Annotated in this window: 57 protein-coding genes (1 of these 57 running past the window's edge); 35 read left to right on the forward strand and 22 right to left on the reverse strand. The window is 73.2% G+C overall.

Annotated features, from left to right (window positions below):
• The first annotated feature begins 110 nt into the window (after positions 1 to 110).
• The gene (locus tag ABD774_RS13185) at positions 111 to 740 is read left to right on the forward strand and encodes a hypothetical protein (RefSeq protein WP_345041953.1); all 630 of its coding nucleotides are present in this window, start codon (positions 111 to 113) and stop codon (positions 738 to 740) included.
• Between the two features lie 3 nt (positions 741 to 743).
• Here ABD774_RS13185 and ABD774_RS13190 read toward each other — a convergent pair whose 3' ends face one another.
• Entirely contained in the window at positions 744 to 1841 is a 1098-nt protein-coding gene (locus ABD774_RS13190; RefSeq protein ID WP_345041956.1) for an LOG family protein, read from the reverse strand.
• Between the two features lie 369 nt (positions 1842 to 2210).
• Here ABD774_RS13190 and ABD774_RS13195 point away from each other — a divergent pair, with 369 nt between their 5' ends.
• Positions 2211 to 2414, forward strand: coding sequence for a hypothetical protein (locus ABD774_RS13195; protein WP_345041958.1), 204 nt, complete (start codon positions 2211 to 2213; stop codon positions 2412 to 2414).
• Positions 2411 to 5287, forward strand: a complete 2877-nt coding sequence (locus ABD774_RS13200) for a helix-turn-helix transcriptional regulator (protein ID WP_345041960.1) — start codon at positions 2411 to 2413, stop codon at positions 5285 to 5287. Before ABD774_RS13195 ends, ABD774_RS13200 begins: the two co-directional genes overlap by 4 nt.
• Positions 5288 to 5294: 7 nt before the next feature.
• Here the strand turns inward: ABD774_RS13200 and ABD774_RS13205 are convergent, their stop codons facing one another.
• Entirely contained in the window at positions 5295 to 5864 is a 570-nt protein-coding gene (locus ABD774_RS13205; RefSeq protein WP_345041963.1) for a dihydrofolate reductase family protein, read from the reverse strand.
• A 381-nt stretch (positions 5865 to 6245) separates the two neighbouring features.
• Between ABD774_RS13205 and ABD774_RS13210 the strand changes: the two genes are divergently transcribed.
• The 4 genes from ABD774_RS13210 to ABD774_RS13225 all read left to right on the forward strand — a co-directional run bounded on the left by ABD774_RS13210 (position 6246) and on the right by ABD774_RS13225 (position 9072).
• Positions 6246 to 6947 carry a slipin family protein gene (locus ABD774_RS13210; protein ID WP_345041965.1) on the forward strand — a complete coding sequence of 234 codons (702 nt, stop codon included), beginning with the start codon at positions 6246 to 6248 and terminating at the stop codon, positions 6945 to 6947.
• Between the two features lie 180 nt (positions 6948 to 7127).
• The gene (locus ABD774_RS13215) at positions 7128 to 7877 is read left to right on the forward strand and encodes a DUF998 domain-containing protein (protein ID WP_345041967.1); all 750 of its coding nucleotides are present in this window, start codon (positions 7128 to 7130) and stop codon (positions 7875 to 7877) included.
• A gap of 9 nt (positions 7878 to 7886) precedes the next feature.
• Complete coding sequence (locus tag ABD774_RS13220; protein ID WP_345041970.1) at positions 7887 to 8591, forward strand: hypothetical protein; 705 nt, start codon at positions 7887 to 7889, stop codon at positions 8589 to 8591.
• Positions 8592 to 8595: 4 nt separating this feature from the next.
• Entirely contained in the window at positions 8596 to 9072 is a 477-nt protein-coding gene (locus ABD774_RS13225; protein ID WP_345041972.1) for a hypothetical protein, read from the forward strand.
• 63 nt (positions 9073 to 9135) lie between these two features.
• Here ABD774_RS13225 and ABD774_RS13230 read toward each other — a convergent pair whose 3' ends face one another.
• Positions 9136 to 9552 carry a ChaB family protein gene (locus ABD774_RS13230; RefSeq protein WP_345042247.1) on the reverse strand — a complete coding sequence of 139 codons (417 nt, stop codon included), beginning with the start codon at positions 9550 to 9552 and terminating at the stop codon, positions 9136 to 9138.
• A gap of 282 nt (positions 9553 to 9834) precedes the next feature.
• On the opposite strand from ABD774_RS13230, the gene ABD774_RS13235 reads away from it, so the two are divergent.
• Entirely contained in the window at positions 9835 to 10335 is a 501-nt protein-coding gene (locus tag ABD774_RS13235) for a DUF1918 domain-containing protein (RefSeq protein ID WP_345041975.1), read from the forward strand.
• Positions 10336 to 10561: 226 nt separating this feature from the next.
• Here ABD774_RS13235 and ABD774_RS13240 read toward each other — a convergent pair whose 3' ends face one another.
• A complete protein-coding gene (locus tag ABD774_RS13240; RefSeq protein WP_345042249.1) occupies positions 10562 to 11044 on the reverse strand; it encodes an SRPBCC family protein in 483 nt (160 codons plus the stop codon).
• Between the two features lie 45 nt (positions 11045 to 11089).
• Positions 11090 to 11422, reverse strand: a complete 333-nt coding sequence (locus ABD774_RS13245) for an ArsR/SmtB family transcription factor (protein WP_345041977.1) — start codon at positions 11420 to 11422, stop codon at positions 11090 to 11092.
• Positions 11423 to 11770: 348 nt separating this feature from the next.
• Between ABD774_RS13245 and ABD774_RS13250 the strand changes: the two genes are divergently transcribed.
• Complete coding sequence (locus tag ABD774_RS13250; protein WP_345041980.1) at positions 11771 to 12292, forward strand: CarD family transcriptional regulator; 522 nt, start codon at positions 11771 to 11773, stop codon at positions 12290 to 12292.
• A 45-nt stretch (positions 12293 to 12337) separates the two neighbouring features.
• On the opposite strand, the gene ABD774_RS13255 is transcribed toward ABD774_RS13250, so the two are convergent.
• From ABD774_RS13255 to ABD774_RS13265, 3 genes are all read right to left on the reverse strand, one after another.
• Entirely contained in the window at positions 12338 to 13141 is an 804-nt protein-coding gene (locus ABD774_RS13255; RefSeq protein ID WP_345042251.1) for an ABC transporter permease, read from the reverse strand.
• A 145-nt stretch (positions 13142 to 13286) separates the two neighbouring features.
• Positions 13287 to 14282, reverse strand: coding sequence for an ABC transporter ATP-binding protein (locus ABD774_RS13260; protein WP_345041982.1), 996 nt, complete (start codon positions 14280 to 14282; stop codon positions 13287 to 13289).
• Positions 14279 to 15358 carry a LolA family protein gene (locus ABD774_RS13265; RefSeq protein WP_345041985.1) on the reverse strand — a complete coding sequence of 360 codons (1080 nt, stop codon included), beginning with the start codon at positions 15356 to 15358 and terminating at the stop codon, positions 14279 to 14281. Before ABD774_RS13265 ends, ABD774_RS13260 begins: the two co-directional genes overlap by 4 nt.
• On the opposite strand from ABD774_RS13265, the gene ABD774_RS13270 reads away from it, so the two are divergent.
• Positions 15357 to 15794 carry a TfoX/Sxy family protein gene (locus ABD774_RS13270; RefSeq protein ID WP_345041988.1) on the forward strand — a complete coding sequence of 146 codons (438 nt, stop codon included), beginning with the start codon at positions 15357 to 15359 and terminating at the stop codon, positions 15792 to 15794. The two genes, ABD774_RS13265 and ABD774_RS13270, sit on opposite strands and share 2 nt — an antisense overlap.
• Positions 15795 to 15839: 45 nt before the next feature.
• Here ABD774_RS13270 and ABD774_RS13275 read toward each other — a convergent pair whose 3' ends face one another.
• Entirely contained in the window at positions 15840 to 16283 is a 444-nt protein-coding gene (locus ABD774_RS13275) for an SgcJ/EcaC family oxidoreductase (RefSeq protein ID WP_345041990.1), read from the reverse strand.
• A 139-nt stretch (positions 16284 to 16422) separates the two neighbouring features.
• Here ABD774_RS13275 and ABD774_RS13280 point away from each other — a divergent pair, with 139 nt between their 5' ends.
• Positions 16423 to 17139, forward strand: a complete 717-nt coding sequence (locus tag ABD774_RS13280) for a hypothetical protein (protein ID WP_345041992.1) — start codon at positions 16423 to 16425, stop codon at positions 17137 to 17139.
• Here the strand turns inward: ABD774_RS13280 and ABD774_RS13285 are convergent.
• Entirely contained in the window at positions 17126 to 17911 is a 786-nt protein-coding gene (locus ABD774_RS13285) for an alpha/beta fold hydrolase (RefSeq protein ID WP_345041995.1), read from the reverse strand. The two genes, ABD774_RS13280 and ABD774_RS13285, sit on opposite strands and share 14 nt — an antisense overlap.
• Positions 17908 to 18429 (reverse strand): PadR family transcriptional regulator, encoded by a 522-nt coding sequence (locus ABD774_RS13290; RefSeq protein WP_345041997.1) that lies wholly within the window; start codon positions 18427 to 18429, stop codon positions 17908 to 17910. Before ABD774_RS13290 ends, ABD774_RS13285 begins: the two co-directional genes overlap by 4 nt.
• A 130-nt stretch (positions 18430 to 18559) precedes the next feature.
• Between ABD774_RS13290 and ABD774_RS13295 the strand changes: the two genes are divergently transcribed.
• The 3 genes from ABD774_RS13295 to ABD774_RS13305 are packed head-to-tail and all read left to right on the forward strand — an operon-like array spanning position 18560 to position 20272.
• Positions 18560 to 18994: a hypothetical protein gene (locus ABD774_RS13295; protein WP_345042000.1), complete on the forward strand. Its 435-nt coding sequence runs from the start codon at positions 18560 to 18562 to the stop codon at positions 18992 to 18994.
• Positions 18991 to 19773 carry an SDR family oxidoreductase gene (locus ABD774_RS13300; RefSeq protein ID WP_345042002.1) on the forward strand — a complete coding sequence of 261 codons (783 nt, stop codon included), beginning with the start codon at positions 18991 to 18993 and terminating at the stop codon, positions 19771 to 19773. Before ABD774_RS13295 ends, ABD774_RS13300 begins: the two co-directional genes overlap by 4 nt.
• 10 nt (positions 19774 to 19783) lie before the next feature.
• Positions 19784 to 20272, forward strand: coding sequence for a hypothetical protein (locus tag ABD774_RS13305; protein WP_345042005.1), 489 nt, complete (start codon positions 19784 to 19786; stop codon positions 20270 to 20272).
• Positions 20273 to 20296: 24 nt separating this feature from the next.
• On the opposite strand, the gene ABD774_RS13310 is transcribed toward ABD774_RS13305, so the two are convergent.
• A complete protein-coding gene (locus ABD774_RS13310) occupies positions 20297 to 20734 on the reverse strand; it encodes a PPOX class F420-dependent oxidoreductase (protein ID WP_345042007.1) in 438 nt (145 codons plus the stop codon).
• A 103-nt stretch (positions 20735 to 20837) separates the two neighbouring features.
• Here ABD774_RS13310 and ABD774_RS13315 point away from each other — a divergent pair, with 103 nt between their 5' ends.
• Positions 20838 to 21473, forward strand: coding sequence for a maleylpyruvate isomerase family mycothiol-dependent enzyme (locus ABD774_RS13315; RefSeq protein ID WP_345042009.1), 636 nt, complete (start codon positions 20838 to 20840; stop codon positions 21471 to 21473).
• A 5-nt stretch (positions 21474 to 21478) separates the two neighbouring features.
• On the opposite strand, the gene ABD774_RS13320 is transcribed toward ABD774_RS13315, so the two are convergent.
• Together ABD774_RS13320 and ABD774_RS13325 are read right to left on the reverse strand one after the other, a co-directional pair.
• A complete protein-coding gene (locus ABD774_RS13320; protein ID WP_345042012.1) occupies positions 21479 to 23401 on the reverse strand; it encodes a penicillin-binding transpeptidase domain-containing protein in 1923 nt (640 codons plus the stop codon).
• 79 nt (positions 23402 to 23480) lie between these two features.
• Positions 23481 to 23996 (reverse strand): cupin domain-containing protein, encoded by a 516-nt coding sequence (locus tag ABD774_RS13325; RefSeq protein WP_486327313.1) that lies wholly within the window; start codon positions 23994 to 23996, stop codon positions 23481 to 23483.
• Positions 23997 to 24148: 152 nt separating this feature from the next.
• On the opposite strand from ABD774_RS13325, the gene ABD774_RS13330 reads away from it, so the two are divergent.
• On the forward strand, positions 24149 to 24598 hold the full coding sequence (locus ABD774_RS13330) for a nitroreductase family deazaflavin-dependent oxidoreductase (RefSeq protein WP_345042017.1): 450 nt from the start codon (positions 24149 to 24151) through the stop codon (positions 24596 to 24598).
• Here ABD774_RS13330 and ABD774_RS13335 read toward each other — a convergent pair.
• The 4 genes from ABD774_RS13335 to ABD774_RS13350 form a co-directional block, all read right to left on the reverse strand.
• On the reverse strand, positions 24538 to 25368 hold the full coding sequence (locus tag ABD774_RS13335; protein WP_345042020.1) for a DNA alkylation repair protein: 831 nt from the start codon (positions 25366 to 25368) through the stop codon (positions 24538 to 24540). The two genes, ABD774_RS13330 and ABD774_RS13335, sit on opposite strands and share 61 nt — an antisense overlap.
• A gap of 29 nt (positions 25369 to 25397) precedes the next feature.
• Positions 25398 to 25814 carry a VOC family protein gene (locus ABD774_RS13340; RefSeq protein ID WP_345042022.1) on the reverse strand — a complete coding sequence of 139 codons (417 nt, stop codon included), beginning with the start codon at positions 25812 to 25814 and terminating at the stop codon, positions 25398 to 25400.
• A 289-nt stretch (positions 25815 to 26103) separates the two neighbouring features.
• The gene (gtfA, locus tag ABD774_RS13345) at positions 26104 to 27564 is read right to left on the reverse strand and encodes a sucrose phosphorylase (protein WP_345042025.1); all 1461 of its coding nucleotides are present in this window, start codon (positions 27562 to 27564) and stop codon (positions 26104 to 26106) included.
• Positions 27561 to 27935 carry a VOC family protein gene (locus ABD774_RS13350; RefSeq protein WP_345042029.1) on the reverse strand — a complete coding sequence of 125 codons (375 nt, stop codon included), beginning with the start codon at positions 27933 to 27935 and terminating at the stop codon, positions 27561 to 27563. Before ABD774_RS13350 ends, gtfA begins: the two co-directional genes overlap by 4 nt.
• A 237-nt stretch (positions 27936 to 28172) precedes the next feature.
• On the opposite strand from ABD774_RS13350, the gene ABD774_RS13355 reads away from it, so the two are divergent.
• The 3 genes from ABD774_RS13355 to ABD774_RS13365 all read left to right on the forward strand — a co-directional run bounded on the left by ABD774_RS13355 (position 28173) and on the right by ABD774_RS13365 (position 32872).
• Positions 28173 to 29111, forward strand: coding sequence for an NAD-dependent epimerase/dehydratase family protein (locus ABD774_RS13355; protein WP_345042032.1), 939 nt, complete (start codon positions 28173 to 28175; stop codon positions 29109 to 29111).
• 138 nt (positions 29112 to 29249) lie between these two features.
• Entirely contained in the window at positions 29250 to 29984 is a 735-nt protein-coding gene (locus ABD774_RS13360) for a sulfite exporter TauE/SafE family protein (protein WP_345042035.1), read from the forward strand.
• 560 nt (positions 29985 to 30544) lie between these two features.
• Positions 30545 to 32872, forward strand: coding sequence for a glycoside hydrolase family 65 protein (locus ABD774_RS13365; protein ID WP_345042037.1), 2328 nt, complete (start codon positions 30545 to 30547; stop codon positions 32870 to 32872).
• 88 nt (positions 32873 to 32960) lie between these two features.
• Here the strand turns inward: ABD774_RS13365 and ABD774_RS13370 are convergent, their stop codons facing one another.
• On the reverse strand, positions 32961 to 33257 hold the full coding sequence (locus ABD774_RS13370) for a DUF1905 domain-containing protein (RefSeq protein ID WP_345042039.1): 297 nt from the start codon (positions 33255 to 33257) through the stop codon (positions 32961 to 32963).
• Between the two features lie 184 nt (positions 33258 to 33441).
• On the opposite strand from ABD774_RS13370, the gene ABD774_RS13375 reads away from it, so the two are divergent.
• From ABD774_RS13375 to ABD774_RS13410, 8 genes are all read left to right on the forward strand, one after another.
• A complete protein-coding gene (locus ABD774_RS13375; protein WP_345042042.1) occupies positions 33442 to 34215 on the forward strand; it encodes an IclR family transcriptional regulator in 774 nt (257 codons plus the stop codon).
• A 162-nt stretch (positions 34216 to 34377) separates the two neighbouring features.
• On the forward strand, positions 34378 to 34950 hold the full coding sequence (locus tag ABD774_RS13380; protein ID WP_345042045.1) for an acetyl-CoA carboxylase biotin carboxyl carrier protein: 573 nt from the start codon (positions 34378 to 34380) through the stop codon (positions 34948 to 34950).
• On the forward strand, positions 34947 to 36383 hold the full coding sequence (locus tag ABD774_RS13385; protein WP_345042048.1) for an acetyl-CoA carboxylase biotin carboxylase subunit: 1437 nt from the start codon (positions 34947 to 34949) through the stop codon (positions 36381 to 36383). Before ABD774_RS13380 ends, ABD774_RS13385 begins: the two co-directional genes overlap by 4 nt.
• Positions 36380 to 37834, forward strand: a complete 1455-nt coding sequence (locus ABD774_RS13390; protein WP_345042050.1) for a pyruvate/oxaloacetate carboxyltransferase — start codon at positions 36380 to 36382, stop codon at positions 37832 to 37834. The genes ABD774_RS13385 and ABD774_RS13390 overlap by 4 nt, the downstream gene beginning before the upstream one ends.
• Positions 37831 to 38700: an HAD-IIA family hydrolase gene (locus ABD774_RS13395; RefSeq protein WP_345042053.1), complete on the forward strand. Its 870-nt coding sequence runs from the start codon at positions 37831 to 37833 to the stop codon at positions 38698 to 38700. The genes ABD774_RS13390 and ABD774_RS13395 overlap by 4 nt, the downstream gene beginning before the upstream one ends.
• A complete protein-coding gene (locus ABD774_RS13400) occupies positions 38697 to 40604 on the forward strand; it encodes a PEP-utilizing enzyme (RefSeq protein ID WP_345042055.1) in 1908 nt (635 codons plus the stop codon). The genes ABD774_RS13395 and ABD774_RS13400 overlap by 4 nt, the downstream gene beginning before the upstream one ends.
• The gene (locus ABD774_RS13405; RefSeq protein ID WP_345042057.1) at positions 40601 to 41704 is read left to right on the forward strand and encodes a PEP/pyruvate-binding domain-containing protein; all 1104 of its coding nucleotides are present in this window, start codon (positions 40601 to 40603) and stop codon (positions 41702 to 41704) included. Before ABD774_RS13400 ends, ABD774_RS13405 begins: the two co-directional genes overlap by 4 nt.
• Positions 41704 to 43074: a phenylacetate--CoA ligase family protein gene (locus ABD774_RS13410; RefSeq protein WP_345042060.1), complete on the forward strand. Its 1371-nt coding sequence runs from the start codon at positions 41704 to 41706 to the stop codon at positions 43072 to 43074. The genes ABD774_RS13405 and ABD774_RS13410 overlap by 1 nt, the downstream gene beginning before the upstream one ends.
• A gap of 7 nt (positions 43075 to 43081) precedes the next feature.
• Here the strand turns inward: ABD774_RS13410 and ABD774_RS13415 are convergent, their stop codons facing one another.
• From ABD774_RS13415 to ABD774_RS13425, 3 genes are all read right to left on the reverse strand, one after another.
• Positions 43082 to 43915, reverse strand: coding sequence for a formate/nitrite transporter family protein (locus ABD774_RS13415; RefSeq protein ID WP_345042062.1), 834 nt, complete (start codon positions 43913 to 43915; stop codon positions 43082 to 43084).
• 117 nt (positions 43916 to 44032) lie between these two features.
• Complete coding sequence (locus ABD774_RS13420) at positions 44033 to 44980, reverse strand: nitroreductase/quinone reductase family protein (RefSeq protein ID WP_345042064.1); 948 nt, start codon at positions 44978 to 44980, stop codon at positions 44033 to 44035.
• Positions 44981 to 45063: 83 nt separating this feature from the next.
• Positions 45064 to 46602 (reverse strand): MFS transporter, encoded by a 1539-nt coding sequence (locus ABD774_RS13425; protein ID WP_345042066.1) that lies wholly within the window; start codon positions 46600 to 46602, stop codon positions 45064 to 45066.
• 341 nt (positions 46603 to 46943) lie between these two features.
• On the opposite strand from ABD774_RS13425, the gene ABD774_RS13430 reads away from it, so the two are divergent.
• The 8 genes from ABD774_RS13430 to argB all read left to right on the forward strand — a co-directional run.
• Positions 46944 to 48200, forward strand: coding sequence for an arginine deiminase (locus ABD774_RS13430; protein WP_345042069.1), 1257 nt, complete (start codon positions 46944 to 46946; stop codon positions 48198 to 48200).
• A 68-nt stretch (positions 48201 to 48268) separates the two neighbouring features.
• The gene (gene argF, locus ABD774_RS13435) at positions 48269 to 49270 is read left to right on the forward strand and encodes an ornithine carbamoyltransferase (protein WP_345042253.1); all 1002 of its coding nucleotides are present in this window, start codon (positions 48269 to 48271) and stop codon (positions 49268 to 49270) included.
• A gap of 3 nt (positions 49271 to 49273) precedes the next feature.
• Positions 49274 to 50254: a carbamate kinase gene (gene arcC, locus ABD774_RS13440; RefSeq protein ID WP_345042071.1), complete on the forward strand. Its 981-nt coding sequence runs from the start codon at positions 49274 to 49276 to the stop codon at positions 50252 to 50254.
• Between the two features lie 201 nt (positions 50255 to 50455).
• Complete coding sequence (locus ABD774_RS13445; protein ID WP_345042073.1) at positions 50456 to 51583, forward strand: serine/threonine protein kinase; 1128 nt, start codon at positions 50456 to 50458, stop codon at positions 51581 to 51583.
• A 188-nt stretch (positions 51584 to 51771) separates the two neighbouring features.
• Positions 51772 to 52800, forward strand: coding sequence for a DMT family transporter (locus tag ABD774_RS13450; protein ID WP_345042076.1), 1029 nt, complete (start codon positions 51772 to 51774; stop codon positions 52798 to 52800).
• A complete protein-coding gene (locus ABD774_RS13455) occupies positions 52800 to 53579 on the forward strand; it encodes a creatininase (protein WP_345042256.1) in 780 nt (259 codons plus the stop codon). Before ABD774_RS13450 ends, ABD774_RS13455 begins: the two co-directional genes overlap by 1 nt.
• Positions 53580 to 53629: 50 nt before the next feature.
• Complete coding sequence (locus ABD774_RS13460; protein ID WP_345042078.1) at positions 53630 to 55183, forward strand: purine-cytosine permease family protein; 1554 nt, start codon at positions 53630 to 53632, stop codon at positions 55181 to 55183.
• A 12-nt stretch (positions 55184 to 55195) separates the two neighbouring features.
• Positions 55196 to 55325: the beginning of an acetylglutamate kinase gene (argB, locus tag ABD774_RS13465; RefSeq protein ID WP_345042080.1), read on the forward strand. Its footprint extends 800 nt past the window's final position; only the first 130 of its 930 coding nucleotides appear in the window; its start codon is at positions 55196 to 55198; its stop codon lies beyond the right edge, outside the window.

Raw genomic sequence — 55325 nt, forward strand, 5'->3', positions numbered from 1 at the left:
CCGGCGCCCGCCCGAGGACGGCATCAACGGCTCGATCAACTCCCACTGGGCATCCGTCAGCACGGCAGTACGCGACACCCCCGCAGCGTTTCAGCCCAAGGGCTCGACTATTGGGAGACACGCCCTACGCCACCATGGCCGTCCACGCCGCATTCGGCCCGTTGTTCGTCGTCTACGTCGGGCTCTTCGGCGCCAGCCTGTACGCGTTCGTCCTCGCTCTCGCCGCCGCTTGGCGGCTGCCGGTACGGGCGCGGGCCGGGCGGGCCCTGCCGCGGCGAGGTGCCGGCACGCTGCTGCTCCTCAGCGGACTCGCCATGCCGGTCATCTGGCTCGGCCCGGTCGTCGGAGCCCAGCTCGCCGGCGGGGTCCCGGACCGGCTCGAGACCTACACGACGGCCGTGACGGAGGCGATCGACACCGCGGTGATCGCTCCCGCGGTCCTGCTCGCGGCGGCCTGGATCTGGCACCGCAGGTCGCGCGGGTACGTGCTGGCGGTGCCGCTGCTGGCGCTGGAGACGATGCTCGCGCCCATGCTTGCCGCACAGATGCTCAGCCAGCTCTCCGCCGGCGTCCGACTGACGCCCGCCGAGATCGCCGGACCGCTCGGCGCCTTCGTCGTGCTGTCGCTCGCGGCCGGCTGGGTTCTCGCCCGGCTGCTGGCCGCGGTCGCCGTCCCCGGGCACCGGTCCCGCGCCGCCGCCCGGGCCCGCGTGACGGAGGCCGTGAGCAGAGAGACCTGACGCTCAGCCGGCCGAGGCCAGCAGTGCCGGGACCTCGGAGACGTCGTCGACGAGGTGGACGTGGCCGGCCATGTGGCGCTCGCGCGCGAGGGACTCCAGCAGCGGCCACACCGGCAGCGTCCGCGTCCAGTGCTCCCGGCCCACCAGCACCATGGGGGCGACCGAGGAGGCGTCGGCGTAGTAGTTCTCGCAGGCGTCCTGGAACACCTCCTGCACGGTGCCCGCCGCGCCGGGCAGGAACACGATCCCCGCCGAGGCGGCGTGCAGCAGCACGGCCTCGCGGATCGCGTTGCGGAAGTACTTCGCGATCGCCGTCGCGAAGGCGTTGGGCGGCTCGTGCCCGTAGTGCCAGGTGGGGATGCCCAGAGAGTGCGCGCCGCCCGGCCAGCGCTCGCGGACCTCGAGCGCCGCGCTCGCCCAGGCCTGGACGGACGGGACGAACGACGGCGCGGCCGCCAGCAGGTCCAGGGCCTCGTCGAGCACGGCGGGAGGCTGGCGCGCGAGGTAGGCGCCGAGGTTCGCCGCCTCCATGGCGCCGGGCCCGCCGCCCGTGGCGACCAGCAGCCCGGCCCGGGTCAGCTCCCCGGCGAGCCTGGCGGCGTCGGCGTAGGGGGCGCTGCCGCGGGTGACCGCGTGCCCGCCCATGACGCCGACCAGCCGGCGGTCCTTGACGAGCTCGAGCAGGGCGTCGTCTATCGCGTGGTCGTGCAGGGCCTGGGTGAGCGACCTGTCCAGGCTGGGTTCCTGCCGGGACCAGGCGTAGACGCGGGCGTCGAGGGTCTCCTCGTAGGAGGTGTCCAGCCCGGCGTAGAGCTCCTCGGCGGTGTAGAGCGAGGCGCGGTAGGCGTCGAACGGGATGCCGGGCACGATCGGGAAGACCAGGGCCCCGCGGGCGCGCAGGCTCTGCTCGTCGGCCGGCTCGAGCTCGCAGCCGAGGAAGAGCGCACCGGCCGCGTCCAGTCCCCGCAGCGCCAGACCGCGCTCGCGCAGGTCCAGCCCCTGCAGGTGCCAGCCGGACAGGCTTCGCGCGCCCGCCGCCACCCGTGCGTCGAACTCCTCGAGGCTCTCGACCTCGACCGTGCTTCCGCGCCGCTCCTTCACCCGGCCGAAACTACCGGCGCGGGGCGCCGACGGCCCACCGCCGGTTCCGCCGACGGCCACCGCCCGGTTCCGCCGACGGCCCACCGCCGGTTCCGCCGACGGCCCACCGCCGACTCCGCCGACGCTCTACCGCCGGCTCCGCCGACGGCCACCGCCGGCTCCGCCGACGGCCCACCGGCTCTGCCGGATTCTGGTGGTTGTTCCTTCGTCCGGTGCCTGTCGCAGCAGGCACCGGACGATGGAACGGACACCAGAAATGCATGGCCGGGCGGGCCTGAGGTAGCTCAGGTACCTCAGACGGAGGAACTGAGGCGCAGAACTGGGCACCTGCCCGATGTCCCGCGGCGGGCGCCGGAGCAGGCTCGGGGCATGAGCATCCACGACGCCGGCACCCACCTGTTCCTCCACGCCGCCCGCGAGCAGGAGCTCGCGCAGCGGGCCGCCGAGGCCCGGCTCCGCGAGTCGCTGGGCGCGCGCGCCCGCAGCCGTCGCGGTGACCGGTCCCGGGTGGCCCGGGCGTACCGCTGGGCCACAATTGCCTCGACCCGACGGGGGGCCCGCGTGGCACGATGAGCGCCGTGACCTCCGTGCCGCCCCTCGTCGTCGGCCGGGCCGGCCCGCTCGACCAGCTCCGCTCCACCTGGGAGGCCGCCCGCGAGGAGGGTGCCCGCACCGTCCTCGTCGCCGGCGAGGCCGGCATGGGCAAGACCACGCTGGTCACCCGGTTCGCTGAGCTGCTCGCGGACGAGGCCGACGTGGTCTCCGGGCAGTGCGTCGCCTTCGCCGGCGACGGGATGCCGTACGCCGCCGTCGTCCAGATCCTGCGGACGCTGGTGGACCGGCACGGTCAGGAGACCGTGCTGGAGTGGGCGGGGGCGGGATGGGCCTCGCTCGGCGCGGTCCTGCCCGGTCTGGCGGCCTCGAGCTCCGGGTCGGACATGGAGCGGCTGCGCCTCTACGAGGCCGTCGCGCGCGTCCTCGAGGGCGCCGCCCGGCAGCGGCCGCTCCTCGTCGTCGTGGAGGACCTGCACTGGGGCGACCCCTCCACGTGGCACCTGCTGCGCTTCCTCGCCGCCGCGCTCGGCGACGCGCCCCTGCTGGTGCTGGCCACGTACCGGGACGACGAGCTGCCGGGCCGTCACCCGCTGCGGCCCGTGCTGGCGGAGCTGCTGCGCCAGCGCGGCACCACGAGGCTCGACCTCGGCCCGCTGGACGCCGACGCCGTCGCTGACCTCGTCACGGCGCTCGCCCCGGGCATGTCCCCGGCGACCACCGCCACCATCGTCCGGCGCAGCGAGGGGGTGCCGTACTTCGTCGACGAGCTGGCCCGCGCGGCCGCGGAGGGCGTCAGCATGCCCGGCACGCTGCGCGACGCCCTCCTGGCCCGGGTGCGTTCCGTCGGGGAGGAGACGCACCAGGTGCTGCGGGCCGCCTCCGCCGCCGGCCTGCAGGTCGAGCACGAGCTCCTCGCCGAGGTCGCGGACCTTCCCGCCCCGCGACTCGACGCCGCGCTGCGGGAGGCGGTGGACGCCGTCGTCCTCGTGCCCGCCGGCACCGGGTACCGCTTCCGCCACGCCCTGCTGTCCCAGGTGGTCCACGACGACCTCCTGCCCGGCGAGCACGCCCGGCTGCACAGCCGCTTCGCCGACGTCCTCGCCCGCCGCCCGGACCTCTCGGTCGCCAACAGCCATGACCTCATCCACCACCTGTTCGCCGCCCACCGGCAGGACGAGGGCTTCCGTGCCGCCCTCGCCCGAGCGTCCGAGCGCACACCCGCCCACCACGAGGCGCTCGCCCTGTACGAGCAGGCTCTCGAGGTGTGGGACCGCGTCACCGAGCCCGAGGGGGTCGCCGGTCCGCGCGACCACGTGCTGCAGGAGGCCGCCGGCGCCGCCGTCCGCGCGGGCGAGCCCGAGCGGGCGCTCGCCCTGGTGGAGGCCTCGCTGCGCGAGGCCCCGCCGGACCTAGACCGCGAGGTGCGGGCGCAGCGCCTCGCGCTGAAGGCTCGTGCGATGGGGAACCTCATGCGGGCGGGCACCGTGGAGGTGCTGCGGGAGGCGGTCGCCCTCACGTCGCCCGAACGCCCCACCGCCGTCCGGGCGATGGTGCTGGAGCTGCTGAGCACGCACCTGATCCTCGGCGGGCGGCACGAGGAGGGGCTCGCCGTCGCCGACCAGGCGCTGGCGGCGGCCGACGCGGTCGGCGAGGCTGCCTACCGGGGCAGCGCGCGCAACTCGCGGGCCATGGCGCTGTGCGCGATGGGGCAGGAGGAGCGTGGCATGGCGGAGATGGAGGCGGCTCGCGCCGACTCCGAGACGCGGCCCCGCACGACGGTGCGGTACTGGATCAACTGGTCCAACCAGCTCAACCTCGCCGGCCGCTTCGAGGAGGCGCGCGACGCCGCGCTCGCGGGGATGGAGCGGACCCGGGCCGAGGGTCTGGAACGCTCCGGCGGCATCATGCTCATCGGCAACGCCGCCGAGCCGATGATTGCGCTGGGTCAGCTCGACGAGGCCGAACGGATGGTCCGCCGGGCGCTGGAGCAGGCGCCCCCGCCGAACTACGTGCTGCACCTGCGCATCCTCACCGCGTGCATCGCGATGTGGCGCGACCGCACGGACGAGGTCGAGCAGGTCCTCGCCGACTACCCCGACGTCCTGGACGGCCGGGGGCAGGCGCAGTTCGTCCACGACCTCACGCTCCTCGACGCCTGGCGCCGGCTCCTCGGGCCCGAGCCGGACCCGGCGGGTGCGTGGCGCCGTGTCCAGCGGGTCCTCGCCGCGCCGGCGGGGGCGGCGCCCGCGCGGCTGTGGCAGCTCGCCTTCCTGGCGGCGGCGGCGCTGCGCGCCCGGGCGCAGGGCGGCGGCGCGCGTCTCGGCCAGGACGATCCGGACGTCGCCCTGCTGCGGGCCCAGCTCGCCCGGATGCCCGACTGCCGGGTGCGGGCGACCTGGGAGCCGCTCGTCGCCGCCGAGCTTGCCGACGACGTCGAGACGTGGCGCGCGGCCCTCGCCGACCCGGGCGTGGCCGCCGGGCAGGTGGTGATGCGCCCCTACGCCGGCATCGGGCTCGGGCGGGCGCTGGTCGCCGCCGGCGAGCGCTCGGCCGCGGAGCCGGTGCTGCTCGAGGCCCGGGACCGCGCGGAGCGGCTCGGTGCTCGGGTCCTCGTCCGGGCGGCCGACGACGTGCGCCGACGGGCGGGGATCGCCGGGCCGCGACGGCGCACCACGGACCCTGCCGAGCTGACCGACCGGGAGCGTGAGGTGCTCGCCCTGGTGGCCGAGGGGCGCACCAACGGCGAGATCGCGGCCGCCCTGTTCATCAGCACAAAGACGGCGAGCGTCCACGTCTCGAACATCCTCGCCAAGCTCGGGGTGAGCGGCCGCGGGGAGGCCGCGGCCCTGGCGCACACACGGCCCGCGTTGCTGGGTGCGACCGGCGCCTGAAGGTCGGTCAGGTGCTCGCTCCCGGCATCGTCCGGTAGGTCAGCAGCACGTTTCCGTTGCGGAACTCGCGGACGCCGGTGCGGTGCAGGCCAACCGGTCCTGCCGCTCCGGCGAAGACGGGCCGCCCGGCTCCCAGAACCACGGGGTTGACGATCACCCTCAGCTCGTCGATCACCCCCGTCGGGAGCAGCTCGCCCACCAGCGTCGAGCTGCCGAAGATCGCGATGTCCTTGCCCTGCTCGGCCTTCACCGCGGCGAGGTGAGCCGCGACGTCGTCGGCGACGAACGTCGTGGGCCCCCACGGGTGGGACGTCAGGGTGCGGGAGGCGACGATCTTGGGCAGGTCGTTCATGAAGCCCGCCACCACGGGATCCTCCCGGTACGCCTGCTCGGTCGGCCAGTACGCGGCCATCATCTCGAAGGTGCGGCGGCCCATCACGATGGTGTCGATGACGTCGCCCTGGTCCTGGGAGTACCGCTCGAACTCGTCGTCGGTGCGGAACCAGTCGAGCTCGTCGCCCGGCCCGGCGTGGTAGCCGTCGAGGCTCGTGAGCAGAAAGGCGTACATCTGGCGCATCGTCGCGCTCCTCTCGTCCGCCGACCACGCTACGCGGAGGTGTCGAGGTCGGACGAGCGATATTCCGTGGCCCCGCCGGTCCCCGTGGTGCCACCATCGCCTTCCCGGTGAGCGAGCAGCCGGCCCGGCGTGCCGGGTCCCGGTCCTGCGCGTGTGCCCACCGGGGTCGTCTGCCTGCGGGGCAGATCTGGCACGGTGCTGTCAACACCTGGGGTTCAACTCCCCGAAGGGCGCCGCCTGCCGGGTTCCGTGGTCGGTACGCCAGCGGTCCTCGGCTGCCCGCACGGAGCTGGGGTCCCCGCGTCCGCCCGCGCCGGCCGGCGGCGTTCGCCGTGCCCGGTCCCGTGCCGCGGCATCCGTGCACGACCCGGTTGAAGAAGCATGACCGAGCTGGAGAAGGAGGGGAAGGACATGTCGCTGTTCACCATCACGGTGCCCGCGCGTCACTGCGCGCTTCGGTACCGCCACGGCCGTCTCGACGTCGTGCTCGGGAGCGGCCGGCACCCGCGCGCCTGGCGCGCACGCCACGTCCTGGTCGACCTCCGTGACCAGCTCCTCGCCCTGGCGCCGCAGGAGGTGCCCACCGCGGACGGCGTGACGGTCAAGGTGGGCGCCGTCGTGCGCTGGTCGGTGGCCGACGCCGTGACGTTCGTCGAGCACGCCGCCGACCCCGTCGGGCACACGTACCTCGCCGCCCAGGTGGCGCTGCGTGAGGTGCTCGGCGGGCTCGGCGTCGAGGAGATCGTCCGTCGTCGCACGGTCCTGCCCGGCGCCGACGTGACGGCGGCCACCGACGCCGTCGCACGCGCCGTGGGTATCGCGGTCGCGGAGGTCGTCGTCAAGGACGTCATCCTGCCCACCGAGCTGCGGGCCGCGGCGGCGGAGCTGGCGACGGCCCGCCAGCGGGGGCAGGCCGTCCTGGAGCAGGCGCGCGCGGAGACGGCGGCCCTGCGCTCGCTGGCGAACGGCGCCAAGCTGCTCGACGCGCACCCCGCGCTCGCCCAGCTGCGCCTCGTGCAGTCCGCGCCGCCCGGCACGCAGGTGGTCCTGCGGGTCGGGGGCGCCGACGACGCGAGTCGCTGACCGCCCCGCCGGCGCCTGCGATCGCCCGGCCGGTCCCTGCGAGACGTCGGCCGGGCACATCGGCCGGCAGAAGGTGGGCGGGGCGCACGCCCTGTCCCGCACGGGACCTTGAGCTCTTGTCCGGGCTCGCACCCGGACGGACGCTGAGCTCGAAGGTCCCGTGCGGGAGGTGTGTCGCTGATGAGTGCACACGTGGGTGGAGCGGTCGTCCGGCGCGCCGGACGCGGGCCGGGCGTCCGAGTCTCGCTGCTCCTTGCCGGTGTTGCAGCGGTGGTCGTCTACGCCCTGGGTGACCTAATCTCCGGGGGGCTGCTCTACGACGGGTACAGCTTCAGGGACCAGGCGATCAGCGAGCTGTCCGCCTACGGCTCCCCGGTGCGTGCGGTGGCCGTGACCTGGATCGCCCTGCACAACCTGCTCGGGATCGCGTTCGGCGTCGGCATCTGGCGGTCAGCGGGCGCGAGCCGGGCGCTTCGCTGGACGGCCGCGCTGCTGATCGCCGCCGCCGTGGTGACCGCGCCGCTGCACCCGTTCTTCCCGATGAGCCCGCGCGGGGCGGAGGGCGGCCTCAACGACACGATGCACCTCGTCCTGACGATGGCGTTCGGTGTGTGCGTTCTGGGGGCGGTGACGGCCTCGGCCGTGGCGCTCCGCGGGTGGTTCCGGCTCTACGCGATCGTTTCCGTGGTCGTCATCGTCGTGTTCGGTGCCCTGACGGGTCCGCTGATGAGCGGCCTCGCGACCGGCCTGCCCACGCCGTGGCTCGGAGGGTTCGAGCGCGTCAACGCCTACGCCACCTTCGCCTGGATGGTGGCGCTCGCCGTCGTCCTGGCGCGCCGTCCCGACCTCTCCCGAGGCGTGCCGACGCCTGAGGAACTCTCGGCCGATGGCGTGCGAGAACACCTTCCGGCGGCCCGCACGCACCGATAGTGTCCGGCCATGACGCAACTTCCTCCGGGTGCGCGGACCGCCCCGGGGGACACCCTCGCGTCGGCCGAACCGCTCGTGCCGCAGTCCGGCCGCCCGGCGCTGGTGCTGCGGGTCCTTCTCGCAGTCGGGCTCGTCGTCGGCCTCGCCCAGATGCTGACGGAGCCGGTCGAGCGCCCTCTGAACGACCTCCTCGACGGGCTGCGGTCGGGGGACGTGGAGACCGTGACGATCGCGCGACCCGAGCCGGGTGCGGAGGCGTTCGGCACCTGGGAGGTGCGGTGGACCGGTGACGGTCTGCCGGGCCGCGCCAGCTACGAGATCTCCGACGGCGGCCGGGCGCCGGTCGACGACGGCCAGCTGATCCTCGACGCCGCGGAGCAGTCGCCCGCGCCCGTCGACGTGACCATCCGCTACAACTTCCTCGAGTCAGGTACCACCTGGTACCTCGGCGGGTTCGCGGGGGTCGCCGCCCTCGTGTGGTTGGTCCTTGGGCCGCAGCCTCGCCTGGCCACGAAGTGGGCCTGGTTCTGGCTCGCCGGTGGTGTGCCTCTGCTCTGGCTGGCGTTCGTCGTGCTCGAACCCGTGCCGCTCTGGCGCCGGACGACGGCAGCCGCCCGGAGGCGCCTCACCGGCGGCTGGGCGTTCCTGCTCAGCATCACCGCGGTGCCCTTCGTCGGCTCGGTGCTCATGTCCTGGTTCGGATGGACGCTCTGACGCGGTGGGAACGGACACCTGGCTGGTACGCGCGGGGCTGAGCCTCGCGGTCCTGACCGCCGCGGCCGGCTGCGCGGTCGGCGACGACGCCCTGAGCGGGACCGTGGCCGTGGTCCAGGATGTGGCGGGCTTTCGCGACACACCGGTGACCGAGGGGTTCGTCGCCGCGGTCCCGGGTGACGCCGTTGACGAGGTGTTCGCATCGGCGCCGCGGGAGCAGATGGCGGAGACCCACCTGGGGTACCTCGCCACGGAGCTGCCGCCGGCGCACGTGCTTGCCGCGGGCGGCGCGGTGGCGGAGATCCGCCGCGGGCGGTTCCAGCTCGAGGTCGCAGCCGGGGAGTACCTGGTGTGCGTGGTGGGAGCTTCTGGCAGCGGGTCCGAGCGCACCCGTGGCTGCCACCGTGTGGACCTGCCGGCATCCGGCGTCCTGGCGGTCACGTTCGGTGAGGCGCCGGTGCACGTCGCGGTCGAGGAATGAGCCGCAACCGGTACCCGCCGTCGGAGCCTGCGTTCGCGGGCGCCGACCCGCGCGCGTCCTGAGTCAGCGGTTCCGGCGCGTCTCGCGTTCGTTCGCCTTCTGGATGGCCTCGACCAGCTCGTCCTTGCTCATCGTGGACCGTCCCGGGACGTCGAGCCGCTTGGCGACGTCGTACAGGTGCGCCTTCGAGGCGTTCGCGTCGACACCGCCCGCCGTCTGCCCCGGCGAGCCGCGGGTGCCTTCGGCCTTCTTGTCAGAGGGGCCCTTCTCGTCCTTGGCCTCCCAGTGGTCGCCTACCTTCTCGTAGGAGTGCTTGAGCGCGGCGAACGCGGTCCGGTTGGCGCGCTCGCCCTCGCCGTAGGACTCGGCGGCCGAGTCGTGCGCCTTGGCGAACGTGCGCTGCGCCTTCGCCGGGGACTTCTTCAGCGTGCTGGGCAGCTCGCTCTGCTTCGCCGAGCCGTCCTTGTTCGTCTTGGGCATCGTGACCTCCACAGGGTGGTGCGGGACCAGGGCCTCGACAGCCAGGTTGGACCCGGGCAGCGGTGTGCGCATCTGGAACGTGGAGGGCGCACTGCGCCGGCTACCGCACCGCGAGCAGCGTCCGGCCGAACCGAGCAGTCTCCGGTCGAAACCTCGCGATAGGGCCGAGTCGGGGTGGAGCGAGGCTGGGCTCAAGCGGAGTCGGGCCGAACGGCCCCTTCCGCTCGGCCGTCGTCCGGGGGACAGTGGTGTCACGGGTAGGCACGCACGAAGGAGCGCGTCATGAGGGCTCGACGAGGAGACCACATCGTCCTGGCGGGGGAGCAGGTCGGCCATCCCGTCCGTGACGGGGAGATCATCGAGGTGCGCGGCGCGAACGGAGCGCCGCCGTACGTCGTGAGATGGAGCGACGGGCACGAGGCAACGTTCTTCCCTGGGCCGGGTGCCGTGGTCCAGCCGGGCGGCGAGGCCGAGGAGGGGACGGGCGCCCCCGCGGCGGCGGCGACCTCCCCGGCGGTGCACGAGTGGCAGATCCGCGTCTCCGTCCTCGAGCAGGACGACGACACGACGGCGCAGGCCGTGCTCCTCAGCGGACCGGCGGAGCGCACCGACGCGAGCGGGACGGCGCACCGCAGCGCCAAGGACCCGGCGTCGCCGCGCATCGGCGACGAGATCGCGGTCGCCCGGGCGCTGCGGCATCTCTCCGACCGGCTGCTCGAGCGCGCCCGGCACGACGTCGAGGACGCGACGGGCGAGCACGACGTCGACATCCGGTCGAGCTGAGCAGCACCTCGCCCGCCCGCGTCGACGGCGACGGTGCGACTCCCTGCAGGGTCCGTCGCCGTCGCGACCGCCTGCGCTACGCCGGTCGCCGGTGAAGTACCACGCGAAGAGCGGACCGAGGTCGTCGTTCGACGACGGCGTCCGGCGTCGCCCGGGCACGCCCCGGCCGGGCGGCGGTGAGGTTACCCACCGGGCCCGCCCGGTCGGTGTGGGCGCGGCCCGGCGGTCAGGACCTTCCCTCCGCGAGCAGCTCGTCGAGCCGCTCGTAGCCCTCGCTCATGCCCTGCTCCATGCCGGAGGACGCCATGCCGTCCCGCGCCTCCATGCTCGGGTAGACCGAGTGTCCGGAGATCTTGCACCGTCCGCCGCCGAGATCGGTGAACGTCATGAACTCGATGCTGACGACGTCGGGGTAGCCGCCGAACTCGAAGGTCTGGATGGCGAACTCGTTCTCCCGGACGGTGTGGAAGACGCCGGAGAAGGAGTACGGCACTCCTTCCGGGCCGGTGTGGAGGTAGCGGTAGGTGCCGCCGCTCCGGAAGTCGTAGTGCTCGACCTCCATCGTGTAGCCGCGCGGGCCGAGCCACCGGACGATGAGGTCCGGTTCTGCGTGAGCACGGAAGACCTCCGCGACGGGGAAGTCGAACTCGCGCTCGTAGTCGATGAAGGGAAGCCCCTCGGGAAGGGTGAGGTGCAGGGCGTTGCCCAGTGCCTTGTTCACGGCTGACTCCTGTGATGTCGGGTGCTGCCTGGGTTAGGTGCTGCGGCGTTCCTCCAGCACGGCGTCGAGGCTGCGGAACTGGGCCTCCTTGACCAACCGGTAGCGGTCGATCCAGGCGGTCAGGGTCTCGAGCCGGGCGGGGTTGAGGTGCACGGGACGGCGCTGGGCGTCACGGCTGCGCGTGACAAGGCCGGCGTGCTCGAGCACCTGGACGTGCCTCGAGATCGCCTGCTTGGTGATCTCGAAGGGCTCGGCGAGCTCGTTGACGGTGGCAGGCCCCCGGCTGAGCCGGGCGACGATGCGACGGCGCACGGGGTCGGCCAGGGCCATGAAGGCCCGGTCGAGGGACGCGTCGTCGTCAGCCATGGTTGTCAACGTCCTTGTTGTTCAACTGATCTGTTGATTAAGGGTGCGCCCAGAGGTCGGTTCTGTCAAGAGGGTCAGCCGCTGCGGCACGGTCACCGAGCTCAACCCGGCGGTGTGACGGACCTCATACCCAGGACATGGCGACTGCATCTGGGAAAATGGAGGTGCCGGCTCGCGGGGGTCGGGCGTTCCCATCCCTGGGGCCGTCTGCTCCCGCGCTCCCACCATGCGCCCGGTGGCTCGATCCCTTGTCGGGGCACGAGGTGGTGGGACGGTCACGTGCCCGGGAGACGGTAGCCCGGCTCGGGACCGGGTGCGGCGACAGCGCACACACGAAGGTCGTAGAGCATGCACTTCTCCGAAGGCCAGATCGTCGTCCACCCTCACCACGGACCGTGCACGGTCGCGGGCCTGACCACACGGTCGGTCAGGGGCGTCGAGACCCGCTACATCGACCTCGCGGTGCACTCCAGGGAGATGAACATCTGCGTCCCCCTCGCCAACGCCGAGGAGGTCGGGCTGCGCCAGGTGCTCGACGCGAGCGGCCTGGAGAAGCTGCTCGGCGTCCTTCGCGCGCCCACCGGGCACGAGGAGACCGGCTGGTCCCGCCGCTTCAAGGACAACGTGGACCAGCTGCGTACCGGCGACCTCCTCCTGACCGCCAAGGTCGTCCGCGACCTCACCCGCCGCCAGGCGGAGAAGGGCGTGTCCTGGGGCGAGAAGGACCTGCTCAAGCACGCCCGGCAGCCGGTCGTCACCGAGCTCGCGCTGGCGCTCCACCTCACGGAGGAGGAGGCCGAGGGGGCGCTCGAGGAGGCGATCCTGCACGGAGTCACGCCGCGACCGCGGGCCGTGGCCGCGGCGAGCTGACGCTCACCCAGGGACGTGCTCTCCCGTCGCGCAGCGTGCTGCGGCTCAGGAGAGCACGTCCTTGGTGGCGAACCGGCCGTAGGCCAGCGCCCCGAACATCGCCAGATACCCCGCCTGCAGCAGGGCGTTGTCCGCGAACGAGGTCCACACCACCGGCTCGCGCAGCAGGTCGGCGAACCCCAGCCAGTGGTTCGTGAACAGCCACGGGTGCAGCCACGCAAGCTGGTCGAGGGAGCCGAGCACCTGCGCCACGATGCTGAGGACCGCCGTCGTCGCCATCGCGCCGACGGGCACGTCGGTGAGCGTCGAGACGAACAGCCCGAGCGCGGAGAGGCCGAGCAGGGAGACGCTCACGTAGCCGGCGACCAGCAGGGACCGCACCACGGACTCCCCGACGCCGATCGTGTCGCCGGAGAGCAGCGGCACCGGCCCGACGGGGAAGAGCGCGGCGCCTATGGCCGCACCGGTCACGACCACGATCAGCGTCGCCGCGACGCAGAAGGCCGCCGCGCCCGCATACTTCACCAGCAGCAGCCGCAGCCGGCCGGCCGGGGCGACGAGGAGGTACCGCAGCGTCCCGTGGCCGGCCTCGCCGGCGATGGTGTCGCCCGCGACGACGGCGACCGTCAGCGGCAGGAACAGCGGCACGGTCACCACCAGCGCGGTGACGGAGACGAACAGCCCGTTCTGGGTGACTCGGTCCAGGAAGGGCGGCCCCTCGCCGGGTCCCGGCGGGCTGGAGGACAGCCGGACGGCGACGGCGATGATCACCGGGATCGCAGCCAGCGCCAGGAGCATCGCCCAGGTGCGGCGCCGGCGGAAGAGCACGGCCAGCTCCGAGCCGAGCAGGCCCCAGCCCGCCGAGGGCCGGGAGGCGGTCGCACCACGGCCGGCGGAGGAGGACGACGCCGCGCCGTCGCCGACGGAGGTCGGCGCGCCGCCGTCGGCGGGGGACCCCTGCGGGACGGCGGCGTGCGTCGTCGGCGGAGCCTGGTCACTGGGCAACGTCGAACCCCTCCCCGGTGAGCGCGACGAACCGGTCCTCGAGACTGGCCTCCTCGACGGCGAACCCGCGCAGCCGCACCTCGGCCCGCACCAGCGCCGCGGCGATCGCCTCGGGCGCGGGGGCGTCGTCGGGCATGAGGGCGACGACGGCGCTCGTCACGCCGTCGTCATCGGACCCGCCGTCGGGTGTCATCCCGAGCCGGAGGAGCTCGCGGCGCGCGGCCGCGGGGTCCGGGGTCAGCACCCGGACGTGGGCGCGGCCGGCGCGGCGCAGCTCCGCGAGGCTGCCGTGCGCGACGAGGCGGCCGACGCTCATCACCGCGGCGTGCGTGCACATCTGCTCGACCTCTGCGAGCAGGTGGCTGGAGACGAAGACCGTGGTGCCGCCCGCGGCGAGCGAGCGCACGAGCGAGCGGACCTCCCGGGTGCCCTGCGGGTCGAGGCCGTTGGTGGGCTCGTCGAGCACCAGCAGCTCGCGCGGGGTGAGCAGCGCGTTGGCGATGCCGAGGCGCTGCTTCATGCCGAGCGAGTACGCGCGCACCTTCTTGTGCGCGGCGTGGCTGAGCCCGACGCGCTCGAGCGCGGCCGCCACGCGAGCGGCCCGGGTGGAGGACGGCGCGTGGCGGTTGGCGGTGTCGAGGCGGTGCAGGTTCGCCTCGCCCGAGAGGTACGGGTAGAACGCCGGCCCCTCGACGAGGGCGCCGACGCGGGGCAGGACGTCCCGGCCGTGGCGCGGCATCTCCCGGCCGAGCACGTGCACCTGACCGGCGGTCGCCGACGCCAGCCCGAGCAGCACCCGGATGGTCGTGGTCTTGCCGGACCCGTTGGGTCCGAGGAACCCGAAGACGGAGCCGAGCGGGACGGCCAGGTCGACGCCGTCGACGGCGTTCTGGCGCCCGAAGCGTTTGGTCAGGCCGTGGGTCTCGACGGCGAGCCCGGCCGCGGGCCCGGGGCCGGCCGGGCCGGCAGGCGCCCCGGCGGTCACGACCCGGCGACGGCCTGGAGCCGTTCGACGGGGACGGACCCGACAAGCACGCGGCCGTCGTCGGTGACCAGGACGTTCACGAGGGCGGTGGAGAGCAGGCGCCCGCCGTCGACGGGCCGGGTCACCTGGGCGAGCATCGGGTCGGCGGCCAGGTCGGCCGCGCCGGCCGGCATGACGACGACGGACTCCCAGGCCTCGCCGACGACCGTCGGCATCGGGCCCGCCGGCGCCGTGGGCGCGGTCGCGTCGGGGTAGGGGGCCCAGTGGCCCTCGGCGTCGGGAAGAGTCTTCTCCTCGACGGTGGCGCCCGCCGGCGGGGTGAAGTCGAACCGGGCGGCGTCGGGCTCGCCGAGCGTGAAGGACGTGTAGGCGAGCTCGAACGCCGGGGCCTCCTGGCCGCGCGCCTCGACGGAGACGCGGAGCGGGAAGCCCGTCTCGCCGTCGACGGCGATCGACACGGACCCGACGAGCGTGCCGCTCGTGCGCGGGGTCATGACAAGCTCGTAGGCGTCCCGGCCGGCCACGGACACGTCGTCGGCGACCGTGAGGTCTGTGCTCGGCCCGGCCGCGTCGACGAACTTCTTCGCCAGCTCCTCCGGGGTCGGCGTGGCGCCGGGCGCTGTGGCGCCGGGGTGACCGGGGTAGGCGGGGTGGTCGGGCAGCGCGAGGTGCACGGCGGAGTTCTCGCGCGAGTCGTAGGCCCACACGTCGTCGCCGTTGCGCACGAGGTCGCGCTCGGAGAAGGAGTCCATGACCTGCAGGCGCGCGGCGTCCTCGCCGCTGACGTAGACGCGGCCGGTGTGGTCGCCGGTGAGCAGCTCGACCGCCGTGGCGATCTCCTCCCCACCCTGACCGCCTGGACCGGCGAGCTCGCCGGGCACCTCGGGCAGGCCGAGGTCGGAGGACTGCGCGAAGGACCCGGAGAACGCCTCCACCGAGTGGCCGGCGAGCATGGCCAGGACGTCCTCGGGCGACTTCTCGGGCAGGTCGGCCGCGCCGGCATGGGACGTCAGCGAGACGGCTGCGACGACGGCGGGGACGGCCGCCGCGGGGAGCCACCGGTACCAGCGGGACATGAGCACACTCTCCCTCGATGCGTACCACGACGGTACGTCGCGCGCGCGGGCGCCGCCATCCTCCCGGAGGATGATGGTCGAGAGGCTGGAGGTCACCGTGCAGATGCCCAGACCCACCGAGGACGACGTGGCGCGCCTCCGCGCCGCCGTCCCCGACGATCCCCGCGTGGAGGTCCGGCCGATGTTCGGCAACCTCGGGGCGTTCGTCGGCGGCCACATGTTCGCCGGGCTGTTCGGCTCCCAGCTGGGGGTGAAGCTGCCCGAGGAGGAGCTGGCTGAGCTGCGCGCGGCCGGCGGCGGAGACTTCGGTCCGCCCGAGCGCCCGATGGGCGGCTGGGTCACGGTGCCCGACGGCGCCGACACGGCCCGGCTGGTCGCCCGCGCCGCCGAGCACGCGGCGACCCTGCCGCCGAAGCAGGCGAGGAAGAAGCGCTGACCGCGGCCGGTGGACGCAGGGAGGCGGCAGTCGCCGGGACGCGGCTCAGCCGGGCTGCGCGATCGGCGTCGTCTGGGCCGACGCGATGCGCCAGCGACCTTCGGAGCGCACCACCACGTAGGTGAGCGCGCCGACCGTCGGCAGCGCGGCTGCCGGCTCCGGCCGGGCGTCCTCCACCCGCTTGGTGCAGCTCACGAGGGCGACGCCGGGGGCCAGCGGCCGGACGTCGTGGACCTCCGCCGTCGTCACCACGTCCTTCAGCGGCGAGGCGAGCGCGGCCCGCATGGCCGCGGCGAGGGCCTCGCGGCCCAGCACCCGGCGGCCGGCGATGTTGACGACGACGGCGTCCGGGGTGTGCAGGTCGAGGAACGGCTCGGGGTCGAACTGGGTGTCCTGCGCGCGGCGCACCAGCTCGTGGATCTCGGCGAGGCCGGCGGCGTCGAGGCCCGCCCCCCGGCTGGTTCGTTCTGCGGCCTTCTCTGCGGTCATGGCGGCGAAGGTAGCCGGATCGGCTGCGGCGGGGCAGCCCATTTTTCGCCCGGGGACGTTCGTCCGTGGCGCCGCGCTCTGCGCCGGGTGACGGTGTGAAGCGAGGTCGTGTGCGGAGGTGCCGGAGGAGGGAACCGCCATGGAGCGCGCAGCGGACGCGGGCAGGGTTGCCGCTCGGCGGGAGACTGGCGCCGCCCGGTCCGGGGGCGAGAGAGCCGGCGCGACCGGCGTCGTCGTCTCCGTGCTCGGCGTGCTCGCGGGCCTGGTCGGGATGGAGCACGGCGTCGGCGAGCTGGCGCAGGGGAGGGTGCCCGTCGGGTCGGTCGTCTTCGAGTCCTGGCCCGGCGCCGCGGCGTTCGGGCCGCTCGGCGGCGAGCCCGCGATGTCGCTCCTGCCCACGATGCAGCTCTCCGGCACGGTCACCGTGGCGGCGGGGGCCGCCGTCGCCCTGTGGTCGGCGCTGTACGTCCGACGACCGGGCGGCGGCCTCGTGCTCGTGGGCCTCTCGGTCCTCCTGCTGCTCGTCGGCGGCGGGTTCGGACCGCCGCTGCTCGGCGTCGTCCTCGGGCTCGCGACGCTCGGCGCCGGGCGGCGGCCGCCGGGCTCCGCGACGCGCACGCTCGCCCGGCTCTGGCGTGGCGCGCTCGCGGCCGCCGTGCTGGGCTACCTGGCCCTGATGCCCGGCACGGTGCTCCTGCAGGTCCTCACCGGGATCGACGACGCCGCCCTGGTCGCGGCGGTCACCGTGACGGCGTTTGCCGCGCTCGGTCTCGCGGTCCTCAGCGCCCGGGCGCACGACCGGGTCGTCGCGCACCGTGGCCCCGGCGGCGCCGCAGCGGGCGTCACGCGGGCCTGAGCCGTCCGTCCACCGTTCCGTGCACCCAGGCGCGGACGACGTCGTTGAAGAGGCCGACGTCCTCGACGCTCCACGCGTGGTGCATGCCGGGGGCGACGCGGCACTCAGCCTGCGGGACGGCGCGGCGCAGGTCGGGGAACGAGCGGCGCACCGCCGCGGACTCCTTCTCGCCGGCGATCGCGAGCAGGCGGCCCCGGTACGACGGCAGGCCGTCCGGCACGCCGCCGTCGTAGACCTCCCGCATGAGGCGCACGGCGTTGTCCTTCGTGACCGACATGCCGTGCTGCACGAAGATCTCGCGGTCCTCGGCGGGCAGACCGAACGCCCGGGACTGCGCCTGCCAGAACCAGCGCCGGTCCCACCAGCGCAGCTGGAGACCGGCGAGCCACCGGGTCGCGCCGCGCACCCCGGCGAGAGGGACGCCGCTGACGAGCGCGGACTCCACCACCTCGGGGTGACGCGCCAGGAGGCGGGTGGCCACGACGCCGCCGAGGGAGAGGCCCACGACGTGCACCCGGCCGCCCCGGGCGCGGGCGGCGATGAACGCGGCGACGTCGTCCGCCGTCGCCGCGAGGGAGGACCAGCGCTCGCCGGCGCGGGCGCCGAAGCCCGGCAGGTGAGGGGTGAGCAGGTGGTGGTCCGCCAGCCCGGCGACCTGCGGGTCCCACATCCAGTTCGCCACGTTGCCGCCGTGCAGCAGCACGATGGTGGTGTCCGCGTGGGCACCGGTGGACGGGTGCTCGACGGGGTAGGTCGTCGCGGTCTCGGTCATGGCAGATCCTTTTCGACGGCCTCGAGCCAGGCGAGCTCCGCGCGGACGTGCGCGAGGCCGTTCTCGAGGGTGGCGTTGCGGAGGTAGGCGGAGCGGTCGGTGCTGGCGCCGGGGGCGTGTCCCACGGCGGTGAGGGCGGCGAGGAGCGCCTCGGCGTGCTCGCGACGCCGGCGGAGGAACGCGAGGACCTGGTCACGGTCGAGCTCGCCGGCGAAGAAGAGCCGGGCGAGGAAGGGGTCCCGTTCGGCGGGGGCGGGCAGGGGAGAGGCGAGCCAGTCGTGCAGGGCGATGCGGCCGGCCTCGGTGATGTGGTGCTCCAGGCGGTCCGGCCTGGTCTCCTGACGGACCACCTCGACCGTGGCGTAGCCCTCCCTCACGAGCGTGGCGAGCGCCCGGTAGACCTGAGCCTTGTCCGCCGCCCAGAAGTGCCGGACGGTCGAGTCGACGTGGCGCTTGACGTCGTACCCGCTCATCGGGGCGATGGCGAGCAGGCCGAGGATGAGACGGCTGAGTGTCATTCGTATAGTCGACCACGCACCTAGTCGACGTGTCTCCTATTTGGTGCTTCGCGAACTCGACCCTCAACGGCACGGAAATCGGTTGACCGTCCGGCCGGCGTGAGTACCGTCCACGTCCGGGGAGGCGACGATGACGAGATCGGTGCGTGCGCTGGTGGTTCTGGGGGCGGTGGCGTTCCTTGTGCCGGGGGTGTGGTCGTTCGGGTGGCCGCGTTCGTTCCACGAGACCGTCGCGCGGTTCGACCCGTTCAACCTCCACCTGTTCCACGACCTCGGCGCCTTCCAGATCGGCATCGGCGTCGCCCTCGTGGCGGCGCTGGCCTGGCGCGACGCCGTCGCCGTCGCGCTGGCGGGCGCCACGGCGGGCGCCGCCGTCCACGCCGTCTCCCACGTGATGGACCGCGACCTCGGCGGCCGTGCGTCGGACCCGTACCTGCTCTCGCTCCTGGCGCTGCTGCTCGCGGCCGGCCTGGTGCTGCGCCTGCGGCACCACCCGTCCCGCGGCGCGACGCCGGGTCGGGCGCGGGAGCGCTCGCGCACGGTGCCCCAGGATCGCGCGGTATGAGTTCGGTCCTCGTCACCGGCGCGACCGGCACTCTCGGCCGCGTCGTCGTGCCCGCGCTGGCCGCCGCGGGCCACGACGTGCGCGCCATGAGCCGTGTGCACCGCCGCCCCGACGGTGAGGAGACCTGGGTGCGCGCGGACCTGGCCACCGGGCAGGGGCTGGCCGACGCCGTGGACGGGGTCGGGACCGTCGTGCACCTGGCGTCGGCTCCGTACCGGCGGGGCTACACCCGTCGGGTCGACGTCGCAGGGACCGCCCGGCTGGTCGCCGCGGCGCGGGCCGCGGGCGTGGACCACGTGCTGCTCATGTCGATCGTCGGCGTCGACCGGGTGCCGTGGGGCTTCTACCGGACCAAGCTCGAGGCCGAGCGGCAGGTCGCGGAAGGGGGCGCGCCCTGGACGGTCCTTCGTGCCACGCAGTTCTTCGACTTCCTCGACACGGCGTTCGCCGCGCTGACCCGCCTGCCGGTCGTGCCCCTCGACCGACGGGTCCGCGCGCAGCCGGTGGACACGGCCGACGTCGCCGATCTCCTCGTCGAGCTGGTCGCGGCCGGCCCGGCCCGGGACACCGTGGAGCTGGGCGGCCCCGGGGTGCTCACGGGTGACACCGCGCTCCGCGAGTGGATGGCCGCCACCGGCCGGCGCCGCCGCGTGCTGCCGGTCCGCGGGCCCGGCCGGATGCTGGCCGCGTTCCGCGACGGCGCCGCCACGACGCCCGCGCTCCCGACGGGCACGCGCACGTGGTCCGAGTTCCTGGCCCGCCGCTACGGCCGCCGGTAGGTTCCCACGCGTGGCCACCGAGGACCTGACGACCCAGACCTTCGCGTCTACCCTGCCGGCAGCGCCGGACCTGGTCTGGCGGCACGCCACGCGGTTCACCGGGATCAACGGCGAGCTCTACCCGTGGCTGCGGATGACCGCGCCGGCCGGCACGACGGCGCTGGACCCGGGCACCGTCGAGCCGGGTCGCCCGCTCTTCCGCTCGTGGCTGCTGCTCGGCGGTGTCCTCCCGGTGGAGTACGACGACCTCGTGATCGCCGAGATCGAGCCGGGGCGGCGGTTCCTCGAGCGATCGAGCATGCTGACCTCGCGGGTGTGGCAGCACGAGCGCACCGTGGAGCCGGCCCCGGGCGGCAGCCGGCTGACCGACCGTGTCTCCTTCTCGCCGCGGTGGGAGCCGCTCCGGCCGCTCATGGCACCGGTGATCGGGCTCCTCTTCCGGCACCGGCACCGCCGTCTCGCACGCCGCTACAGCGCTCGCGCGAACGCCGCTCGCTGACGGCCGCGGTCAGCCGGGGGCCAGCTAGCTGGTGGCGGCACCCGACGGCGCAGCGTGCTCGGTCCGCGGCGTGTCGTACCACGTCTCGCCGACCGGCTCGCCCTCCATGTTCCAGCTCCAGGAGACCGTCGGGGTGACGCGGAGGAAGTAGCCGGGCCCCACCACGCCCACCCGCTCGATCGGCCCCTCGGCCCGGCCGTACACGCGGATGCCCCGGACGACGAACGGGTCGAAGGACACCATGTCGTCGACGACGAGCGCCACCTTGTGGAAGCCGGCCTCGACGTTGCGGAACTTGCGGGTCTCGAGCACCTGGCCGCCGACGCCGCCGACCCAGAAGTAGGTGCCGTCGAACTCGAGGGCGACCGGGACGACGTCGGGCTGCTCGCCGGGACCGACGGTCGCGAACCGGGCGGTGGACTGCGATCTCAGAAAGGCGATCTCCTGGTCGGTGAAAGACATCGTCGTCTCCTCTCGCCGGGTCCAGGCTAGTCGCTTCCGGGGCGCGTGGAACCGGCCCGGTCGCTTCCAGAGGGTGCCCCTGCTGCGCGGATAGGTTGCTGCCATGGGGAGAGCCGAGACCTGGGGCCGCGTGCACGCCGAGCGGGCGGCGTTGGCGGACGACCTCGCGGACCTGCCGGAGGAGGGATGGGCGACGCCGTCCCTCTGCGCCGGCCTGTCCGTCCGCGAGGTGCTGGCCCACATGACGGCCGGCGCGACGCTGAACCCGCTCACCTGGATGGCCGGCGTGGTCCGGTGCCGTTTCGACTTCGACAAGCAGGTGGCCATGCGCCTCGCCGAGCATCTGGGCGCCACCCCGGCCGAGACGCTCGCCCGCTTCCGCCGGGTGCGGACCAGCACCACGGCGCCGCCCGGGCCGACCGCCGCCTGGCTGGGGGAGGCGCTCGTCCACGCCGAGGACATCCGACGCCCGCTGGGTATCGCCCGGCACTACCCGATCGAGACGGTCACCCAGGTGGCCGAGTACTACCGAGGCTCTGACCTGGTCGTGCTGGCGAAGGGACGTGTGCGGGGGCTGCGGCTCCGGGCGACCGACGGCCCCTTCACCACCGGCGCCGGACGACTCGTGCAGGGCACCACCCTGGCGCTGGTCATGGCCATGACCGGAAGGGCGACCTACTGCGACGAGCTGGAGGGCGACGGCGTCGCGACGCTCCGGGCTCGCGCGAACCTGTCGTAGCTCGATCAGCCGACGGCGGTGAGGAAGTCCCGCACGATGCCGCCCGCGACGCCGGAGCCGTGCCCGCCGCCCTGGACCATGACGGCGACGGCGAGGTCGCCGCGGTACGCCATCATCCACGAGTCCACCCGGGCGTCCCCTCCCTCGCCGGCCTCGGCGGAGCCGCTCTTGGCGTGGACGGGCCCGCCCGGCACCTCGGCCAGCAGGGTCGCGGTCCCGCCGGTGACGACGCCGCGCATGTAGCCGCGCAGCACGTCCGCCTCCTCCGCGGTCAGCGGGACCGGCGGCGCAGTCACCCGGGCCGGGTCGTCGGCGATCTCCTCCGGCCCCAGCACGAGCGTCGGTGCGACGGCGGCCCCGGCCTGCACGGACGCGGCGACGGTCGCCATGGCGAGCGGCGAGGCGAGCACCTCTCCCTGACCGATGAGGGACGCCGCGAACCCCGTGCCGGACACGCCCGCCGGGACCGAGCCGAGGAAGCCCGGCCAGGTCCCGGCCAGGTCGCGGCCGAGGCCGAGGGCGGCTCCGGCGTCGGCCATCGCCTCCGGCGTCAGGGAGTCCCGGGCGTTGATCAGGGCACTGTTGCAGGACTGCGCGATCGCGTCCGCCATGGTGATCTCGCCCAGGTACGCGGCGGGGTAGCCGGGGTAGTTGCCCACGGTGTAGCCCTCGACGGTGGCGTCCGGCGTGCAGGAGACGACGTCGTCCGGGCCCACGCCGGCCCGCAGCAGCGCGAGAGCGGTGACGATCTTGTAGGTCGAGCCCGGCGCGAGGGTGGCAAGCATGGCGGTGTTCTGGCCTTCGCTGCCCGGTCCGGACGCGGCGGCGAGGATCTCGCCCGTGGACGGGCGCAGGGCGACCAGGCCGGCGGGGGAGGTGGTGCCCGCCAGCGCCACCTCGGCGGAGGTCTGCAGCCGGGTGTCGAGCGAGAGGTGCAGGTCGGCACCGTCGGTGGGGGGACGCTCGAACAGGGTGGTCAGCTCCGCGCCCACCTGCGCGCTGACCCGTAGCCCCGGCCTGCCGGCGAGGGTGACGTCGTACTGCTCCTGCAGGCCCGAGAGCCCGACCGTGTCCCCGGCCGACACCCGGCCCTCGGACGCCTCCACGATCTCCTGGGTGGCCTCGCCGACCCGGCCGAGCAGCGCCCGGGCGAACGCCGACGTCGGCGCGAGCGGCAGCTCGCCGGGCAGCGCCACCCCGCCGGGCACCTCGGCGAGGCGCGCGAGGTCGACGTCGGAGCTGCCCTCGCGCACGACGATCGCCTCGACAAACGCGCGCGGGCCCGCGGAGACGGCCCGGTCCGCGAAGGTGGCCGGGTCGTCGTAGCCGGCCAGCGTCGCGACGGCCTCGGCGCTCGCGCGCAGCTCCGCCTCCGGAGCGCCCTCCAGGCGCGTCTTGTCGACCCCGACCCGCAGCACCGGACGGTCGGTGACGATCGCGGAGCCGTCGCCGGCGAGCACGTCCCCGCGCTCGCCGCGCACGCGCTCGAGGACCACCGACGACTGCGGGCCGACGCCCGGCACGAGCGAGTCGGGCTGGACGTCGGCGTTCCAGGCGCCCTCGTCGTCCTCCACCAGCTGTGCGGTGCTCGTGTAGCTCCAGTCGGGCTCGCCGTCGGCGTCGAGGTCCCACGCCCAGTCCAGGTCGACGTCCACGACCGTGATCTTGCTGTCGGTGATCTCGCGCGGCTCACCGACCGCGGCCACCTCGACCGTCCGCGGGAGCTCGGCGATCTCCCCGAGCATGCTGGCCAGGTGCTCCGCCGACCCCAGGCCGCGGGTGTAGCTCGTCTCGCCCGTCGCGAGTGCCTTGGCGAGATCCTCCGCGTCCTCCGCGGGGTCCCGCGTCGTGCTGCACGAGGCGAGTGCGGTCGAGACCAGGAGGACGGCCGCGAGGACGAGGGGACGGCGTCGTCCGGAAATCGTCACCGGACAAGGATGGCGCCGGTCCGGCGCGGTGTCGACGTTATAACGCGCGCGGTTCGGTCGTCTCACGCGGTGCGCCGACCTACTCGGGCAGCTCCGACGAGAGGTGGTAGCGCGCGACGACCCCGGAGAACCACGGCGGCGTGGTGAACTCGAGGCCGTACTCAGCCGCGAGGGCCCCCAGCGCCGCCGGGTCCGGCGGTCCGCCGGCCAGAAGCTCGCGGAACGCCCAGAAGAAGTGCTCCAGGCCGGCCGGGCTGATCACCTCGATCATCCGCGCCGGGGTCTGCCCGGCGTTCCACATCATGTGGGCCTCTCCGCGCGGCTTGGTGATGTAGCCGCCCGGGCCCAGCACCACCTCCCGGTCGCCGGAGCGGAACCCGATCTCGCCCTCGGTGACGATGGAGTACTCGTCCTCGCGGGTGTGCACGTGCGGGTCTACGAATGCCCCGACGGCGAAGGGATGCTCGACGATGGCGACCATGCCGTTGGTCTGCTCGCCGAACAGCTTGAAGACCACGCCGACGCCGTCGGCCTCACCGTGCTCACCCTCGCCCGGGTGCACCACGGTCACCCCGGATCCTTCCGCCCGTCCCATGGCCGCCTCCGCTCGCTGGCCCGAGGTGTCGACGGGAACAGCCTGCGGCGGAGCATCTCGCCGGTCAAGACGCAGGCCTCGGGCCGCGCCTACGGCCGGACGGCCGCGTGCCTCTAGGGTGTGGACGACGGTCGACTTCGGAGAGGGCAGGCATGGGAATTCAGAAGCTGGGCACCGAGTACGAGGCGAGCCCGCAGGAGCACGTGCGCCGCCAGGTGGCGGAGTACGAGGCCTCGCAGGGGAAGCGGGCCAACACGATGAAGGGCCTGCCGATCGTCGTCGTGACCATGCGCGGCGCCCGGTCCGGCAAGGTCCGCAAGGTCCCGCTCATGCGCGTCGAGCACGACGGCACGTACGTGGCGGTCGCCTCGCAGGGCGGGGCGCCGAGCCACCCGCAGTGGTACCACAACCTGCTCGCCCACCCGGAGGTGCGGGTCCAGGACGGCGCCGAGGTGGTGGCGGCCCGGGCCCGTGTGGTCACGGGCGAGGAGCGCGTGCAGTGGTGGGAGCGGGCCGTGGCGGCCTTCCCGACCTACGCGGACTACCAGCGGCGCACGGACCGTGAGATCCCGGTGTTCCTGCTGGAGCCCACGGGGGTGTAGCGGACCTTCGCGGCCCTGCGTACCCGGGGTGGACCGGCCGGCTCCCCGCTCATCCGGGGTGGACCGGCCGGCTCCCCGCTCACCCCGAGGTGCCGCAGCGCCTCGCGCCGCGAGAGCGGGGCCAACCGGTCCCCGAGCGCCTCGACGTACGCGGCGACCCACGCCGGGTCGGTGCGCGCGTGGTCGCGCAGTGCCCACCCGACGGCCTTGCGGACGAAGAAGTCGTCACCGTGGGGGCTCCCGAGCAGGTTCGCCTCGACGCAGTCGGCCAGCAGCCCCGTGTCGGTGCGCTCGCGGGCGCCGATCTGCGCCAGGAGGGCGGCACGCCGCACCCACAGTTCCGTGTCCGACGACCAGGCGCGGACGGCCGCCGCCACGTCCGGGTGAGCCCGCAGGAGCGGGGCGAGCAGATGGGTGGCGACGTCGTCCACGAGGTCCCACCACGCCCCTGTGACCACGAGGTGGCGGTAGAGGGGGAGGGCGGCGGGGTCGGTCGCCCACGCCCGGTACGGGCGGTGGCGCGCGAGCGCGATCGCGGCGTGGCGCTCGTCGCGGTACTCGGCCTCGTCCCAGAGGGCGCGGACCGTCGCCTCCCAGGCTCCGGCGTCGTCGACGGCGTGGCGGGGTTCGGCGAGGACCTCGCGCACCGCCGCGCGCAGCTCGGGGAGGCGGAAGCCGCGCAGCGGCATCTCCGAGCGCAGGTACTGCCGCTGGCCGGCGGCGCGGACGGGGTCCCCGCCGTCGGCCAGCCTTCGGCGAACCGCGTCCACCAGGCCGCGGTCCGCCGGTGCGGTGCGGGTCAGGCGCCCTGGCCCGAGATGTTGATCAGCCAGCCGATCCCGAACCGGTCGGTGAGTTGGCCGAAGTAGTCGCCCCAGGGTGCCTTCTCGAGGGGCATGGTGACGGAGGCGCCGTCGGAGAGCTTGTCCCAGTAGCCCCGGAGCTCGGACTCGTCGTCCCCGCTCAGCGAGACGGTGATGTTGCTCGCGTCGGCGACGTCCATGGAGCTCGGGGTGTCGGACGCCATGAGCGTCATCCCGCCCGGGGCGTCGATCTGGCCGTGCATGATCTTCTCCGCGTCGGCGGGGTCCTGGCTGGCCTGGTAGTCGGCGAAGGTGCTCATGTTGAGGTCGCCGCCGAAGACGCCGTGGTAGAACTCGAGCGCCTCGCGGGCGTTGTCCCGGAAGGAGATGTAGGGGTTGAGTCGGGTGGTCACGGTGAACTCCTCGCTCAGTGGGATGGTGCGCCCAGTCTGACGCTCGGGCGGCGGCGAGCGCGAGGTCTTTGGCTGCGCGCCACGGTGTCGGTGCCGGTCCGCCGCCACGGTCTCGGTGCCCTTTCCTGCTTTCCGTGCGCGCTGCAGCACGCACCGAATGCGCGAGCACGCACCGAATGCGCGGGCACGCACCGAATGCGCGGGCACGCACCGAATGCGCGGGCACGCACCGAGTGCGCGGGCACGCACCGAGTGCACGAGCACGCACCGAAACGGTCGAGCGGGGAAGCTACCCCGAAGCGCGCGCCTCGGGCACGGGCGTCGCCCGGACGCGGACCTGCACCGCGGCGACGTCGGCCTCGAGGGTCACCCGGTGCTCGCCGGCCTCCCACGTCAGCTCGAGGGCGGATCCCTCGCCCGCAGCATGGAAGCGGCCGCCGAACGCCGGATGGGTGTTGCGCAGCCGGATCAGCTCGAGCAGCCGGCGGACCACCGGGCGGCCGAGATCGCGCTCGATCTCCTCGCGGGTGTAGTGGTGACGGTTGATGTCGCGGCCCACGCCGGTGCGGGCGAGCAGCTCCATGTCGTTGCGGCCGGCGAGCAGCCCGACGTAGTAGATCTGCGGCACGCCGGGCACGAAGAGCTGAACCGCCCGGGCCAGGAGGTAGGCGTCGTCGTCGCCGAGGGCGTCGTAGTAGGTGCAGTTGACCTGGTAGATGTCGACGTTGGAGGCGGCCCAGCCGGTGGCCTGCCGGGACTGCCCGCCCGAGCGGTTGTGGATGCCCTCGACCAGGTCGTGGACCTGGGCCGGGGTGAGGAGCCCCGGCCGGCCCTCCTCGATCTGGTCCGGCCCGACGTCGACGACCCCGATGCCGTCGTGGGTGTCCAGCACGGTGACGGCATTGGCGGGCCGGACATCGAGCCAGCGCCGCAGCGCCGCGGCGTCGCCGGTGTAGAGCGTGTGCAGGAGCAGCGGGGGGAGGGCGAAGTCGTAGACCCGGTCCACCCGGGCGGCGATGGCCACCTGGCGCTCGAAGTGCGAGTGGATCTCCACCAGCACCTCGGCGCCCCGGTCGCGGGCCCGGACGGTGAGGTCCTCGATGAAGGCGAAGGTCTGCGGCGTCATGAACGACGACGTCCCCGCCGTCTTCACCGCGTACCCGACGGCGTCGAGGCGCACCATGGACACCCCGCCGCCGGTCAGCGCGGCGAGCACCCGGTCGAGGTAGGCCTGCCCGGCCGGGGCGGCGAGGTTGAGGTCGATCTGCTGGGGCGTGAACGTGGTCCACACGAGGCGGCGGCGCCCGCCCAGGGTCATCGGGGTGAACGGCAGCCCCGGCCGGGGCCGGTAGATCCCGGCGAGCTCGGCCTCGTCCGCGCCGTCCGGGTAGACGTCGGACATGGTCAGGAACATCCCGGCGTGCTCCGAGCCCTCTCCGCGGGCGACGACGTCGCGGAACTCGGCGGAGTCGGCGGAGACGTGGTTGACGATGAGGTCGGCCATGAGCGTGTAGCGGCCGGCCAGCTCACGCACGTCGGCCCAGGTGCCCAGCCGGGGGTCGACGGCGGTGTGGTCGACCGGGTCGAAGCCGGCGTCGGCGCCGTCGAACGGCGTGAAGAAGGGCAGCAGGTGCACGCCGTCGAAGGTCCCGGCGAGCGGGCCGTCGAGCAGCTCTCGCAGCCCGCGCACCGAGCCGCCGAAGCGGTCGGCGTAGGCGATGAGCTGCACGCCGTGGCGTCGGGCGCTCACCGCTCGTCCTTGACCCAGCAGAGGCAGAACGGGTGGCCGGCGGGGTCCGCGTAGACCTGGAAGCTGGCCGGGTCGTCGCTCTCCTGGGCGGCCCGGAGGAGCGTGGCGCCCAGCGACAGGGCCTCCCGGTGGGAGGCGTCGATGTCGTCCACCCACAGGTCGAGGTGGATCTGCTGCGGGTTCCCGTCCGGCCACTCGGGCGGCACGTGATTCGGCGAGAGCTGGACCGCGACCCGCGGCTCGCCGTCGACCAGCACCATGTGCCAGTCGTCGTCGGCGGCGACGGTGCCGCCCAGCAGACCGGCCCAGAAGCTGCTCTCGGTGGCCACGTCGGCGGCGTCGAACACCACGACCTGCTGCTTGATGCGCACAGCGTCACCTCGCACCCTCGCTCCGTGGCGGGCCCGTGGGACGAGCTCGCCCGCCGCTACGGGGACACCGTACTCACGGCCGCCGCCCCGCGACCCTGGTCCGCCGGGAGGTGCCGCGGCGGGAGGTGCCGCGCCGGGTCCGGCCGGGCCCGCTGCGTTCGCTCGACCGAATATCGGGTGCTCCGCGTCACCGCGACCGGGCAGGATGGGGCGCCAGAGACGAGACTGGGAGGTCCCGTGCGCGTGCTCCTCGCCGGCGCGACCGGCACGATCGGCACCGAGCTCACTCGGCAGCTCCTGGAGGCCGGGCACGAGGTGGTGGGGCTGACCCGCAGCGGGCAGGGCGCCGCCAGGCTGCGCGACGCCGGCGCCGAGCCGGTGGTGGCCGACGTCCTGGACCGCCCCGCGCTGCTCCTGGCGCTCGAGGGGGAGCGCGCGGACGCCGTGGTCCACGAGGGCACGGCGCTCTCCCGCACGCCGGTGCGGCACCGCGACCTGTACCCCACGAACGCCCTACGCACCCGTGGCACCGCGAACCTGGTGCTGGCGGCCCGGGCCGTCGGCGCCCGGCGCTTCGTCACCCAGTCCTTCCTCTTCGTGTACGGCTTCGTCGACCACGGCGACGTTCCCGTGCGCGAGGACGCCCCGCTCGGGCCGTCCGGCGGCGGCGAGTTCGACCGGCACGTCGCCGCGATGCGCTCCACCGAGCAGCAGGCGTTCCGTTCGGGGCTCGAGGGCGTCGCGATGCGCTACGCGTTCTTCTACGGCAACGAGCCCACCACGCGTGAGCTGCTCGACCTGGCCGCCCGGCGCCTGCTGCCGGCGCCCGCCCACGGGAGCAACATGGCTGTGGTCCACGTCGCGGACGCGGCGGCGGCCACCGTCGCTGCGCTCGAGCGCGGCCGAGCGGGGGAGGCCTACAACGTCGCCGACGACCATCCGCTGACGTGGTCGGAGTACTTCGACGCCCTCGCCGAGGCGGGCGGGGCGCCGCGCCCCCGGCGACTGCCCGACGTCGTCTTCCGGGCCTCGCCCTACCTCGGCACCGTCGTCACGCGGGTCGGTATCCACCTCGACACCACGAAGGCGAGACAGGAGCTGGGCTGGACGCCGCGGTACCCGAGCGTGCACGACGGGCTGGCGGCCGTGGCCGAGCGGCGGCGCGCCCGCTCGTAGCGCCGCCGGGCGACGGTGCTCCGGCGCGTGAGGTGCTGGGAGTGGCGCGCCCGCGCGTGGCCGCGCCGGTCGGGCTGGGTAGCCTGAGCCGGTGCCGCGCCCCGCCCCAGACCGTCCCGACGACGGCGGACGGACGCCGTGACCGTCGCGCTCGTTATCGCCGTCCTCGTCGGCGCGGTCATGCAGCGGGTCACCGGTATGGGTTTCGCGCTCGTGTCCTCGCCGTTCGTGATTCTCGTGCTCGGACCGTCCGCGGGCGTGCTCGTGATCAACGTGCTCGGCATCGTCGCCTCGCTCATCGTGCTCGGCCGGGTCCGGGCGGACGTCGAGTGGGGCACCCTGGGCCGGCTGCTCCCGGGGGCCCTCGTCGGCATCGGGGCCGGCACAGCACTCGCCGCCGTGCTCGCCCCGCAGCGGGCGCAGATCCTCGCGGGAGTCCTGATCCTTCTCGGGCTGATCGGCTCCGCCGTCGTCGTCCGCGCCCGGACCCTGCCGCGCAGCACCGGCCTGGTCACCGCCAGCGGCATGGCCTCCGGGGCGATGGGGGCGCTCGCGGGCGTCGGCGGGCCGGCGATGGCCGTGCTGTCGGTGCTCACCCGGTGGGACCATGTGCGGTTCGCCGCGACCCTGCAGCCGTACTTCGTCGCCATCGGCGTGGTCACCGTCGCCGTGCGGGTGGCCGTCGAGCCGACCGCCGCCGGCGGGCTGTCCGCGGCCACGTGGGCGCTGACCGGCGTGGCGATGGTGGTCGGTGTGGCGGTCGGCGAGCTCGTCGCCCGGTGGCTGACCGCCGGCGCCGCCCGCCGCCTCGTCGTCGCCCTGGCCGCGGCGGGGGCGCTGGCCACGATCGCCGACGGCGCCGCCCGGCTCTGACCCGGACGCCCGGCTGCCGGCAGACGGAGTGGGGCGGGGGCAGCGGAACGGCCCGGCGCAGCGGAACGGCCCGGGCGCGTACGCCCGGGCCGCCGTCACTCTGTGCTGACCTGGGGGTCAGACGCTCGTCCTGTGCCCGATCCTGGGCGGTGCCGGTGCTACTACGAGCATCAACGGCCGATATGTCCGCGAGTCGCCTGACAGCCTGGTAGCAGTGTCGTCGTTACCACTGGCGTCGCATCACCGGCTCTCGTAGACGGGACTTCGGGGGCGCGCCCTTCGCGTCTCCCTGCCGCTGGTCGACCCCGGCCGACCGTGGCCAACCGTGCTGCCCGGCGGCCCCGCGGGGGGACCGGAGCGCTGCGGGTGACTCGGTCGTCGTGCCGTCCAGCTACCGCAATCTTCCCACCTCGGCGCCGCGAGGTCGAGAGGACTTTCGTCCGGGAACGACGGCGCGCTCCGGTGCGCGAGCCAGCTTCGCCCCGTCACCGGCCAGGCGCCGGACCGCCGACGGCGTGCCCGGATCGCGCCGCGGCACCCGGCCCGGTAGGACAGGGAGGATGAACGCGCCAGCCTTCGACGTCGACCCCTGGCTCCTGCGGGAGCCGAGCGTCGACCCCGCGACCCTCGCCGTCGCCGAGTCCGTCCTGTCCCTGTCCAACGGCTTCGTCGGCGTCCGGGGCACGCTGGACGAGATCGACCCCTCGGCCCGGCGTGGGACGTTCCTCTCCGGCGTCCACGAGACGCACCCCCTGTCCTACCCCGAGGGCGGGTACGGCCACCCCGAGGAGGGGCAGGCGATGGTGGCCGTCCCGGACGGCACGGCTCTGCGCCTCCTGGTCGACGGCGTCCCGCTGGACGTGCGCGAGGCGCGACCGCAGGTGCACGAGCGCACGTTGGACCTGCGCGCCGGCACCCTCGCACGGCGGGTGCGCTGGACCGCCCTCTCGGGCACCACGCTCGAGCTGCGGACGTGCCGGCTGGTCTCGCTCGCGGAGCGGTCGGTGTGCGCCGTCCGGTACGAGGTGCGCGCGCTCGACGGTCCGGCGCACGTCGTGGTGCGGTCCGAGCTCGCCGCCGGCGTCGCCCCGCCGGAGGTCGAGAGCGACGACCCGCGCGTCGCCGAGGCCCTCGACGACCCCTTCGAGACGCTGCGACGGACCCGCACGGAGGCCGGCGGCGCGCTCGTGCTGCGGACGCGCCGCTCGCGCATCGGCGTGGCCGCCGCGGTGCACCACGACGTCGAGGCCGGTCGCGTGCGCACCGAGGTCGACGACGACCGCGTCGTGACCACGGTCGCCGCGGACCTGGCGGCGGGCGAGGGCCTCGTCATCGTCAAGACGCTCGGGTACAGCTGGTCGCGTGAGGAGGCCGACTCGCTCGCCGCGGAGGCGTCGGCCGCGGTGCGCTCCGGCCGGGACCGCGGCTGGGACGGCCTGGTGCAGGCCCAGCGAGCCGTCCTGGACGAGCTGTGGGCCACGGCCGACGTCGAGGTCGACGGCGACCCCCAGCTTCAGCAGGCGCTCCGCTACAACGTCTTCCAGCTGTTCTGCGCCGCCGCGTGCGTCACCGACGCCCCCGTGGGCGCCAAGGGCCTGACCGGCACGGGGTACAGCGGTCACACCTTCTGGGACGTCGAGGGGTTCGTGGTGCCGGCGCTCACGCTCCTGCGTCCCGACGCGGCGGCACGGCTCCTGCGCTGGCGCGCGGGCACGCTCGACGCGGCCCGGGAACGCGCCGACACCCTGCAGCTCCAGGGTGCCGCCTTCGCGTGGCGCACGATCGACGGGCGCGAGACCTCCGCGTACTGGCCCGCCAGCACGGCCGCGACGCACATCAACGCCGACATCTCCCGCGCGTTCTGGCTCTACCGCAACGTGACGGGTGAGGACCTGGACTCCGTCGGGGGCCTCGAGGTCCTCGTCGAGACGGCTCGGCTGTGGATGTCGATGGGGCACGAGGACGCGGCGGGCGGGTGGCACCTGTTCGGCATGACGGGACCGGACGAGTACACCGGCGTGGTCGACGACAACGTCTTCACCAACCTCATGGCGCGGCGCAACCTCCTGCGGGCCGCGGACGCGTGCCAGGAGCAGCAGGACCGTGCCGCCGAGCTGGGGGTGGACCACACGGAGGCCGCCGCGTGGCGGGCGGCCGCCGAGGCGGTCCACGTCCCGTGGGACGAGGGGCTGCGGGTCCATCCGGCGAACCAGAACTTCACGACGTACCGAGAGTGGCGCTTCGAGGACAAGCGTGACTCCTACCCCGTCCAGGAGCACCAGCACTACGCGAAGTTCTACCGGCGCCAGGTGGTCAAGCAGGCGGACCTCGTCCAGGCGCTGTGGTGGTGCCGCGACGACTTCACCACCGAGGAGGTGGCCCGGGACCTCGAGTACTACGAGGCCCGCACCGTGCGCGACTCCTCGCTCTCCGCGGCCGTCCAGGCGGTGGTGTGCGCTCAGGCGCAGCACCCCGACCTGGCCCTGCGCTACCTGCGCGAGTCCGCCCTCGTGGACCTCCTCGACGTGCAGGGCAACACCGCCAAGGGGCTGCACCTGGCGTCGATCGGCGGCACGTGGCTGACGTTCGCCGCCGGCCTCGGCGGGCTGCGCGAGGACCACGAGCACCTCGAGCTCGCCCCGCTCCTGCCCTCGGCGCTCACCCGCACCGCCTACCGCATCACCTGGCGAGGGAACCTGCTGCACGTGGAGAGCACGGGCGGGGGGACCACGGTGACGCTCGAGCGGGGGAGCGGGCCGGTCGACGTCGTGGTCGACGGCACCCTCCTGAGCGTGGCGGCCGGCTCACCCGTCCGGGCGCCCCTGCGGACCCCGACGCCGCTCCTGGCGGAGCCGACGCAGCCCGCCGGGCGCGAGCCGCGGACCTAGGGCCCGGCTTGGCACGCTGGCGGGGCTCCCTGTGGCCGAGAGGTCCACCTCGGGCGACGGTCCGACCGCCAGGCGGATGCGCTCCGGCTCAGGCGAGCCGTTCCTGGAGGTGGACGGTCACGGTGTCACCGGCCTCCTTGCCGATCGCACGGCGGACCTTGGCGGCGACGGGCAGCTTGTGCGTGCCGTCCCCAAGAGCCATGAACGAGCTGGTGAAGGGCTCTCCGTCGATCGTGCCGGTCACCTTCACGAGCCCTCGGGTGCCGAAGTATTCGGCGGAGCCGTCGAGCACCACGTAGGTCCACCCGCCCTTCGCGTCGCTCTTGCGCAGGGTGGAGGTGAAGCGCAGGTCGAGCGGCCCAGCCGGGTGCGCTGCCGCGGTCATCACCGGATCCTTCACAGCGGTAGGTCTGCGGTGCAGGCCGCTGCCGGCTGCCTCTCACCGCCTGGCAGTAGGTTACGTCGCGAGCTGGGCAGCGGCCAGGCTGCGGCGGCGCCTGTATCGGGCCTCGCGGCCACGAAGGACTCAGCAGACCGCTTCGGGGAATAGGCACGTGCATAATTCGCGCATGCGGAACACCGACGTCTCGCCGCTCGGCTCGGTCGACAAGGCTCTGCAGCTGATCATGCTGCTGCGCTCGGAGCAGGCGCTCTCCGTGAAGGACGCGGCCGCGAGTCTCGACGTCGCTCCGTCCACCGCCCACCGCCTCCTCAGCGCCCTCGCCCATCGCGGCTTCGCCGCGCAGGACAGCCAGCGGCGCTACCGGCCCGGTCCCACGCTCGGCGAAGTGATGGTCGAGCCGCTGAGCCTCTCCCGGCTGCGTGAGGTGTCGCGGGAGCCGCTCAACCTGCTCCACGAGGCCGTCGGGGAGACGGTGCAGCTGATGATCCTGCGCGGCGGCAACATCCAGTTCGTCGACGGGCTCGAGGGCCGCCTGACGCTGCGGGTCGGCGTCCGGATCGGCGACCTCATGCCCGCGTTCTGCTCGGCGGGGGGCAAGGCGATTCTTGCCGAGCTCAACCCTGCTGATCTCGAGCAGCTCTACCGTCACGGTCTCCCACCGTGGCCCACCTCCCGGTTCCGCACCGTCGCCGACCTCAAGCGTCATCTCGCCGAGGCGCGGCGGGCAGGGTTCGGCACGAACTTCGAGGAGACCGAGCGCGGTGTCGTGGGGCTCGGTGTGGCCGTTCACTCGTCGGCCGGCGCCCCCGTCGCTGCTGTCACCGTCGCGCTCCCGAGCGCACGCTTCGGCAAGGAGCAGCTGGAGGAGTTCCTTCCCATGCTGAGAGCGTGCCGGGAGGAGATCGAGGACCGGCTCCACCCGGCGCGTCCGGCGGACTGAGGCCGGCACCGAGTCCTCACCGCGCGTCGCTGCGCGTGGGACGTTCGGCCCGCGTGTTCCGGGATGAGGAATGTCTGGGCGAATCATTGCCCGATGAGGGACGCGTTCGTAGTGTCGGCACAGAGGTGCGGTCTGGACCACACCGCCGGGCAAAGGAGCCGCATGGACGTCGACCTCGAAGAGCTGGCCGCGATCATCGAGCAGCTGGACAAGACCGAGTTCACGGACTTCTTCTTCGAGAAGGGCGACCTACGGATCCGCGTGCTGCGCGGCGGTCACCTGGCGGCCGACGTCGCGCCCAGCGCATCGTCGGTCGCTCCGACGGCCGCGACGGCGGGGCCGGTCTCGCGGGACGCCACGATGCCCGCAGCGGTACCGCGGGAGGCCGCGACGTCGGCGCCGGTCCCGCCGGCCCCCACGGTGACCGCCACGGTCGCGCCGGCGACCGCCGCCCCGGCGAGCCCCGTCACCGACGGGCAGCCGGCCGACGGCGTCACCCTCGTCCGGGCGCCGATGCTCGGTCACTTCTACCGCGCGCCCAAGCCGGGGGAGGAGCCGTTCGTCCAGGTCGGGGACGTGGTCGAGGCCGACTCGGTGCTCTGCATCATCGAGGTGATGAAGCTGATGAACTCGGTCCCGGCCGGCGTCGCCGGCGAGGTCGTCGAGGTTCTCGTGGAGGACGGGGCGCTCGTCGAGTTCGACCAGCCGATCTTCGCCGTGAGGCGACCGGGATGACGCGGGTCTTCGTCGCCAACCGGGGCGAGATCGCGCTCCGGATCATCGACGCCGCCCAGCGCCTCGGCCTCGAGACGGTCCTGGGCGTCTCGACGGCGGACCGCGACACCCTCGGGGCGCGACGGGCCGACCGGGTCATCACCCTGGGCCCGCCGCGCGCGTCGGACAGCTACCTCAACATCCCCGCCGTGGTCGAGGCGGCCGCCGGCACCGGGTGCACGCTCGTCCACCCCGGCTACGGCTTCCTGGCCGAGCGCGCCGACTTCGCCGAGGCCTGCGCCGAGAACGGCCTGACCTTCGTCGGGCCCGCGCCGCACGCCCTGCGGGCGTTGGGCGACAAGCTCGCCGCCCGGCGGCTCGCCGAGTCCGTCGGCGTCCCCGTCTCGGCCGGCGGGTCCACGCAGACGGCCGACGACGCCGCCCACCTGGCGAGCACCATCGGCCTCCCGGTCCTGGTCAAGGCCGCCCACGGCGGCGGCGGCCGCGGCATGAAGCTCGTCCGCGACCCCGGCGAGCTCGCCGCCGCCTGGCAGATGGCCTCGTCGGAGGCTCATGCCGCGTTCGGCGACGGCACCGTGTTCCTCGAGCGGTTCGTCGAGGACGCCAAGCACGTCGAGGTGCAGATCCTCGGCGACGACCACGGCAACGTCGTCCACCTCGGCGAGCGGGAGTGCTCCGTGCAGTTCCGCTACCAGAAGGTCGTCGAGGAGGCGCCGTGCGCGGCGTTGCCGCCGGCCACGCGGTCGTTGCTCCACGAGAGCGCCGTGCGCATCGCCCGGGCGCTCGCGTACACGGGCCTGGGCACCGTGGAGTTCCTCTACGACGTCGACCGCGACGAGCTCGCCTTCCTCGAGGTCAACCCGCGCATCCAGGTCGAGCACCCGGTCACGGAGGCCGTCACCGGCGTCGACCTCGTCCGCGAGCACCTCCTGGTGGCGCTCGGCGAGCCGCTCCGGCTCACCCAGGACGACGTGCGGGTCACCGGCCACGCCATCGAGGCCCGCATCACCGCGCAGGACCCCGCCCGCGGCCTGGCGCCGTCGCCAGGCCTGGTCACGCGGTGGCGGCCGTCCGCGGCCGGGGGCCTGCGCCTGGACTCCCACATCTACGAGGGCTACCGGTTCCCCCCGTTCTACGACGCCCTCATGGGCAAACAGATCGCCTGGGGCACGGACCGGGACGAGGCGGTGCGCCGCATGCGTGCCGCTCTCGCCGCCTTCGACGTCGACGGCGTCACCACCTCGCTGCCGCTGCTGCGGTGGATCCTCGACGAGCCCGACTACGCCGCCAACGCCGTGACCACACGGTGGCTCGACACCGCCATGGCCGCCGGTCGCTACGCGGCGGGGCGGGCGCGCGCGGCCTCGGAGGCCGGCGAGCCGGTGGCAGCGACGACGGCGACCGCGGCGACGACCCCGGAGGAGAAGCGATGAAGGTCGAGCTGGTCGACGTCTCCCTGCGCGACGGCAACCAGAGCGTGTGGGGCGCCACGGGCGTCACCACCCGCATGATGGCCGGTGTCACCCCGCACCTCGACGAGGTCGGCTACCGCGCGATCGAGCTGCTCTCGAGCACCACGATGGCCACGGCGGTGCGGTACCACCGCGAGGATCCCTGGGAGCGCATCCGCGTCGCCCGGGACCGGCTGCCGAGCACGCAGCTGGGATTCCTCACCACCGGCAAGCGCTTCATCACCTTTCACCGCACTCCGGACGCGGTCTTCGAGCTCGCGTTCACGCTCCTCGCCCGCCACGGCATCCGGCGCCTGTGGGTCATCGACCCGATGCACGACATGGTGGGCGCCCAGCGCACCGCGGAGATGGCCAAGCGCGTCGGCTTCGATGAGGTGGTCGGGGGGATCTGCTACACCACCAGCCCGGTCCACACCGACGAGTACTACGCCGCGCGGACGGCGGAGCTCGACGCGGGCGACGCGTTCGACTCCGTCTACCTCAAGGACCCGGCCGGCCTGCTCACGCCCGAGCGGGTCCGCAGCCTCGTCCCGATGCTCCAGTCCAGCCTGTCCCGGCTGCAGCTGGCCGAGATCCACTCCCACAGCACCACCGGGGTCTCGCCGCTGACCGTCCTGGACGCCGCGGACCTCGGCGTCCCGACCATCCACTGCGCCCTCCCGCCGCTCGCCGACGGGCCCTCGCACCCCCAGGCCCAGCAGCTGGTCGCCAACCTGCGGGCCCGCGGCCACGAGGTCGACGTCGACGTCGACGCGATGAACCGGGCCTCCGCCTACCTCACGCGCCAGGCCCGCATCAAGAACCTGCGGATCAGCTCCCCGGCCCAGTACGACGAGGCCTACTACCGGCACACCATCCCCGGCGGGGTCCAGTCCACCACCAGGCGCCAGCTCGGCGAGATCCGCCGGCCCGAGCTCTTCGACGCGGTCATCGAGGAGTCCGTCCAGGTCCGCCAGGATCTCGGCTGGCCCATCGTCATGACGCCCTTCGCGCAGTACATCGTCACCCAGGCGACCCTGAACGTCATCACCGGGGAGCGCTACAAGCAGATCTCCGACGAGGTCATCGACCTTCTCCGCGGCGACTTCGGGCCGCTTCCCGGCAAGGTCGACCCCGAGCTCCTCGACCGGGCACTGTCCACCAAGCGAGGACGGCAGCCGGTCAACGACGGCGGGGACATCACCATCACCGAGCTGCGGCGCCGGTTCGGGAGGAGCATCAGCGACGAGGAGCTGCTCCTGCGAGCCGTCATGCCCGCCGAGCAGGTCGACGCGATGAACCAGGCCCAGCGCGAGAAGCCCGCCGCCACCATCGAGCGGCTGCTCGGCACCGTCTCCGGCAGCAGCGCCACCTCTGTCTCCGTCAGCGACGGCACCACGAGCTTCTCGCTCGCCCGGGCGGCGGCCCGATGAGCGGCTCCGCCGGAACGGGCACGCTCGACGGCGTCCGGGCCTGGGTGCTTGACGTGGACGGATGCCTCGTGCGCACCAGCCGCGCCGGCGGCGCCGGGGGAGCGGCCATGCCGCTCGCCGGCGAGCTCGTGGACCTGCTGCACGCAGCCGGGCACTCCGTCGTCGTCTGCACCAACGCCTCCCAGCGGCCGCCGCGCGAGTACGCCGCCCACCTGCGCGACCTCGGCATCGACATCGCCGACGACGACTTCGTCACCGCCGGCAGCGCGGCCGTCGACCACGTGGTCGCGCACCACGCCGGCGCGCGCGTGCTCGTCGTCGGCGACGAGGGCATCGCCGGCCCCGCGCGCGACCGCGGCGTGGAGCTGGCGGACCCGGGCGGCGACCTCGCCGACGTCGTCGTCGTCGGTGCCGCCGACACCTACGCCACCCGGCTCATCAACGCGGCCTGCCTCGCCGTCGACGCCGGTGCGCCCCTCTACACGACGGTCGACGTCCCGTGGTTCCACGGCGGGGTGGGCAGGTCCGTCGCCGTCTCCGCCACCATCGCGGCCGCCGTCGGCTGGGCCACCGGGGTGCGGCCCGCCGTCGTCGGGAAGCCCTCGGCGTTCCTCGCGGAGGCGCTGGGACGTCGCCTCGGCGCGCCCGCGGCGGCGACCGCCGTCGTCGGCGACGCCACCGTCGAGGTCCGGCTCGCCCGGCGCATGGGCGCCACGAGTGTGCTCGTGCTCTCGGGGGCCGTCGGCCCCGGGGGCCTGCCTGACCTCGCCCCCGACGACCGCCCGGACCTCGCCCTCGACGACGTCGCCGCGCTGCACGACCTGCTGTCCAGAACCCTTCCGATGACGCAAGGAGCCCCCTCATGACCGAGCAGAAGCGCTTCCCCTTCTTCGACGAGGCCGCCGCGCCAGCCGGCGCGGAGGGCTGGGAGTCGATGTACCCCTACTACCTGGTCCCCTCGCAGGAGACGCGGGAGCACGAGAACTCGCTGTTCTGGTTCGCCGACACGATGCACTGGTCGCGAGGGTGCCACCCGTTCGACAGCATCGGCGCCGAGGCCGTCTACTACGGTGCCGGGGCGTTCTCGACCCGGATCTTCACGCTGCCCGTCTCCCTCGGTCTCGATGTGCGCGTGGTCAACGGCTACGTCTACATCGCCCCCCAGGGCGTGACCGACCCCGACGAGATCCAGCGGCGCGTGGCGACGTTCCAGGAGCGGGCGGGGCACTACTACGCCAACTGGGACGAGCTCTACGGGAGATGGAAGGAGAAGATGACGGGGGCCATCGAGTCGCTGCGCTCCATCGAGTTCGCCCCGCTCCCCGAGCTCGACCCGGCCGAAGTGGTGACCGAGGCCCGCGGGCGGTCCTCGTCCCTCGCCCTCGCGGAGAACTACCACCGGCTGATCGACGAGTTCTTCGCCATCTGGCAGTACCACTTCGAGTTCCTGAACCTCGGCTACGGCGGCTACATCACCTTCTTCCAGTTCTGCAAGCAGGCGTTCCCGCTCATCACCGACCAGACGATCTCCCGCATGGTCGCCGGGGTCGACGTGCTCGCCTTCCGGCCCGACGACGAGCTGCGCAAGCTCGCCGTCCTCGCCGGGGACCTCGGCCTCACCGGCGCCCTCACGCGCGAGGGCGCCACGCCGGAGGAGGTCCTCGCCGACCTCGGCACGAGCGACCGCGGACGGCAGTGGCTCGAGGCGTTCGAGCAGGCGAAGGAGCCGTGGTTCAACTACTTCGCCGAGTACGGCTTCACCCACGACCAGGAGACCTGGGCCTCCGACCTCTCCATCCCGCTGCAGGGCATCGCGCGCTACGCGACCATGCTCGCCGCCGGCGAGGACATCGCCCGCCCGGTCGACCGGCTCCGCGCCGAGCGTGACGAGATCATCGCCGAGTACCGGGCCCTGCTGAGCGAGGCCGAGGCTCGGCAGTTCGACGAGCTGGTCGGGCTGGCGGTGAAGGTCTTCCCGTACATCGAGGAGCACAACATCTTCGTCGAGCACTGGGCGCACAACATCTTCTGGCAGAAGGCGTGGCAGCTCGCCGACGTGCTCCTCGCGGCCGGCTTCACCGAGCAGCGGGACGACATGTTCTACCTCAACCGGTTCGAGCTCGACGAGGTGCTCGCCGACGTCCTGCAGTCCTGGGCGATCGGCGTCCAGCCTCGCGGCAAGGCCCGCTGGCAGAAGGAGATCCAGCGCCGACGCGGCATCGTGGCCGCCCTGCAGGCGGCCCCCGCGGCACCGGCCTACGGTGTCCCGCCCGCGCAGGTCACCGACCCGTTCGCCGTCATGAACTACGGCGTCACCACAGAGCGCGTGGCCGACTGGCTCGGCACCTCCGACGGCGGGGCCACCGTCCTCACCGGCGGGCCCGGCTCGCTCGGCGTGGTCGAGGGGAAGGTCCGGGTCCTGAAGTCCGAGCTCGACCTGCCGAGCCTCCAGGCCGGCGAGATCCTCGTCGCCCCGATCACCGCACCGTCCTGGGCGCCCGCCTTCGCCGTCGCGGCCGGCGTCGTCACGGACATCGGCGGCATGATGTGCCACGCCGCCATCGTCTGCCGCGAGTACGGCCTTCCCGCCGTCGTCGGCACCGGTTTCGCCACGACCCGCCTCACCACCGGCCAGCGCGTCCGCATCGACGGCAGGGCGGGCACCGTCACCGTCCTCGAGGACGAGGCCGGCGCGGCGTCCGGACCACCGGCGGACGGCAGCGCGCAGGCCGCGGCCGCGGACGCGACGACCACGGGAGCCGGCCGATGAGCGGAACGGCCTACACGATCGACTTCGCCGACGAGGACTGCCGCGACGCCCGGCAGGTGGGCGGCAAGGCCGCGGGTCTCGCCGACATGACCGCAGCAGGCCTGCCGGTGGCGCCGGGGTTCGTGGTGAACGCCGCTGCGTACCGGGAGTTCCTTTCCCGCGACGGCCTGCGCGAGTTCGCGTCCTCGGTCGCGGACGAGCTCGGGCAGACCCACGACCGTGCCCGCTTCGACGCCGCGGCCCGGCGCCTCGAGGAGCGGTTCGCCGCCGCCGAGCTGCCCGCCGAGGTCGCCGCCGAGGTGCGGGCACGGTACCGGCAGCTGGGCGAGACCCTCGGGGTGCCTGACGTCGCCGTCGCCGTGCGGTCGAGCGCCACCGCGGAGGACTCCGTCGGGGCGAGCTTCGCGGGCGAGTTCGAGACCTGGGTCGACGTGGTCGGCGAGGACTCGGTCGTGGAGCACGTGGCCCGGTGCTACCGCAGCGTCTTCTCCGCCCGGGTGATGTCCTACCTCGCCGAGAAGCGCATCTCGCCCGAGGCCATCGAGATGGCGGTCGTGGTCCAGAAGACGGTCCGCGCGCGGGCCGCCGGTGTCATGTTCACCCTCAGCCCCACGAGCGGGGACCGGTCCAAGGTGGCGATCGAGGCCAGCTGGGGGCTGGGCCTCTCCGTGGTCGGAGGGGAGGTCACTCCCGACCGGTTCCTCGTGGACAAGGTCGGCCTCGCCATCGTCGAGCGCACCCTCGGGACCAAGGAGATCGAGTACCGCCGCGGGGACGCGACCGTGCCGGTCCCGGAGGAACGCCGGAACGTCCCCTGCCTCGACGACGACGAGATCACCTCGCTCGCCGAGCTCGGCAAACGGCTCGAGAAGATGCACGGCGCCGCCCAGGACCTCGAGTTCGCGCTGGACGAGGACCTGCCGCCCGGGCGCAACGCGATCCTCCTGCAGTGCCGGCCCGAGACCGTCTGGTCGGGCGTGGAGCGCAAGCCCGTGTTCGACGCCACGGCCGGGATGATGTCCTGGATCACCGGAAGCATCTCCGGCGCGCCGGCCGGCGGCTCCGCCGTCGGGCACCAGCACGAGGCCAGGGCCAGCTGATGGACGGTCGGACGTACTGGGACCCCGAGATCGAGACCAGGCCCTGGTCGGAGACGGTCGCGTGGCAGGTCGAGCACCTTCCCGCCTACGTCCGCCGGCTGCAGGAGCGGTCGCTGCTCTACCGCGACCGGCTGACCGGCGTGGACGCCGGGGCGATCACGTCCCTCGAGATGCTCGCCGAGCTCCCCACGACCGAGAAGGACGACCTGCGCCGGGGCCAGGCCGCACCGGGCACGCCGCTGCTGGGCCTGCAGCAGGCGGCGCCCACGGAGGACGTCGTCCAGGTCATCACCTCCTCGGGGACCACCGGCGGGCCGGTGTACTTCGGCCTCACCGCCGCCGACCTGGCCGCCTGGCGCCGGTCCATCGCCACGATGTTCTTCACCGCGGGGGTGCGGCGCGGCACCACGACCGCCCTGTCGACGGCGATGCCGCTGGTCGCCGGCGGGATGCCGTACGCGGACGGCATCCGGGAGACCGGCACGACCCTGGCGTGGATCGGCGGCCAGACCACCGCCCGGATGGCGTCGGCCATGGACCGGCTCCGGGTGGACACGCTGGTGGGCACCGCGTCCTTCGCCAGCTTCTTCGCCGAGAAGGTCACGGAGCTGCTCGGCAGGGACGCGTCGACGCTGCCGGTGCGCACGGTCATCGGCGGCGGCGAGCCGGGGTTCGGCCAGCCGGAGATCCGCTCCCGCATCCAGGAGCTGTGGGGCGCGGAGCGGGTCAGCGAGGTCATGGGCCTGGGGGACGTCTGCTCCGGCGTCTGGGGCGAGTGCGAGGCGGGGGAGGGCATGCACCTCACCGCCGGGCGCCACGTGCTCGTCGAGCTCATCGACCCGGCCACGGGTGAGCCGCGGCCCTGGGTGGAGGGTGGTGAGGGCGAGGCCGTCTACACGACCTTCACCCGCGAGGCCACGCCCGTGCTCCGGTTCCGCTCCCGCGACCACGTCGTCGTCACCGGCACCGGCTGCTCGTGCGGGCGGCGGACCCCGCGCATCCGGTGCATCGGCCGCACCGACGACATGCTGATCTACAAGGCGATGAACGTCTTCCCCTCCTCCATCCGAGACATCGCCGTCGCCGAGGGCGGAGCCCTCATCGACGACGTGGTCCGGGTACGAAAGGCCGCCGCGAACCAGGTCCGGTTCGACGACCCGATCCCGGTGGAGCTGCAGACCCGCTTCTCGGTGGCCCCCGGCGTGCTGGCCGACCTCGCCGCCCGCATCGAGGAGCGGGTGCGCCAGGAGCTGCGGGTACGCGTCGCCGTCGAGGCATATCCACCTGGCACGTTCGACCGGGGGATGTACAAGAACGCGCTCACCTACGTCGCCGCACACCGGCCTGAGGCGGCGCCGCTGCCCTCCTGACCCGCGATCAGGCGGCCTCGCCCACCGCCGGCTCCGCCGACCGCACGGCGGAGCCGGCTGGGCGCCGGTGCGCCACGTACATGCCGAGCGCGACGAGCGCCAGGGCGCCGAGGAAGTTGCCCACCAGGGCCGGGATCTGGTTCCACAGCCACCAGTCGCCGAACCCGATCGGTGCCCCGAGCATCATGGCCGCGGGGATCACGAAGAGGTTCACCACCCCGTGCTCGAGCCCGAGCGCGAAGAACGTCATGACCGGCAGCCACATCGCCAGGATCTTCCCGCCGGTGCTCGTCGAGGTCAGCCCCATCACCACACCCGTGCCGACCAGCCAGTTGCACAGCACGCCCTTGATGACCACCAGCAGTATCCCGGCCCCGCCGAGGTGCTGATGGTCGAGGGTCTTGTGCACGGCGAGGTCGACGAGGGCCTGCGCGACGGGGGCGTCCGGCGTCGTCCACATCTCGCTCACGGTGGCCGCGAAGAGCAGGCCGAGGACGGCCCCGCCCAGGACGTGACCGACGATCACCCACCAGAACGCCCGCGCCATCTCGGCGGGCCCGGCCCGCCGTTCGAGGACCGCGAGGGGGACCACCGCGAAGGAGCCGGTGACCATCTCGAAGCCGAGCAGCAGCACGATGACGAAGCCGACCGGGAAGAGGAGCGCGCCGGCGACCGGCAGCCCGGTCTGGGTCGAGGCGGTCAGCGCGAGCATGGTGGCCGCCCCGAGGAACATCCCGCCCAGCGTGCCGCGCAACGTCAGCTGGCCGCGGCTGAGACGGGCCTTCTTGGTCCCGAGGGCGACCATCGCCTCGACGACGGCGGAGGGCTCGACGTAGGACATGGGCGGCCTTCCGGGGGCGGGGACGAGACCCTGCCACGCTACGAACGCCCGTCACGCGTGCCGTGGGACCGGCGTCCGGGACCGGGTGTGAGGGCGGTCACCCGGCGGCCGTCACCGCTACGGCGTGCCGCCGGGAGCTTGCCGCTCCAGCCGCTGCCTGACCACGCGGAGGTGGTGCTCCCAGCTCGAGGACATGCGCGGGCCGAGGAACGGCCGGGCGGGCCGGAGGAGACCCCTCGGCTCCAGCTCCGTCAGCAGCTCCACCCGGCAGGCGCCACCGGGCCGGGGCGTGATCCGGCCGGTGAGGTGGACCAGCAGGAGGTCGCTCGTGCTTCGCGTCTCCCAGCGGTCGGGCCGGTCGAGGCGGACGTACTCGATCACCGACTCCCCGGTGACCGCGAACCGCGCGCGGTACCTGCTTCCCGCGGCGAGCGGGCCGGGGGTGAGCGGCTCGACGGCGGAGAGCGCCTCGTTCCACTCGGGCTCGCGCTCGATGTCGGTGAGGTAGTCGAACACCACCTCGGCCGGGCGCGCGACCGTCACCGAGCTCCGGACCGTCACCGGCCGCCGGCCACCGGTCCTGGCAGGGTCGAGCTCCGCCGGGTCGGGGACCAGCCGGACGAGCGGGAGGCGCCGGGTCGTGCGCCGGGGGTAGCGGGCGTAGTCGGGCGCGGTGCTGAGCACCCGCGGCCAGAACGCCTCCGTCTCCGCGGGGGAGAGCTCCTCGGCGCGGACGCGGACCCGCCGGCCGTCGACGTCGACGACGGCCCGTGGCTCGGCCGTGAGGTTGTGGTACCAGCCCGGCGCACGGTCCAGGCCGCTGTTCGCGGCCACGACGACCATCGACCCGCCGTCGGGGAAGTACTGCAGGGGAACCGCCCGGGACCGCCCGCTCCTGCGTCCGCGCGTGACGAGCACCAGCGCCCGACGTCGCCACAGGCGCGCCAGCCGGCCCCGCGTCCGGCGCAGCAGCCAGACCGCGAGTCCTGCGGAGCGGGTGTCCACGACGTGCTCGAGCCGGGTACGCCACGGCGCCGTGGTCGGGTGGCTCGGTTCGGCCGGCACGGCACCACGCTATGGGGCGCCACCTCCGGTGTCAGGGCTTCGGCCTCCGGGCACGCGCCGGCGGTCCGCCGGGACCTCCGCCCTCAGCGGGCGGGCGACGGAGCGGCCGGGCCGTCGCCGGACACCCTGCGGTCGTGCACCGCGGCGACCAGTGCCACCAGGAGGCACACCACGATCGCCCCGTACGCGGCGGCGAACCCGGCCGTCCAGGCGCCGGCGCCCACGAAGCCGAAGAACACGCCGGTGATCATCGCGTTGCCGACGGCGGTGCCGATGCGCTCGGCGGTGGACTTCACCCCGCCGGCGGTGCCGCCGTACGTCGTCGGCACGTCCTCCAGCGAGAGGGTCTGGTTCGCGGCGCCGAGGCCGCCCTGCCCGGCCCCCGTGATCGCCAGGGAGAGGGCCAGCCACCAGAAGCTGATGCCGTAGAGCTCGATCAGCACAGCCACGGCCACGCTGAGTCCGACGCCGGTGATCACGCACAGCAGCGCGCCGATGATGATGGTGCGGCCGCTGGTCATGGTCCGGCGTCCGGCCCACATGGACGCGAAGGCGGAGACGATCGCGTTGGGCAGCCCGATCAGGCCGGTCTCCAGGGCGCTCGCGCCCAGGCCGTTCTGCATGTACAGGGCGACGACGACGAAGATCGACGTCGATCCGAGGAAGAACGTGCCGGCGACGGCGGTGCCGTTGGAGAACGACGGGAACGAGAAGAGCCTCAGGTCCACCATCGGCGCCCGCCCCCGCGACTTGTAGCGGCGCTCCCACAGGACCCAGGCGACGACCAGCAGCGCCCCCGCGGGGAGCAGCAGCCACGCCGCCCCGCCGCCGGACATGAACGGCAGCATGACGCACAGCACGGCCAGGACGAGGAGCACCGTGCCGACGGGGTCGAGGTCGACCTTCTCGCGCGGCCGGGGCGGGACGACCGCGCCGCCCGCCGTGGCGTCCTCGTGCGCGGCCTGCGCGGCCCGCCTCGCGGCCCGCCTCGCGGCCCGCCGGGCGCGCTCCTTGGCGAAGGGGAACCAGCGCAGCGCGAGGAAGCAGCCCAGCAGCCCGAACGGGAAGTTGATGACGAACGTCGCCCGCCAGCCGATCTCCTCCCCGAAGGTCTGGATGATGAAGCCGGCCAGCACCGGGCCGACCGCGACGGAGAACGCGACGACCAGGCCGAACAGCGCGAACGCCTTGGCTCTCTCCAGGCCGTGCCAGTACTGCTGGATCATGCCCATCGTCTGGGGGTTGTACATGCCAGCCCCCACGCCCTGGACGAAGCGCGAGACGTTGAGGAGCTCGGGGTTCGGGGCGAGGCCGCACGCCAGCGAGGCGAGCGAGAACACCAGCAGCCCCAGGACGAAGAGCCGGCCGCGGCCGAGGACGTCCCCGGCCCGGCCCGCGGGCACGAGACTGACGCCGAAGGTGAGGGCGTATCCGGAGAGCACCCACTGCAGGTCGGTGTCGGTGGCCTCGAGGGTGTGGGAGATCGTGGGCAGCGCGACGTTGATCGAGGAGACCGCGACGAGCGCCATCGCGATGGGGATGAGCAGGACGACGAGGATGCGGCTGCGCCGGAACACCCGGTCGGTGCCCTCGACGTGGATGAGATCGGGATCGTCGTTCACAGTCGAGTTGTATGCCACGGCGGGCCGATAAGCCATCGCCCTGTCGCCTGCGGACGGCAGATGAGACGCGAATCTCCACGTGACGTCGCCGCCGGCTCGCCACGCCTGCCGCCCGCGCTCGCGGTGTCGCGGCTCGGTCGCCCTCGCCCGGGTCGCCGGCTCCCGGGCCCGCGCCTGGAGAAGACGCCCACCGTCCGTAAGAACTGAACGCGCGTGCAAGCCCGAATGACTTTCTCGCGGCTGATTTTGTGAGTTTGGGTACAAGGTCCCCTGAACGGCCGTGCAGGAAGGTGTTGGCTCAAGCCATCGGTCCTCGACGACGAGACGAAGGGCAAGTGACGATGACGTTGAATGTAGCGGCCACGGCGAGTGGCACGACCTACCGGGTCGGCTCGGAGGTCGGCCCGCTGAGGCAGGTGATCCTCCACCGCCCCGGCCGGGAGATGATGCGGCTGACGCCGTCCAACAAGGACGACCTGCTGTTCGACGACGTGCTGTGGGTGAGCCAGGCGCAGTGGGAGCACGACCGGTTCGCGCAGGTGCTGCGCGACCGGGACATCGAGGTCCTCTACCTCGAGGAGCTCCTCGCCGAGACGCTCGAGAACCTCAGCGCCCGCCGGCACGTGCTGGACCGCGTCCTCGACGAGCGGATCTTCGGCCTCGGCGCCATCGACGCGCTGCGCAACCACGCCGACAACCTCGACGGCGCCGCGCTCGCCAGCGTCCTGATCGCCGGCATCACCAAGGGTGAGCTGCTCGAGCAGATCGTCGAGCCGGACTCCGTCGCCCTCGGCACCATGCGCACCGACGACTTCGTGCTCGCGCCCCTGCCGAACCACCTCTTCACCCGCGACACCTCCTGCTGGATCTACGACGGCGTCGCCATCAACTCGATGCGCAAGGTCGCCCGGATGCGCGAGACGGTCAACTACGAGGCCATCTACCGCTGGCACCCCCGCTTCGCCGACGGCGGCCAGCACGTGTGGTCGACGGGCTCGGACGAGGGGGCCGCCACCGTCGAGGGCGGGGACGTCCTCGTCATCGGTAACGGCGCCGTCCTCGTCGGCCTGAGCGAGCGCACCTCGCCGCAGGGCGTCGAGCGCCTCGCCGGCCGGCTGTTCGCCGAGGGGTCCGCCGAGCACGTCATCGCCCTCGAGATGCCCAAGGCGCGGGCCTTCATGCACCTCGACACCGTCATGACGATGGTCGACCAGGGGTCCTTCACCAAGTACGCCGGGCTGGGCATGCTGCCCTCCCTCTCCATCCGCCCCGGCCGCACGCCCAAGGAGCTGAGCGTCACCCGTCACCCGGCGGAGGACATGCACGGCGTCATCGCGGGCGCCCTCGGCCTGGCGGACATCCGGATCCTCACCACCCCGCAGGACTCCCACGCCGCCGAGCGCGAGCAGTGGGACGACGCCTGCAACACGCTCGCGGTCGCCCCCGGCGTCGTCGTCGGTTACGAGCGGAACGTCGCGACCAACACCTACCTGCGGTCCAACGGCATCGAGGTGCTGGAGGTCCCCGGAACCGAGCTCGGCCGCGGACGCGGAGGTCCGCGGTGCATGAGCTGCCCCACCATCCGAGAGGAGATCTGAACAACATGTCGCAGGTACACCCGGGGATCGCCAACCCCACCCGCACGACGGCGCACGCGCCGACCCGCATGCCCCACCCCCTCCACGGGCGCAGCTTCCTCAAGGAGCTCGACTTCACCCCCGACGAGTGGCGCTCGCTGCTCGACCTCTCCGCCGCCCTCAAGGCGGAGAAGCGCTCGGGCTCGGAGATCCCGCGCCTGGCCGGCAAGAACATCGCCCTGATCTTCGAGAAGACCTCCACCCGGACCCGCTGCTCCTTCGAGGTCGCCGCCTTCGACCAGGGCGCCCACGTGACCTACCTCGACCCGAGCGGCTCGCAGATGGGCCACAAGGAGTCGGTGGCGGACACCGCCCGCGTGCTCGGCCGCTTCTACGACGGCATCGAGTACCGCGGCAAGAGCCAGGAGGCCGTCGAGGTCCTCGCGGCCAAGTCCGGCGTGCCGGTGTGGAACGGCCTGACGGACGAGTGGCACCCCACCCAGATGCTCGCCGACCAGCTCACCATGCGCGAGCACTCCGGCAAGGCCGACGGCGACATCGCGTTCGCCTACCTCGGCGACGCCCGCAACAACGTGGGCAACTCCCTGCTGATCTCCGGCGCCATGCTCGGCATGGACGTGCGCATGGTCGCCCCCGCGGCCCTGCAGAACGCCCCCGAGATCGTCGAGCAGGCCCGCCAGATCGCGGCCACCACCGGCGCCCGGATCACCGTCACCGACGACGTCGCCGCCGGCGTCAAGGGCGTGGACTTCGTCTACACCGACGTGTGGGTCTCCATGGGCGAGCCCAAGGAGGTCTGGGACGAGCGGATCTCCCTGCTCAAGGACTACCAGGTCAACGCCGAGCTCATGGCCGCCACCGGCAACCCCGGCGTGAAGTTCCTCCACTGCCTGCCCGCCTTCCACGACCGCGGCACCAAGGTGGGGGAGGACATCTACCAGAAGACCGGCATGGAGGCCCTCGAGGTCACCGACGAGGTCTTCGAGTCCGAGGCCTCCGTCGTCTTCGACCAGGCGGAGAACCGGATGCACACGATCAAGGCGGTCATGGTCGCCACCCTGGGGCGCTGAGCCGTGCGCATCGTCGTAGCCCTCGGCGGCAACGCCCTCCTCAAGCGTGGCGAGCGGCCCGACGCCGCCGTCCAGATCCACAACGTCGAGACCGCCGTGAGGGCCCTGGCGTCCCTGGCGGAGGAGCACGAGCTCGTCATCACCCACGGCAACGGCCCGCAGGTCGGCGTCCTCGCCCTGGAGTCCGCCAACGACACCAACCTCAGCGAGCCCTACCCGTTCGACACCCTCGGCGCCCAGACCCAGGGGATGATCGGGTACTGGCTGCTGCAGGCCCTGCAGAACAACCTGCCCGGGCGGCACGTGGCGAGCATCGTCAACCAGACCCTGGTCCTCGCCGGCGACCCGGCCTTCAAGAACCCCACCAAGTTCGTCGGGCAGGTCTACTCCAAGGAGGAGGCCGACGCCTTCGCCGCCGAGCGTGGCTGGGTGATGAAGGCCGACGGCGGGTACTACCGCCGCGTCGTCGGCTCGCCCCGGCCCCAGCGCGTCATCGAGACGCGGCTGATCCGCACCATGCTGTCCGCGGGCGCCGTCGTCGTCTGCGCCGGCGGGGGAGGCGTGCCGGTCATCCGCAACGAGTTCGGCAAGCTCCAGGGGGTCGAGGCCGTCGTCGACAAGGACCTTACGGCCGCCGTCCTGGCAGAGGCCCTCGAGGCCGACGCGCTGATGATCCTCACGGACGTCCCCGCCGTCATGGCCGACTACGGCACGCCCAGCCAGCGCGAGATCCACCGGTCCACGCCCGGGGCGATGCGCGACATGGGCTTCGCCGCCGGCTCCATGGGCCCGAAGGTCGACGCCGCCTGCCGGTTCGTCGAGCTCACCGGGGACATGGCCGCCATCGGCCGCCTCGAGGACGCCATGGCGATCATCGCCGGCACCGCGGGCACCGTCATCACCCCGGGCGGCAACTACGGCGGGCCGGACGACATCCGCCCGCCCGTGCCCCAGCCGCCCGAGACGAGGGTGCGCCGGGCATGAGCGTCCCGCCCCCCACCGACCGCGCCGGACCGAGGTGATGTCCGCGACGCAGCACCAGCCATGACGACCCAGCAGGACCCCGCCGCCAACCCGCGGCGGACAGACGGACCCGCCCGGAGGGGCGGGGAGGTGCGAACCGCGCACCACACACGGAAGAAGGTGCGCGACCCCGCGCACCGCGAACGAGGAGTGAGTTCTGAGATGCCAAAGATCGTCAACTCGTGGAACGACTTCGACCCGCTGAAGCACGCGATCGTGGGCCGCGCCGACATGAGCGTCATCCCCCCGGAGGAGCCGGCCACCTCGGAGAAGGTGCCGGTGGACTCGGAGATGCGCGGGATGTGGGGCCCCCGCCCCACCGAGACCGTGGAGAAGGCCAACGCGCAGCTCGACAACTACGTCAAGGTGCTCGAGAAGCACGGCGTCAAGGTCGACCGGCCCACGCCGCTGCAGTGGAACCAGGAGATCAAGACCCCCGACTTCCGCACCGAGTCCGGCATGACGCAGATGCCGCCCCGCGACATCCTGCTCACCATCGGCAACGAGATCATCGCCTCGGCCAACTCGTTCCGCTGCCGGTACTTCGAGTACCTGGCCTACTGGCCGCTGATGAACGAGTACTTCGAGAACGACCCCGAGTTCAAGTGGACGCAGGCGCCCCGCCCGCGCCTGACCGACAAGTCCTACAAGCACAACTACTACGACGAGAAGATCTCGCTGGAGGAGCGCCTCGAGCGCACCGCCAACAAGGACTTCGTGACCACCGAGGTCGAGCCCATGTGGGACGCGGCGGACGTGATGCGGATGGGCAAGGACCTGTTCATCCAGCACGGCCTGACCACGAACCGCAAGGCGATGGAGTGGTTCAAGCGGTACTACCCCGACCTGCGGGTGCACTCCGTGAACTTCCCCGGTGACCCCTACCCGATCCACATCGACGCGACCTTCGTGCCGCTGCGGCCGGGCCTGATCATCAACAACCCGCACCGGCCGCTGCCGGTGGAGCAGCGGAAGATCTTCGAGGCCAACGACTGGCAGATCGTCGAGGCCGCCAAGCCGGCCCACGACAACCCGCCGCCGCTGTGCTACTCCTCCGTGTGGCTGTCGATGAACTGCCTCGTCCTCGACCACAAGACGGTCATCGTCGAGGAGTCCGAGGTCTACCAGGCGGAGCAGATGGACAAGCTCGGGATGAACGTCATCCCGGTGCCGTTCCGCGACGCGTACGCCTTCGGCGGCGGCCTGCACTGCGCCACCGCGGACGTCTACCGCGAGGGCTCGATGGAGGACTACTTCCCGAACCAGGTCGAGGACCCCACGCGCGTCTGACCCACCGGCCTGGTCGGCGCCGGGCGGAACCGCCCGCCCGGCCCCGACCAGCACCACCCACGTACCGCGGGGCCCGGCATGCCCCGACCCCGGGCCAGGGCCCGCAGGGGGGCCCACCGGCCCTGCACGCGGCCCACGGGCCCCGCGGTACGTCCTCCCCGTTGTCTCGTGATTCCCAAGGAGTCCCGATGGATCCCGTTCGAAAGCTCAAGCTCCGCGGCTTCGGCTTCATGTTCCTGTCGTCCTCGCTCATGGGCGGCATCGGCGCCTTCGCCCGCTACATCGAGGCCCCGGGCGAGTTCATCTCGTTCTGCCGCAACGCGGCCGGGCTCATCGGGATGACGCTGATCTTCCTGATCGGCCGGCGCTTCGTCCACGTGAAGAACACCAGGATCACGCCCGGGATCGTCTTCTCCGGCGTCTTCCTGGGGCTGCTCTCGGCGCTGTACGTGATCTCCACCCAGATGACCACCCTGGCCAACGCCTCGTTCCTGATTTACACCGGTCCCGTGTACTCCACCGTGCTGGCGTCGGTCTTCCTCAAGGAGCCCTTCAAGAAGTCGATGTTCGGCTCCCTCGGCGCCGTGATCCTCGGCATGCTGATCATCATCGGCATCATCACCTACAGCCCGGGCGACGGGCTCGGGCTCACCATCTCGCTCGACCCCCAGTACATGACCGGCAACCTCATCGCCCTGGGCTCCGGCGTCGCCTACGGCCTCTACCTCTTCGTCAGCCGCTACCGCACGGACGTGGACTCCAACACCCGGTCCTGGTTCAACTTCACCTTCGCCACGATCACGATCGGCGTCATCCTGGTCTTCAGCCGCCCCGACCTGTCGGAGATGACGGCGCGCGGCTGGGTGATCCTCGCGATCGCCGCCACCATCACCGGGTTCGGCGCGTTCTACTTCATGACGCTGGCGACGAAGATCCTCTTCGCCGGCGAGCTCGCCACGATCGCCTACCAGGAGACCATCATGGCCTCCATCCTGGGCTGGATCCTCTTCTCGGAGGCGATGACGCTCTGGCAGGGGCTGGGCGGCCTGCTGATCGTGGCCGGCGGCGTCAGCCAGATCTTCATCTCGACGCGGCGGACCCCGGACGTCGTCGAGGCATTCACCCAGGGAGGCGTCACCGGCGGGCGGCGCAGCAGGCGCAGGAAGCTCTCGCCGGCGGGCGGGCGCACCAAGGAGAACGTAGGAGCTGAGCTGTGATGACCGAACCCGGCACCGTCTACATGGAGGAGCTGGACGCCTTCACCTACCGCGAGCGGGTCGCGCAGGGCGCGCCGATCCTGATCCCGGTCGGGTCCATCGAGCAGCACGGGCCGCACATGCCCATGAACGTCGACGTCCTCCTCTCGCGGGCGATGGCCGGAGCCGTCGCCGGGCAGACGGCCTCGCTCGTGGCCGCGCCGATCGTCTACGGCTACAAGTCCCAGCAGCGCTCCGGCGGCGGCAACCACCTGACCGGCACCACGAGCATGGACGCCGCGACGGTCATCTCCATCGCCAAGCGCCTGGTGCTCGAGCTCGCCCGTCACGGCGTGCGGAAGGTGGCCTTCGTCAACGGCCACTACGAGAACTACCAGTTCCTCTACGAGGGGGTCGACCTCGCGGTGCGCGAGCTCCACCTCGAGGGGGTGCGCGACATCAAGGTGATGCTGCTGTCCTACTGGGACTTCGTCGACGACGCGACCATCGCCGAGCTCTACCCGAACGGGTTCCCCGGCTGGGACCTGGAGCACGGGGGTGTCCTGGAGACCTCCCTCATGCTCCTGCTCCACCCCGACAGGGTGGACATGAGCCGGGTGGCCGACATCCCGCCCGCCGTGCTGCCCAGCTACGACGTCCTGCCCGCCGTCCCCGAGGTCACGCCGTCGTCCGGCTGCCTCTCCTCCGGCGCCGACGCCACCGCGGAGAAGGGGCAGATCCTCCTCGACCGCGCCGCCGCCGGGATGGTCGCGGCCGTGCGGCACGAGTTCGGGATGTGAGGACCGTGCTCCGACACGCGCGTGGCGCTCCCTGCGCCGGCGAGGCCGAGGTGGGTGACGTACGCGGCGACGTGGAGGAGACCCTGCAGCCCATCCCGGACGAGCGGCGCACGACGAAGGTCGGCGGCCAGTTCTGGATCTGGGCCGGCGCGAACATCGCCCCGATCAACTGGGTGCTCGGCGCCCTGGGGATCAACATGGGGCTGGGGCTGTGGGACACCTTCGCCGTCCTGGCGGTCGGGAACGTCCTGGGCATGGTGGTCTTCGGCTTCTTCGTCCTCCTCGGTCAGCGCAGCGGCGTCACCGGCATGGTGCTCGGGCGCGGCGTGTTCGGCCGCCGCGGGAACTACCTGCCGGCGCTGATCCAGTGCACGGTGGTGATCGGCTGGTGCGCGGTCAACACCTGGATCGTGCTGGACCTGGTCATGGCACTCTTCGGGAAGATCGGCCTGGTCGACCCGACGCTGACGAACTACGGCTGGAAGTTCGCCGTCGCCGCGGCCGTGATGTGCCTGCAGGTGACCATCGCCCTCTTCGGCTACCGGGCGATCTCCACGTTCGAGAGGTGGACCGTCCCGCCGACGATCGCCATCCTCGTCGCGATGTCGATCGCCGCGTGGTTCTTCATGGACATCGACTGGTCCTACGCCGGCCCGCCCACCGGTGCGCTGACCGGCTGGGACCGGATCGTCGCGATGTCCGGCGTGATGACCGCCATCGGCGTCGGCTGGGGCCTGACGTGGCTGGGGTACGCCTCCGACTACTCCCGCTTCGTCAGCACCGCCGTGCCCCGGAGAAAGCTCTACCTCGCCAGCGCAGGGGGCCAGATCCTGCCCGTCCTGTGGCTCGGCCTGCTGGGCGCCACGCTCGCCACCACGAACGGGTCGGTGGATCCCGGCCAGCTCATCGTCGACAACTTCGGCGCGATGGCCATCCCGGTCCTGCTGCTGGTGCTGCACGGGCCGATCGCGACGAACATCCTGAACATCTACACCTTCACCGTGACCCTCCAGAGCCTCGACGTGCGCCTCGGCCGGCGCGCGATCAACATCGGGGTCGGCGTGGCGGCCATGGGCGCGGTCACGGCGTTCGTCTTCTCCGACGACATGGCGAGGTCGCTCGACGCCTGGCTGTCCGCCTGCGTGGGCTGGACCGCCACCTGGGGGGCGATCGTCGGCGTGCGCTACTTCGTGCTGGACCGCAGCTCCACCGACTTCAGCCACCACTTCGACCCGGTGGGGACGTCCCGGCTGCGCGACGTCGACTGGCGTGCGCTCGCGGCCTTCGGGACCGGGCTGGTGTCCGCCTGGCTGTTCATGCACGGGATGGTCCCGGTGCTGCAAGGGCCGGTTTCCGACGCCCTGCACGGGCTGGACCTGTCCTGGCTCGCCGCCGGGCTGAGCTCGGGCACCGTCTACTACCTGCTGACCCGGAAGGACCCCGCTCTCCGCGCGTCGGTCGCCGTCGCGGCCGGGCCCGCCCCGACGACGACGCCCGCCTCGACGACGGCGCCCGCCTCGACGACGGCGCCCGCCCCGACGCCGTCGCGTGCCGCGTCGTCCCGCCGCCCGCGCAAACTCATCCTCGGCCACCGAGCCGTCTGAAGGGTGCCATCCATGAGCATCGCCCACATCGAGCGGACGCAGTTCAGCACGGAGCGCGACCTGCGCCCGGACCAGAAGGCCGAGGTCCTCATCCAGGCCCTGCCGTGGCTCGAGCGCTTCGCCGGCGGCCGGGTGGTCATCA

Origin of the sequence: Georgenia daeguensis (genome assembly GCF_039537705.1) — a bacterium.
Classification (GTDB): Bacteria; Actinomycetota; Actinomycetes; order Actinomycetales; family Actinomycetaceae; genus Georgenia; species Georgenia daeguensis.

Coding starts and splice junctions, on each gene's coding strand:
- ABD774_RS13400 (WP_345042055.1), top strand. CDS start 38,697: ATGACCGAGCAGAAGCGCTTCCCCTTCTTCGACGAGGCCGCCGCGCCA.
- ABD774_RS13295 (WP_345042000.1), top strand. CDS start 18,560: ATGACGAGATCGGTGCGTGCGCTGGTGGTTCTGGGGGCGGTGGCGTTC.
- ABD774_RS13445 (WP_345042073.1), top strand. CDS start 50,456: ATGCCAAAGATCGTCAACTCGTGGAACGACTTCGACCCGCTGAAGCAC.
- ABD774_RS13395 (WP_345042053.1), top strand. CDS start 37,831: ATGAGCGGCTCCGCCGGAACGGGCACGCTCGACGGCGTCCGGGCCTGG.
- ABD774_RS13450 (WP_345042076.1), top strand. CDS start 51,772: ATGGATCCCGTTCGAAAGCTCAAGCTCCGCGGCTTCGGCTTCATGTTC.
- ABD774_RS13300 (WP_345042002.1), top strand. CDS start 18,991: ATGAGTTCGGTCCTCGTCACCGGCGCGACCGGCACTCTCGGCCGCGTC.
- ABD774_RS13230 (WP_345042247.1), bottom strand. CDS start 9,552: ATGCCCAAGACGAACAAGGACGGCTCGGCGAAGCAGAGCGAGCTGCCC.
- ABD774_RS13310 (WP_345042007.1), bottom strand. CDS start 20,734: ATGTCTTTCACCGACCAGGAGATCGCCTTTCTGAGATCGCAGTCCACC.
- ABD774_RS13290 (WP_345041997.1), bottom strand. CDS start 18,429: ATGACACTCAGCCGTCTCATCCTCGGCCTGCTCGCCATCGCCCCGATG.
- ABD774_RS13330 (WP_345042017.1), top strand. CDS start 24,149: ATGGGAATTCAGAAGCTGGGCACCGAGTACGAGGCGAGCCCGCAGGAG.
- ABD774_RS13385 (WP_345042048.1), top strand. CDS start 34,947: ATGACGCGGGTCTTCGTCGCCAACCGGGGCGAGATCGCGCTCCGGATC.
- ABD774_RS13200 (WP_345041960.1), top strand. CDS start 2,411: ATGAGCGCCGTGACCTCCGTGCCGCCCCTCGTCGTCGGCCGGGCCGGC.
- ABD774_RS13235 (WP_345041975.1), top strand. CDS start 9,835: ATGAGGGCTCGACGAGGAGACCACATCGTCCTGGCGGGGGAGCAGGTC.
- ABD774_RS13375 (WP_345042042.1), top strand. CDS start 33,442: ATGCGGAACACCGACGTCTCGCCGCTCGGCTCGGTCGACAAGGCTCTG.
- ABD774_RS13405 (WP_345042057.1), top strand. CDS start 40,601: ATGAGCGGAACGGCCTACACGATCGACTTCGCCGACGAGGACTGCCGC.
- ABD774_RS13195 (WP_345041958.1), top strand. CDS start 2,211: ATGAGCATCCACGACGCCGGCACCCACCTGTTCCTCCACGCCGCCCGC.
- ABD774_RS13245 (WP_345041977.1), bottom strand. CDS start 11,422: ATGGCTGACGACGACGCGTCCCTCGACCGGGCCTTCATGGCCCTGGCC.
- ABD774_RS13410 (WP_345042060.1), top strand. CDS start 41,704: ATGGACGGTCGGACGTACTGGGACCCCGAGATCGAGACCAGGCCCTGG.
- ABD774_RS13210 (WP_345041965.1), top strand. CDS start 6,246: ATGACCGAGCTGGAGAAGGAGGGGAAGGACATGTCGCTGTTCACCATC.
- ABD774_RS13205 (WP_345041963.1), bottom strand. CDS start 5,864: ATGCGCCAGATGTACGCCTTTCTGCTCACGAGCCTCGACGGCTACCAC.
- ABD774_RS13270 (WP_345041988.1), top strand. CDS start 15,357: ATGAGCACACTCTCCCTCGATGCGTACCACGACGGTACGTCGCGCGCG.
- ABD774_RS13275 (WP_345041990.1), bottom strand. CDS start 16,283: ATGACCGCAGAGAAGGCCGCAGAACGAACCAGCCGGGGGGCGGGCCTC.
- ABD774_RS13250 (WP_345041980.1), top strand. CDS start 11,771: ATGCACTTCTCCGAAGGCCAGATCGTCGTCCACCCTCACCACGGACCG.
- ABD774_RS13370 (WP_345042039.1), bottom strand. CDS start 33,257: ATGACCGCGGCAGCGCACCCGGCTGGGCCGCTCGACCTGCGCTTCACC.
- ABD774_RS13285 (WP_345041995.1), bottom strand. CDS start 17,911: ATGACCGAGACCGCGACGACCTACCCCGTCGAGCACCCGTCCACCGGT.
- ABD774_RS13380 (WP_345042045.1), top strand. CDS start 34,378: ATGGACGTCGACCTCGAAGAGCTGGCCGCGATCATCGAGCAGCTGGAC.
- ABD774_RS13390 (WP_345042050.1), top strand. CDS start 36,380: ATGAAGGTCGAGCTGGTCGACGTCTCCCTGCGCGACGGCAACCAGAGC.
- ABD774_RS13325 (WP_486327313.1), bottom strand. CDS start 23,996: ATGGGACGGGCGGAAGGATCCGGGGTGACCGTGGTGCACCCGGGCGAG.
- ABD774_RS13215 (WP_345041967.1), top strand. CDS start 7,128: ATGAGTGCACACGTGGGTGGAGCGGTCGTCCGGCGCGCCGGACGCGGG.
- ABD774_RS13265 (WP_345041985.1), bottom strand. CDS start 15,358: ATGTCCCGCTGGTACCGGTGGCTCCCCGCGGCGGCCGTCCCCGCCGTC.
- ABD774_RS13415 (WP_345042062.1), bottom strand. CDS start 43,915: ATGTCCTACGTCGAGCCCTCCGCCGTCGTCGAGGCGATGGTCGCCCTC.
- ABD774_RS13430 (WP_345042069.1), top strand. CDS start 46,944: ATGACGTTGAATGTAGCGGCCACGGCGAGTGGCACGACCTACCGGGTC.
- ABD774_RS13365 (WP_345042037.1), top strand. CDS start 30,545: ATGAACGCGCCAGCCTTCGACGTCGACCCCTGGCTCCTGCGGGAGCCG.
- ABD774_RS13455 (WP_345042256.1), top strand. CDS start 52,800: ATGACCGAACCCGGCACCGTCTACATGGAGGAGCTGGACGCCTTCACC.
- ABD774_RS13315 (WP_345042009.1), top strand. CDS start 20,838: ATGGGGAGAGCCGAGACCTGGGGCCGCGTGCACGCCGAGCGGGCGGCG.
- ABD774_RS13220 (WP_345041970.1), top strand. CDS start 7,887: ATGACGCAACTTCCTCCGGGTGCGCGGACCGCCCCGGGGGACACCCTC.
- ABD774_RS13280 (WP_345041992.1), top strand. CDS start 16,423: ATGGAGCGCGCAGCGGACGCGGGCAGGGTTGCCGCTCGGCGGGAGACT.
- argF (WP_345042253.1), top strand. CDS start 48,269: ATGCCCCACCCCCTCCACGGGCGCAGCTTCCTCAAGGAGCTCGACTTC.